Source organism: Streptomyces iranensis, from assembly GCF_017874715.1.
GTDB classification, from domain to species: domain Bacteria; phylum Actinomycetota; class Actinomycetes; order Streptomycetales; family Streptomycetaceae; genus Streptomyces; species Streptomyces iranensis.
Genome location: NZ_JAGGLR010000035.1, coordinates 54,236 through 111,062, shown reverse-complemented (window position 1 = coordinate 111,062; position 56,827 = coordinate 54,236). Strand labels below are relative to the sequence as shown.

Sequence of the window (56,827 nt, the reverse complement as noted above, 5' to 3'; positions counted from 1 at the left end):
ACCAGCCGCCTCGGATCATTCCGCTGAGAAGGGCTTCGCCGATCTTTCCCGTGCCGAGCACGGCGACCTTCTCCGTCATGGTGCGGCTCTCCTCATGCCTGTGCGGCTTGTGCGTGTGCTGCGTAGGTGTTCTCCGCCATCCTCGCACGGGTGGCCCATTCCTCCTGGCTCTTATGAATTTCTTATTCATTGTTCGATGAATTAATTTTTACGCGCCATCCGGCGTGACGGGGAGGCCGCTTTGCGCCCGCGCCGACCAGGGCGCCCGGAACGAAACAGTCCTGTTCGATGACTCCAAGTTCACAAGTCGGTTACATATCGACTTGCAAATGGTCACAGTCTCATGGACACAATAGGGCTCGGTGTCTATACGTACGGGAAGGGGGCGATGGTGAGGACGATCCGGCATACCGCTCACGCACTGGTAACGGCGGTTGCCGTGTTGCTCGCCCTCTTCATCGCGGCCGATTCCGCGTCCGCGCAGGTCATCCATCCCGAAACGGTCAGCGCCACCGCATCAGCCGATCCGCGGCCGACCACCGAATCATTGGTATCCGCGCACGGCGACCACGGAACTGAAGATTGCAAGGGGCTCCGCGGAAGGGCCCCGCTCACCGCTCCCACACCGAGCGGCAAATACGGATGTGTGTGCGGTTGCGATGCCGGTGTTCCAGCGCCGCGTACCGCCATCTCCACCTCGGTCACCGGACGGCAAGCCGTTCCGGTGTCGAGATCGGGCGAGCTGCCCGTCATCCTCCAGATCTTCCGCTGCTGAGAGCTACACCGCCGTAGCCCGGCGGTCCGTCTCACGCATTTCTCAACGCTTTTCACGCGTCTCGCAGCAAGCGATCTCAACCGCCAGCGACCGATTCCATCGATCCCACTGACGTAGCGCTATGCCGTGCCCCCGCCTGCCCATGAGCCGGTGACGGGGCGCACTGGAGGCAACCCTCATGCGAAATCTCCTTGACCGTTTCCGTGGTGCCGGAGGCACCTCAGGCTCATCCGGCGCCGGAACCTTCCGCGCCGACTTCACCGCTTCTCTCGTCGTCTTCCTGGTGGCCGTCCCCCTGTGCGTGGGGGTGGCGGTCGCCTCCGGTGTGCCGGCCGAGCTCGGCCTGATCACCGGCATCGTCGGCGGGCTGGTCACCGGCTTCCTGCCGGGCAGCAGCCTGCAGGTGTCCGGCCCGGCCGCCGGTCTGACCGTCCTGGTCTACGAGGCCGTGGAGCAATACGGCGTCGCCGCGCTCGGCGTCCTCGTCCTCATCTCCGGACTGCTCCAGCTGGCCATGGGCGCGCTCGGCCTCGGCCGATGGTTCCGGGCGATCTCCGTCGCCGTGGTGCAGGGCATGCTCGCGGGCATCGGCCTGGTGCTGATCGCCGGACAGCTGTACGCGCTCGCCGACACCAAGGCCCCGAGCAGCGGGCTCGACAAGATCTTCAGCATTCCGGGGCTCATCGGGGATGTGGCCGGTTCCTCGGACGCCCTGAAGGCGGTCGCCGTGGGCGCCGGGACGATCGTCATCCTGGTGCTGTGGCCGCGCTTCCGCCAGGGCGCCAAGGTGCTGCCCGCGCCGCTGGCGGCCGTCGCACTCGCCACGGCCGCGACCGCGATCTTCGACCTGCCGATCGCGCGGGTCGAGGTCAAGGGTCTGCTGGACGCCATCCAGCCGCCCGGCGGGGGTGAGTTCCAGGCCCTCGCCGAGGTGGGCGTCATCGGCACCGTGCTCGCGTTCACGCTGATCGCCTCCGCCGAGAGCCTGTTCAGCGCCGCGGCCGTGGACCGGCTGCACGACGGTCCGCGCACCGACTACAACAAGGAGCTGATGGCGCAGGGCGCGGGCAACACGGTGTGCGGTCTGCTCGGTGCGCTGCCGATGACCGCGGTGATCGTGCGGAGCGCGGCCAATGTGCAGGCCGGTGCGAAGACGAAGGCGTCGCGGGTGCTGCACGGTGTGTGGCTGCTGGTCTTCGCGGTGCTCTTCCCCTCGGCGCTGGGCATCATCCCGGTGGCGACGCTCGCCGGTGTGCTGGTGTACTCCGGCTGGAAGCTGATCCCGACCAAGGATCTGGTGCCGCTGTGGAAGAGCCACCGGGGTGAGGCGATCATCCTGATCGTCACCGCCGGCGCGATCGTGATCACCAATATGTTCGAGGGCGTGATCATCGGTCTGCTGATGGCCGTGGCCAAGACCGCCTGGGAGACCTCGCATGTGCATGTCGAGGTCACCGGGCGCGAGGACGGCGCCGGCGCCGACGCCGGAGAGAAGCCCCTGCACGTCCGGGTGCGCGGCAACGCGACCTTCCTGCGGCTGCCCAAGCTGCTGGACGAGCTGGAGGGGCTGCCCCGTGAGCGCGAGGTGGAGCTCGACCTGACCGGGCTGCGCCATGTGGACCACGCCTGCGAGATGGCGCTGGCCACCTGGACCGAGCGGCACAACGCGGTGGTCAAGCGGGACGCCGCCCTCGAGGACCGCATCCCGGCGTAACCCATATATAGGGGGAGACGCCTACAGAGGGAGACGCCTTCCCGTCGCCCGGCCCCCGGCGCCGCACTCGCGGTGCCGGGGGCCGGCTGCGCTCCGGCCGGGCTCGTGGGTCAGCCGCAGGGCACGGTGACGAAGCCGTCGCTGCCGGTCTTCACATACGCGTCGGATACGTACTGGCCCGGGGCGATGTTGTCCCAGATGTCCGAGGTGCCGTACGGCCCCGAGACCTTCTGACCGTGCCGCTGGCAGCGGATGGGGACCCGGCTGTTGTACGGCAGCACCTTCACGAGCCGGTGGTTGGTGCCGGGACCGCTGCGGACGTTCAGCTGGTACCCGGGCGCGACCGGATAGGTGATCGCTCCGGCGGTGGTTTCCACCGTGTCCGCGACGGTGTCCGTGGCGTCGGTGGTGGCTACGGTGTCCGCGGTCTCTTCGATGGCCATGTCGGCCCCTCCCCCGTTGAACTTCTTTCCGAAGTTGTGCATATGTCGTGTGAAGTGACACGACATGCGGAGGCTAACAAGGCTCGCACGTGTCATCGACTAGGCTCGCCGAGTCGCGAATGCGGCCGAATTCACGGGGGTGGGGCATGCCGCCGGTGCACAGAGCCGGGACGGGCCCGGAAGCGGAGGATCCGGAGTACGCCGGGCAGTACCAGCTCGAGGCGCGCCTCGGATCCGGTGGCATGGGCGTGGTGCATCTGGCCCGTTCGCACTCGGGGCGGCGGCTCGCGGTGAAGGTCGTCCATGCCGGGTTGGCCGAAGACCCCGAGTTCCGGGCGCGGTTCCGGCAGGAGGTGGCGGCCGCCCGGCGGGTCAGCGGCGCGTTCACGGCGCCCGTGGTGGATGCCGACCCGGAGGGGCCCAGGCCCTGGATGGCCACCCTCTACATCCCCGGCCCGACGCTCGCCGAACACGTCAAGCGGAGCGGGCCGTTGGCGCCGGACGAGATGGTGCGGCTGGCGGCGGGGCTCGCCGAGGCGCTGCGGGACATCCATCGGGCGGGCGTGGTGCACCGCGATCTCAAGCCGAGCAATGTGCTGCTCGCGGCGGACGGCCCGAAGGTCATCGACTTCGGCATCTCCCGGCCGTCCGACAGCGAACTGCGCACCGAGACGGGCAAGTTGATCGGCACCCCGCCGTTCATGGCGCCGGAGCAGTTCCAGCGGCCGCGGGCGGTGGGACCGGCGGCGGACGTGTTCGCGCTGGGGTCGGTGCTGGTGCACGCGGCCACCGGGCGGGGGCCGTTCGAGTCCGAGAGTCCGTACATCGTGGCGTACCAGGTGGTGCACGACGAGGCGGATCTGGCGGGGGTGCCGGATGAGCTGCTGCCACTGATCCAGCGGTGTCTGGCCAAGAACCCCGAGGACCGCCCCACGCCCGACGCCCTGATGACGGTGTTGCGTGCCGTCCGCGGACCCCGGTCGCCGGCGCCGCGCGGACCCGTGCCGCTGGTGCCGCAGCAGCGCACGCCGGAGCCGCACTCGCTGCCGGGTGGACGCTGGGGGCAGGACGACGGCACCACGGATACGCATGTGAAGGCGGCCCTTGCCGAGACGGCGGCCCCTGATCCAGTGGATCCCGATCCGGTGGCCTCCGATCCGGTGGCCACCGATCCGGTGGATCCCGATACGCATGTGAAGGCGGCTTCCGAGCCGGAACCGGCCGCGGACCAGGCCGAGTCGGGGGCGGACCAGCCCGTGGCGCGGCGCCGGGGGATCCGGCGGTGGGCCCTCTCCGGGTTCGCGGCCGTCGTACTGCTCGGTGCGGGCACGGTCGTCGCTCTGCGCCCGTTCGACGGCACGGACTCCTCCGGCGGCGGCCGGCCGCGGATCAGCGCGGCGACCGCGGAGGCGTGGCGCCCCTGGACGACCGGGCTGGACGTCGGAAAGGCCGCGGGCTCGGGGGCACGGCCCGCGTTCTGCTCGTACGGAGCGGGCGCGCTGTACTGCGCCCGGCACGGCGTCGAGACCGCCCGGGTCGATCCGGACGACGGCCGCGTGGTCTGGTCACGGCCGTCCGCGGCGGCGCGCCCCGGTGACGGCGCGACGATCTCCGCCCCCGTGGTCGCGGGCGGTCTGGTGCGGACGGTGTCCCCGGACGGCGGGCGGCTGCGCGCGCTCGACCCCACGACCCACCGCGTCCGCTGGAGCCGCGATGTGTCCCGCTACCAGGGCGGGGTCTACTCCTCGGGCGACACCGTGCTGCTGGTCACGCCGGACGGCATGGTCACGGCGGTGAACGGGGCGACGGACAAGGAGCGTTGGAGCCATCGGCTGCCCGGCCACGCCCGGCCCGCCTTCTTCTCGTACGGCGACGGCCGCACCGCGTACGCCGTGACCACCGCGGGCGACGGCTCGCACACGCTGGTCACGGCCGTGGACACGGTGCGCGGTACGACGCGCTGGCACGCCTCGCTCAGCGGCAACCTCACCCCGGCCGGAAGCGGCCCCGACGGCGTGCTGCTGCTGACCGAGACGGACACCCGGACCAGTACCACCGCTGTCGTGCGCTACGACCCGGAGCGGCGCGCGGCCCGGCGGGTCGCGCTGTCCGCGCCGGTGTCCGCGATCAGCGCCGTCACCAGCGGCGACCGGGTGTACGTGCTGGGCACGGACGGCGGGTTGGTGGCCGTCGACACCGCGCGCGAGGGCTCGGCGCGGTCGCGGCTCTGGCGCCTGGAGACCTCGGTCTCCAACGCCTCGCCGCTGGTGGCGGCGGACGGCAGGCTGTACTTCTCGGCGGCGGACGGCCGGCTGCTGGCCGTGGACGCCCAGCGGGGCGAGGTGATCGGCGAGACCCGCTCGCGCGGCGGCGCGGCCGGTCAGGGCTTCCTGGATCTGATGCCCGCGCCCGTGGTGGCGGACGGCAAGGTGTTCGCGACGGCCCCGGACGGCACGCTCTTCGCCGTGGACGGGCGGAATCCGGCCGGTTGGTGAGCGGCGTCACGGGCCCTTGGCGCGAGCCGGGCCTAGAGTGACCGCCGGATCGTGGGTCGGTGGGAGAAGACAGGAAATGGCACTGCGCGCCGGGGACCCGGAGTCCATCGGAGGCTACGCACTCGAGCGGCGGCTCGGCCGTGGCGGGATGGGCACGGTGTATCTGGCCCGGTCGCCTTCGGGGCGGCGGCTGGCGCTGAAGGTGGTGCATCAGCAGTTCGCCGACGACGACGAGTTCCGGGTGCGGTTCCGGCAGGAGGTCGCGGCCGCCCGGCGGGTCAGCGGCGCGTTCACCGCGGCCGTCGTGGACGCGGACCCCGATGCCGTGCTGCCGTGGATGGCGACCTCGTACGTCCCCGGCCGGACCCTCGCCGAGCGGGTCGCGGCGGGCGGTCCGCTGCGCGGCGCCGAGTTGCGACGGCTGGCGATCGGGCTGGTCGAGGCGCTGCGGGACATCCACCGGGCGGGGGTGGTGCACCGGGATCTGAAACCGGCCAACATCGTGCTGTCCGACGAGGGCCCCCGCGTCATCGACTTCGGCATCTCCCGGGCGGCCGACCACCAGACGCTGACCATGACGGGCCGGGTCATGGGCACGCCCCCGTTCATGTCGCCGGAGCAGTTGCGCGATCCGCGCGAGGTCGGGCCGGAGTCCGATGTGTTCTCGCTGGCGACGGTGCTGGTGTACGCGGCGACCGGCCAGAGCCCGTTCGACGCGGACAGCCCCTATATGACCGCCTATCACGTGGTGTACGAGCCCCCGGCGCTGGACGCGGTGACCGGGCCGCTGCGTGACGCGGTCGCGGACTGCCTGAGCAAGGACGCGCCCGCGCGACCCGGGCTGGACGAGTTGCTGGAGCGGCTGCGGACGCTGCCCGAGGACGACGGTGACGACAGTAAGGGCGGTGACGACGACCGTAAGGACGTCACGGACGCGGACGGCGGCACCGGCGAGGGCGACGAGGGCGACGCCGCCGTGCCGACCGAAGTCGGCCGTGCGCCGGGCCGCGGCTATCTGACCCGCCGCCCCCTGGTGATCGCCGCCGCGGCCGCGGGCCTGGTCGCCGCGATGGTGGGGACGGTCGTCTTCCTCCGGGCCGGATCCGGACCCGGGGGCGAGCCGGATGCCCGCCCCACCACCCGCTCGTCGGGGAACGGCTCGCTCCCGTCCGGCTGGCGCCCCTGGCAGCGCACCCTCGCCGGACCCGACGCCGACATCGTGACCAGTGCCAATGGCGCTCCGCGCTCGGTCAGCGGGCCGACCGGCCGCCGCTGTCTGCCCTCGGGCACGGATCTGTACTGCGGTGGTTCCGGGATCGCCCTGACCCGGCTGGACGTCCGGGGACGGGTGGCGTGGCACCGGTCGGCGAAGCCGAGCGAGCTGATCGGAGTGGCGGGCGGTCTCGTACTGGGCACCGTGGAGAAGTCGGACGGCACGGCCCGGCTGGAGGGCTACCGCACCAGCGACGGTGAGCGGGTCTGGCGGACCGATGTCGGCAGCGCCTACCAGGGGGCGGTGTTCCAGCGAGGGGACCACCCGGCCGTGCTCACCCAGAGCTGGGACCAGGAGACGTTCCAGGCGGTGGACGTGCGCACCGGCCGCACGCTCTGGTCGCGCCGGGTCGGTCACGGGCTGACCTGCGGTCCGGATGTGGTGGCCGGACGCCCCCTCGCGGACTGCGGGCCGCTGGAGGACCGGGGCGACCCGGCCGTTCCGAGCGGGCTCTACACCCTCTCCCCCACCACGGGAGCACCCCGGCGGATCGGCACCGTCTACGTGGGCTCCTTCCTCGCCGAGCGCTCCGGCGACCTCCTCTATCTGGAGCAGCGCGAGCATGACACCGACGACTACACCGATCTGCTGTTCCTCGGCACGGACGGGGGACGGCAGCGCCGGGTGAAGCTGCCCGAGGGGCTCTCCGCCCAGCAGATCACGCCCGCCCTGGTGGGCGACACGCTCTACTTCGTCCGGCAGAACGGCGAGGTCACCGCCGTCACCACGGCCGGAAAGCGGCTGTGGGGCAAGGCGACGCAGGTGGAGTGGCTGGGCCCGCCCGTGGTGTCCGGGCGCCGGAACGCCCTGTATCTGGCCACCGCCGCGGGCCGGGTGGTCGCGCTGGACCGCCGGGACGGCCGGGTGCTGTGGCGGACCAAGGCGCGTACGGACCCCGGTGGCATCCCCGCCGAACTGACGCTGAGCGGGGACGCCCTCACCACGGTCTACGGATACGACACCCTGGAGGCGTCCGGAATGGACGTCAGCCGGGGCGGCTGATGCGGTAGGGAGGTCAGCCGAGGCGGCTGCCGCGCGACGTCAGCCGGGGCGGCTGATGCCGCGGCGCGAGGTCAGCCCAGTTGGCTGATGTCGCGGACCGCGCCCTTGTCCGCGCTGGTGGCCATCGCCGCGTAGGCGCGCAGCGCGGTGGACACCTTGCGCTCGCGGTTCTCCGGGGCGTAGACGCCACCGAGCTCCTCACGGCGGGCCGCCAACTCCTCCTCGCTCACCAGGAGGTCGATGGAGCGGCCGGGGATGTCGATGCGGATCCGGTCGCCGTCCCGGACCAGGGCGATCGTGCCGCCGGACGCCGCCTCCGGCGAGGCGTGGCCGATGGAAAGGCCCGACGTGCCGCCGGAGAAGCGGCCGTCGGTGACCAGCGCACATGCCTTGCCCAGGCCGCGGCCCTTGAGGAAGGAGGTCGGGTAGAGCATCTCCTGCATTCCGGGGCCGCCCTTGGGGCCCTCGTAGCGGATGACGACCACGTCGCCCTCCTTGACCTGCTTGCCCAGGATCCGCTCGACGGCCTCCTCCTGGGATTCGCAGACCACGGCCGGGCCCTCGAAGGTCCAGACGGACTCGTCCACGCCCGCGGTCTTCACCACACAGCCGTCGACGGCCAGATTGCCCTTGAGGACGGCGAGCCCGCCGTCCTTGGAGTAGGCGTGCTCCATGTCGCGGATGCAGCCGCCGGTGGCGTCCGTGTCCAGGGAGTCCCAGCGCTCGGACTGCGAGAAGGCGGTGGCGGAGCGCTTGCAGCCGGGGGCCGCGTGCCACAGCTCGATGGCCTCGGCGGACGGCGAACCGCCGCGCACGTCCCAGGTCTTGAGCCAGTCGGCGAGCGAGGAGCTGTGCACGGAGTGGACGTCCTCGTTCAGCAGCCCGCCGCGGAACAGCTCGCCGAGGATCGCCGGGATGCCGCCCGCGCGGTGCACGTCCTCCATGTAGTACGTGCCGCCGGGGGCGACGTTCGGGGCGACCTTGGCGAGGCAGGGCACCCGGCGGGAGACCGCGTCGATGTCCTTGAGGTCGTAGTCCAGACCGGCCTCCTGGGCGGCGGCCAGCAGATGCAGGATCGTGTTGGTCGAGCCGCCCATGGCGATGTCGAGCGCCATGGCGTTCTCGAAGGCGGCCCGGGAGCCGATGGAGCGCGGCAGAACCGTCTCGTCGTCCTGCTCGTAGTGGCGCTTGGTGATCTCCACGACCGTACGGCCGGCGGTCTCGTAGAGCGCCTTGCGGGCGGTGTGGGTGGCCAGCACCGAGCCGTTGCCCGGCAGGGAGAGGCCCATCGCCTCGGTCAGGCAGTTCATCGAGTTGGCGGTGAACATGCCGGAACAGGAGCCGCAGGTCGGACAGGCGTTGTTCTCGATGCGGAGGATGTCCTCGTCCGAGACGCTCTCGTTGACCGCGTCCGAGATCGCGTTGATCAGGTCCAGCTTGCGGACGGTGCCGTCGACGAGCGTGGCCCGGCCCGCCTCCATGGGGCCGCCGGAGACGAAGACGGTCGGGATGTTGAGCCGCATCGCGGCCATCAGCATCCCGGGGGTGATCTTGTCGCAGTTGGAGATGCAGATCAGCGCGTCGGCGCAGTGCGCCTCGACCATGTACTCCACGGAGTCGGCGATCAGGTCGCGGGAGGGGAGGCTGTAGAGCATCCCGCCGTGGCCCATGGCGATGCCGTCGTCCACGGCGATGGTGTTGAACTCGCGCGGAATGCCGCCCGCAGCGTGGATCGCCTCGCTGACGATCCGGCCGACCGGCTGGAGGTGGGTGTGGCCGGGCACGAACTCGGTGAAGCTGTTGGCGACGGCGACGATCGGCTTGCCGAAGTCCTCGCGCGCTACGCCGGAAGCCTGCATAAGGGCGCGGGCGCCCGCCATGTTGCGGCCGTGGGTGACGGTACGAGACCTCAGCTCGGGCACGATGCTCGGCTCCCTCGTGATACGTGGTCCTGCGGATCGGATCGGAGTCTTCTGAGCCTACGCCTGTGCCCACGGATCCGGATGGTCCGTCCGGATCCAGAGACGGCCGGGTCACTGAGCGGAACGGACCGATCGGCGCTCGGTCAGCGATCGGCCCGTTCGCGCCCGGCCGGTCAGGCTTCCGATCAGCTCTCGGTCAGATAGCGCTGCAGAGTGGGCCCCACCATGGCCACGATGTCGTCCGCCTCCGCCGAGGCCATCGGCTCCATCCGGATCACATACCGCAGCATCGCGATCCCGATCAGATGCCCGGCCGCGAGCTGGGCCCGGAACTCGGGGTTCGGGACGTCCAGCTCACCCGCCATCCGCACCAGCACCCGGCGCTCGATCATGCCGCGCAGCACCACGGCGGCGGTCTCGTTGGTCAGCGCCGAGCGCATCACGGCGAGCAGCGGCAGCCTGCTGACCGGGTTCTCCCAGATGCCGAACATATAGCGGGCCATCCGCTCGCCCGCGCCCTCCCGGCTGCCGTGCACCGCGTCCGGGACGCCCATGGCGGGGGCGAAGATCAGCTCGATGGCGGCCTCGAAGACCTGCTCCTTGGTGCCGAAGTAGTGGTGGACCAGCGCCGGGTCCACCTCAGCGGCCTTGGCGATGCCGCGGATCGAGGTCTTGTCGTAGCCGCGCTCGGCGAACTCGTTGCGCGCCGCGATCAGGATCCGGTCGCGGGCGGCGGGGCCGTCTGAGGTGCTCGTACGGGCCGGACGGCCGCGCTTGCGCGGTGGTGTGGCGGACCCGGATGCGGCGGCGGTCATGAACCGGGCACCGCCCTGCTCCGCCGGGTGTGCGAGGTCGGCGAGGCGAGGTGCAGCCTGGTGAAGGCCAGGGCCTCCGCCAGATCGGCCTCGCGCTCGGTCGTGGACATGGCACGCCGGGTGTTGACCTCGACGACCACATTGCCGTCGAAACCGCCGGTCGCGAGCCGTTCCAGCAGCTCGGCGCAGGGCTGGGTGCCGCGCCCCGGCACCAGGTGCTCGTCCTTGTTGGAGCCCTGGCCGTCGGCGAGGTGGAGATGGGCCAGCCGGTCGCCCATGCGGTCCGCCATCTCCAGCGCGTCCGTACGGGCGGTGGCGGTGTGCGACAGGTCGATCGTGAAGTGGCGGTAGTCGTCCTGGGTGACGTCCCAGCCCGGGGCGTAGGCCAGCATCTCGCGGTCGCGATAGCGCCACGGATACATGTTCTCGACCGCGAACCGCACATCGGTCTCATCCGCCATCCGCCAGATTCCGCGGACGAACTCGCGGGCGTACGCCCGCTGCCATCGGAACGGCGGGTGGACCACGACGGTGGACGCGTCGAGCTTCTCGGCCGCCGCCCTCGCCCGCTGCAGCTTCACCCACGGGTCGGTCGACCAGACCCGCTGGGTGATCAGCAGACAGGGGGCGTGCACGGCGAGGATCGGCACCTGGTGGTAGTCCGAGAGCCGACGCAGCGCCTCGATGTCCTGGCTGACCGGATCGGTCCACACCATGACCTCGACGCCGTCGTAGCCCAGCCGTGCCGCGATCTCGAAGGCCGTCGCCGTCGACTCCGGATAGACCGAGGCTGTGGACAGCGCGACCTTCGCATCCGGGATGCGCACCACTGGCTCTGTCACGAGGGACAGCGTACGGCGGCTGCTCTCCGCAACCGAACCGCGGCGGCCTTTGCGGCTGAACGGCCGCCGCTTTCCGGCCCCGGTCACGCTCCGTGGCCGGGTGGGCAGGTGGGTAGGTGGTCAGGTGGGGGCAGGTGGTCAGGTGGGGGCAGCTGGTCAGGTGGGCAGGTGGTCCAGGCGGCGGAGGATCACGCCCTCGCGCAGCGCCCATGGGCAGATCTCCAGCTGCTCCACGTCGAACAGGTCCATCGCGGCCTCCGCCACCAGCGCCCCGGCCGTGAGCTGTCCGGCCCGGCCCTCGGAGACCCCGGGCAGCTCGGCCCGCTCCTGAGTGGGCATGGCGGCCAGCTTCGGCACCCACTCCTCCAGCGCCCGGCGGGTGAGCCGGCGCTCCACGTACAGTCCCTCGGCGGAGCGCGCGGCGCCGGTGATCCTGGCCAGCTGCTTGAAGGTCTTGGAAGTGGCCACCACATGGTCCGGCGCCCCATGACGGCTGAAGTCGCCGACGCTCCGGGCGATCTCGGCCCGCACATGGCGCCGCAGGGCCCGTACGTCCGCCGGGTCGGGCGGATCAGCGGCCAGCCAGGACCCGGTCAGCCGGCCGGCCCCCAGCGGCAGCGAGACCGCCGCGTCGGGTTCCTCGTCCATGCCGTACGCGATCTCCAGCGAACCGCCGCCGATGTCCAGGACCAGCAGCTTCCCCGCGGACCAGCCGAACCAGCGGCGGGCGGCCAGGAAGGTGAGCCGCGCCTCGTCCGCGCCGCTGAGCACCTGGAGCCGTACGCCGGTCTCCTCGGCGACCCGGGCCAGGACCTCATCGGCGTTGGACGCCTCGCGGACGGCGGAGGTCGCGAACGGCAGGACGTCCTCGACGCCCTTGTCCTCGGCCGCCTCCAGCGCCTCCATGACCACCGCGATCAGACGGTCGACGCCGTCGGGGCCGATGGCCCCGTGCCCGTCGAGGAGTTCGGCCAGCCGCAGTTCGGCCTTGTGCGAATGCGCGGGCAGCGGGCGCGCGCCGGGATGGGCGTCCATCACGAGCAGATGAACCGTATTCGAACCCACGTCGAGGACACCGAGTCTCATAGCGTGAACGCTACTGCTCCCACCTCGGTGTCATGCACAGGTCCTCCCCGTTCTCGCGCATGAGCCACGCCGGGGACGTGCGCGGTCCCCACCTCCGGGTTTTCGCCGAAGGCGCCTACCCTTGCACCGTGGCAAAGACGAAAAAGGCGAAGCAGGACAAACGCCGGAAGGCCGCCCTGGAGTGGGCGGCCCAGGAGCCGATGCCGTCCGGGGCGGAGGGCGCCGAGGACGCCCCGAGCACCGAGGACGAGGTCGGCCTGGACTTCGCCCGCGCATGGGTCGAATTCCCCGATCCGGCCGACGACGAGCAGCTCTTCCGATGCGATCTGACCTGGCTGACCTCCAAGTGGACCTGCATCTTCGGCCAGGGCTGCCAGGGCATCCAGGCGGGGCGGGCAAGCGACGGCTGCTGCACGCTGGGCGCGCACTTCTCGGACGAGGACGACGAGGCGCGGGTCGGACGCCATATGGCCCGGCTGACCCCGGAGATCTGGCAGTTCCACGACGAAGGGCACGCCTCGGGGTGGGTGCAGGTGGACGACGACGGCGAGCGGCAGACCCGGCGCCATAAGGGCTCGTGCATCTTCCAGAACCGGTCGGGCTTCGCGGGCGGCGCGGGCTGCGCGCTGCACATCCTGGCCCTGCGGGAGGGGCGCGAGCCCCTGGAGACCAAGCCGGATGTGTGCTGGCAGCTGCCGGTGCGCCGGTCCTACGACTGGATTGACCGACCGGACGACACCCGGGTGCTGCGGGTCACCATCGGCGAGTACGACCGGCGCGGCTGGGGGCCGGGCGGCCACGATCTGCACTGGTGGTGCACCTCGGCCACCTCGGCGCACGGGGCCGGGGAGCCGGTGTTCCGGTCGTACCGGCCGGAGCTCACGGAGCTGATGGGCAAGGCCGGGTACGACCGGCTGTCCGAGCTGTGCGAGCAGCGCATGGCGTCGTCGCTGCCGCTGCTGGCACCGCATCCGGCTGATCCGGATCTTCCGGTGGGTCCGGCTGATCTGGTTGTTCCGGCTGATCTGGTTGTTCCGGCTGATCCGGCTGATCCGGCTGATCCGTCGGACCCGGACGGCTGACGAGGCCGTGCCGCCTGCGGCGGGCTGCGCCCTGACCTGCGGTCGATCATCTGCCGCGCCGTCGTGGCTGGTCGCGCAGTTCCCCGCGCCCCTTCGGGGCGCCTTCCGTACCCCCGGGGGTCCAGGGGCGGAGCCCATGCCACGCGCCATGCGAGAGCGCCTCGTGTCAGTGCTTCGCGGCGGGCGAGCCGGAGGGTGTGGGCGACGGGTCGCCCGGGGACGGGGTCGGCTGGCCGGAGGGGCCCGTGGGGCTGGGCGTGGGCTCGGGGGACGCGCCCCGGCCCTCGATCAGCACCACCGCGCCCGCCGGGTCCACCGAGACCCGCGCGCTCCAGTGCCCGGCCGGCTCCCGACCGTGGTCCACCGAGACCGTGATGGTCGTGGAGTCGCCGGGCCGCAGCACCCCGGCCGTGTGGTTCAGCTGGAGCCAGGGCGCCCCGGCGGAGGCCGACCAGTGCACCGGTGAACCGCCGGACGCGGTGAGAGTGATGACCGTCACATCGCCCTCGGGATGGGCCGTGACCGTGAGCCGCCCCGGTCCTGGCGCGGGCCGGGAGGGTCCGGAGCCATCCCCGGGGCGGCCGCCACCGGCCGGGGAGCCGTCCGGGCGGGATGCCTCGCCGCCCTTGTGCCCCGGCCGCTCCGCCACACCGTCCGCGTCGATCACCTCGACCGACACATCCGACGCCCCGCGGCCCGCCTTGGCGCTGCGCGGGCCGGAGCCGATCCGCGTGCCGGAACGGTCCTGCGCGCTGCCGGTCTGCTCGTAGGAGCGACGGGCGGGCCGGTCCTGACCGGCCGGGGCCTGGTCCGCGCCGTCCGCGTCGGCGGCGGCCACCGAGTCCGTGTCGCGCTCGTCACCGGCGAGCGGGGCGCCCCGATAGGCGGCCCACAGGGCGAGCACCGGGGCCGCCACGACCGTGGCGACCACCGTCGTGGTCATGACGCGGCTGCGCATCCGGCTGCGGCGGGCGGCCCGGTCCTGGGGCTCCAGCGGAAAGCCGCGCCGGTCGAACCGGGGCCCGGCGCCCGCGCGGGCGGGCCGTCCGCCCAGCGCGCCCAGCAGTGCGGCGTGCACGGCGGCGCGGGGAGCCTCCACCACCGGGAGCTCGGCGGGCGCGGCCGCCGTACCGGGCCAGGGCCCGTCGGCCGTGGCCCGCTCGGCCATCCGGCGGCACTCGCGGCAGTCGTCCACATGGCGCACCAGCTCGCGGCGGAGGGCGGCGGAAAGCAGCACCTGGGTGTCGCCCGCGAGCCGCGCGACCACCGGGCAGTGGCCGAGCTCGACGACGGCGAGCGCGGCGCGGGTCCGCTCCACCTCGCAGGCGGCGCTGGAGAGCAGGGCGCGGGTCTCCTCCTGGTCCTTGCCGAGCACGGCGGCCACCTCGGAGGGGCCCAGCCGGTGGCGCACCGCGAGTTCGAGCGCCTCGCGCTGCTCGGCGGAGGTCCCGGCGGCCTCCGGCCAGGCCAGCGCGGCCAGTTCGCGGCGGCGCTGGGCGGCGATGGGCTCGGGCAGCTCGGCCGCGGCGCCGTCGCCCGGGGTGTCCGTCCCCGTACGGCCGCGGCGCTCGGCCAGTTTGCGCAGACAGGCCCAGCGGGCGACCGCGTAGAGCCACGGGCGGGACAGCTCGCCCTCCGCGGTCACCCGGCCCCGCCCCCGGCCGGTGCGGCGCTCGGCCACCGCCAGTACGTCGCCCACCGCGACGGCCGCGGCGTCGTGCTCGCACAGGGCCGACAGGCAGTACGTGAACAGGCCGTCCAGGTACGGCTCGTAGCGTTCCGGAGGCCGCTGGGGGCGGGTGGTGGTGGAGCGGGGCGCACGGCGCCGCGCCCGCTGTGCGCCGGTGGTCTGTGTCGAGTGCTCGGACCTGCTGCTCATCACCCGGCGACGGTAGGCGGATGATGCAGACTTCCTCGCGCCACTTGCACAGTTTTAACCCTTACGGGTGACCATCTCCCTCATAAGGGGACAGGTGTCCCCCTCCGGTGGCCATAACCTGATATGTGCCCGGCGCGGTTCGGCTCTGTCGGTGGCCGGCGCTAGCGTTACGGCATGGCTGCCCGTAGCTCCTCCCGCTCATCCGCCAAGGACCGGCCCTCCTACCGCTGTACGGAGTGCGGCTGGACCACCGCCAAATGGCTCGGCCGCTGCCCGGAGTGCCAGGCGTGGGGCACCGTCGAGGAGTACGGGGCGCCCGCGGTGCGCACCACCGCACCCGGCCGGGTCACCTCGGCCGCCCTGCCCATCGGCCAGGTGGACGGCCGTCAGGCCACCGCGCGGGGCACGGGCGTGGACGAGCTGGACCGGGTGCTCGGCGGCGGGCTGGTCCCGGGCGCGGTCGTGCTGCTCGCCGGGGAGCCCGGGGTCGGCAAGTCCACGCTGCTGCTGGACGTGGCGGCCAAGGCCGCCTCCGAGGAGCACCGCACGCTCTACATCACCGGTGAGGAGTCGGCGAGTCAGGTGCGGCTGCGCGCCGACCGCATCGGCGCGCTGAGCGAGCATCTCTACCTCGCCGCCGAGACCGACCTCTCCACGGTCCTCGGCCATCTGGACTCGGTCAAGCCCTCGCTGCTCGTCCTGGACTCGGTGCAGACCGTCGCCTCGCCCGAGATCGACGGCGCGCCGGGCGGGATGGCGCAGGTGCGCGAGGTGGCCGGGGCGCTCATCCGCGCGTCCAAGGAGCGCGGGATGTCCACGCTGCTGGTGGGCCATGTCACCAAGGACGGCGCCATCGCCGGGCCCCGGCTGCTGGAGCATCTGGTCGATGTCGTGCTGCACTTCGAGGGCGACCGGCACGCCCGGCTGCGGCTGGTCCGCGGGGTGAAGAACCGCTACGGGGCGACGGACGAGGTCGGCTGCTTCGAGCTGCACGACGAGGGCATCACCGGGCTCGCCGACCCCTCCGGGCTGTTCCTCACCCGCCGTGACGAGCCGGTGCCGGGCACATGTCTGACGGTCACCCTCGAGGGCCGCCGGCCGCTGGTGGCCGAGGTGCAGGCGCTCACCGTGGACTCCCAGATCCCCTCGCCGCGCCGGACCACCTCCGGTCTGGAGACCTCCCGGGTCTCGATGATGCTGGCCGTGCTGGAGCAGCGCGGCCGGATCAGCGCGCTGGGCAAGCGGGACATCTACAGCGCCACGGTGGGCGGCGTGAAGCTGTCCGAGCCCGCCGCGGACCTCGCCGTGGCGCTCGCGCTGGCCAGCGCCGCCAGTGACACCCCGCTGCCCAAGAACCTGGTGGCGATCGGCGAGGTCGGGCTCGCGGGCGAGGTCAGGCGGGTCACCGGGGTGCAGCGGCGGCTGTCGGAGGCGGCCCGGCTCGGCTTCACCCACGCCCTGGTGCCGGGCGACCCGGGCCGGATCCCGGACGGGATGCGGGTGCTGGAGGTCGCGGACATCGGGGACGCGCTGCGGGTGCTGCCGCGGCGCCGGGAGCGGGGTGAGAAGGCACGGGTGGAGGCGGACGACCGGGGCTGACATGGTGGGCGAGGCGTCACCGGAGCGGTGGCGGGAGCGTGGCCGAGTGCGCTGGTGAGGGCGTACGGCAGGGGTCGGCGAGCCGGGTGGCGCGCGGCCCAGGTGGAGTCGCGCTCCGCCTGGCGCCTACGGGCGTACGCCGGGAGACCCCACGGGAGGCCGGTGGCCGCCGGTAGACTTTGCCCTGGTCTCGCCCATACGTGGCCTCGCGCACCGCCATGGCAGGGCGACTCGTGGCACCGACAGACCTTGCGACGGAGGAGTGCAGTGGCAGCAGGCGACCGGGCAACGGCACCCGGCAAGGCCGACGGGCTGATGCGTGCCTCCCTGAGCGCGGTCGCGCCCGGCACGGCGCTGCGCGACGGCCTCGAGCGCGTTCTCCGGGGAAACACCGGCGGGCTGATCGTGCTCGGCACCGACAAGACCGTCGAGTCGCTGTGCACCGGCGGCTTCGTCATCGACGTCGAGTTCACCGCGACCCGGCTGCGCGAGCTGTGCAAGCTGGACGGCGCGCTGGTGCTCGACAAGGACATCACCAAGATCGTGCGGGCCGGGGTGCAGCTGGTGCCGGACGCGGCGATCCCCACCGAGGAGACCGGCACCCGGCACCGGACCGCGCAGCGCGTCTCCATCCAGACCGGCTTCCCGGTGGTCTCGGTCAGCCAGTCGATGCGGCTGATCGCGCTGTATGTGGACGGCCAGCGGCGGGTCCTGGAGGACTCGGCGGCGATCCTCTCCCGCGCCAACCAGGCGCTGGCCACGCTTGAGCGGTACAAGCTCCGCCTCGACGAGGTGGCGGGCACGCTCTCGGCCCTGGAGATCGAGGATCTGGTCACCGTCCGGGATGTGAGCGCGGTCGCGCAGCGGCTGGAGATGGTCCGCCGTATCGCCACCGAGATCGCGGAGTACGTGGTCGAGCTGGGCACCGACGGCCGGCTGCTCTCCCTCCAGCTGGACGAGCTGATCGCGGGCGTGGAGCCCGAGCGCGAGCTGGTGGTGCGGGACTACGTGCCCGAGCCGACCGCCAAGCGCACCCGTACGGTGGCCGACGCGCTCGCCGAGCTGGACCGGCTGACCCACGCCGAGCTGCTCGAACTCCCCATCGTGGCCCGCGCCCTGGGGTACACCGGCTCGCCCGAGACCCTCGACTCCGCCGTCTCGCCGCGCGGCTTCCGGCTGCTGGCCAAGGTGCCGCGGCTGCCGGGCGCCATCATCGAGCGGCTGGTGGAGCACTTCGGGGGCCTGCAGAAGCTGTTGGCCGCGAGCGTGGACGATCTGCAGATGGTGGACGGCGTGGGCGAGGCCCGAGCGCGCTCGGTCCGCGAGGGGCTGTCGCGGCTGGCCGAGTCGTCCATTCTGGAGCGGTACGTCTAAGGGGCCGTGGCCCCAGCCCCTGGACCCTGGAGTCCAGGGGCGGAGCCCCTGGTCAGTCCTTCTCGAGGACGAACGACACCTTGGCCGTCCCGAGGCCGTCCACCTTCACCTCGACCAGATACGTGCCCGGCTTGGCCGACGCGCTGCCCGACGGCGTGGCGCAGTGCTCGGCGCTGCGCTTGCGGTCCCATTCCACGGTGCGCTTGGTCTGGCCGGAGCCCGCCACCTCGACCAGCGCGGCGGCGCTGCCCTCGGGGCAGTCGTCGGAGGCCCAGACGTGGGCGTTGTGGGCGTCGGTGATGGTCAGCGAGGCCGCGGCACGCCCGAAGTCGACCTTGCAGGAGCTCGACTTGGTGTTCTTCACGACGATCTCGAAGTTGGGCTTCTCCCCCGGCGCCCAGGTGTTCTTGACCTTGGAGTCCTTGACGCTGCGCACCGTCAGCTCCGCATCGCCGGGGCGGCAGTCCCGCAGGCTCGACCCGGCGGGCAGGCCCTGCCCGGTCCCGGTGCCGATGCCACCGCCCGCGCCGCCGCCCGATGAGCCGCCCGCGCCGCCGGAGCCGCTGCCGCCGCCCGCGCCACCGCCACTCGCGTCCGCGCCGCCGTCGTCCGAGCCGCCGCCGCTGCCCCCGCTGCCGCCGGAGCCCGAGCCGCCGCCGTCCGACTCGTCGCGCCCGCCCGGCCGTTCGCTGTTGACCGGCCCGGAGGAGGAGGGGCCCGGGGTGATCGTGCTCGCGGGTCCGCCGCCGCCCGACCCCTTGCCCTCGTCACTTCCGCCACCGCCCGAACCACCCCAGCCGAAGGCCCAGATGACCACGAGAATGATGACGACGAGCAGGGCCAGCGCAATGGCCCTCCGCCGCCAGTAGATGGAGGAGGGAAGCGGCCCGATCGGATTGCGCAGAGATCCCACGCGGAAACTCTACGAGAGATCGGGAGCACTACCGGCCAATAACCCCCGCTCCAGGCCCTACTTTTCTCATGATCCGACCGGATCCGGCATATGAGGGGTCCCACAGACGTCCACAAGGCGCCCTGAGGTCACCCCAGGGGCACCGGAAGACCGCACCCGGGCGCGGTAAGCGGCCATTCGTTCCCGTACGGGCGCCGTATCGCACGATTTGGCAACGACTGGCGCGGCTGAAACCCGAACGCCCGCGCCCTGGGCCCCGCGAACCGTCCCGTCATGTCAGGATCGGATGCGATGACTGCCATTTCCGCTTCCGCCGTCCCGGCCGCCGCATCCTCCGACCCCGACGGAGCCGTTCTGCACCGGCCCGTCATCGACTGGTTCGACGCGCACGCGCGCGACCTCCCCTGGCGCCGCCCCGAGGCGGGCGCCTGGGGTGTGATGGTGAGCGAGTTCATGCTCCAGCAGACCCCGGTGAACCGGGTGCTGCCGGTGTACGAGCAGTGGCTCGCCCGCTGGCCGCGCCCGGCCGACCTGGCCGCGGAACCGCCCGGTGAGGCGGTCCGCGCCTGGGGCCGGCTGGGCTATCCGCGCCGGGCGCTGCGGCTGCACGGCGCCGCGGCCGCCATAAGGGAGCGGCACGGCGGTGACGTACCGCGCGACCACGCCCAGTTGCTGGCGCTGCCGGGGGTGGGTGAGTACACGGCGGCGGCCGTGGCCTCGTTCGCGTACGGCCAGCGCCATCCGGTCCTGGACACCAATGTCCGCCGGGTGTTCGCGCGCGCGGTCAGCGGTGCGCAGTACCCGCCGAACGCCACCACCGCCGCCGAGCGCAAGCTGGCCCGCACCCTGCTGCCCGAGGAGGAGCCGACCGCGGCGCGCTGGGCGGCCGCCACGATGGAGCTGGGCGCGCTGGTCTGCACGGCCCGCACCCCCGACTGCGTACGCTGCCCGATCGCCGCGCTGTGCGCCTGGCGGCAGGCCGGTTCGCCCGAGCACGAGGGACCGCCGCGGCGCGGCCAGACCTACGCCGGTACGGACCGCCAGGTGCGGGGCAAACTGCTCGCGGTGCTGCGGGCGGCTGTGACACCGGTGCCGCAGACGACGCTGGACCAGGTGTGGGACGAGCCGGTGCAGCGGGCCCGCGCGCTCGACGGGCTCGTCTCCGACGGACTGGTGGAGCCGCTCTCGGGCGGCCTCTACCGGCTGCCGCTGACCTGAGAACATCCCTCGTCACGGCCCTGTCTGTGACAGACCTGTGACACGCCCAGGACCCGGTTCTGACACTCAGTCGGGCCGGGTTCCGTTGTTACACAACCTATGGGTAGCTGTGCGTTTGCCGAGGCGTAGTTGCGTATGGCGCCGCAACAGCGCCTCCGTAGCGTCCTTCCCGTGCCGAGCGAGAAGCCGGACACATCAACGGCGGGGAAGACAGCGGGATGGAGGCTGCACATCATGAGCAGCAGCAATGTTCTGGACTTTGAGGAGTACGTGCGGAATCGGCAGGACGCGCTGCTGCGCAGCGCCCGTCGGCTGATCCCCGACCCGGTCGAGGCACAGGATCTGCTCCAGACCGCCTTGGTGCGCACCTACGGGCGCTGGGACGGCATAGCCGACAAGTCGCTCGCGGACGCCTATCTCCGACGCGTGATGATCAACACCCGTACCGAGTGGTGGCGCGCCCGCAAGCTGGACGAGGTGCCCACCGAGCAGCTTCCGGAGGCGAGTGTCGACGACGGCACCGAGCAGCACGCCGACCGCGCCCTGCTGATGGACATCCTTTCGGTGCTCGCTCCCAAGCAGCGCAGTGTCGTGGTGCTGCGACACTGGGAGCAGATGACGACCGAAGAGACCGCGGAGGCACTCGGAATGTCGACCGGAACGGTCAAGAGCACGCTGCACCGGGCGCTGGCCCGGCTGCGGCAGGAGCTGGAGAGCCGCGATGTGGACGCCCGCGCGCTCGGCCGTCGGGACGCGGACGCCAAGCCGGCCACCAACGTCCGCCAGCACACGGGTCGGGTCCGGCGCGCCCGCCAGGAGCGGGGGCAGGAACGGTGCGCGGCCTGACCAGGGCCTCTCCCAGCAGGACAGTCATGCTCACCAGCGGCGCGGTCGTGGGCCTCGCGGCCGCCGGCGGCTGGATGCTGGCCGGATGCGGTGACGCGAGCCAGGGGGTGCGCAAGGAGGGACCGGCGAGCACCGAGTGGGCCTCGGCCGCCGCGGACTCCGGCGCGTACGCGGGTGGCCGTACCTCGGACCGGCCGTCACCGGCTGCCGGGAAGAAGCTCGACGTGATCAAGCTGGTCAAGGCGGATCCGCGCGTCAGCGACGATCTGAAGACGAGCCTCAAGCCCTGCCCCACGGCCAAGGAGCGCGAGTCGAAGCAGGAGATCAAGGGCTATCCGGTGGACGTGACGTCCGGTCGGCTGACCGGCTCCGCCGATTCCGACCTGGTCATCAACGTCATGAGCTGCACCGACGGCTTCGGCATCGGCTCGTATGTGTACCGCAAGGTGGGCGGCCGGTACGAGAACGTCTTCAGCGACGAGCAGCCGCCCGTCTACGCCGACGTCGCCAAGGACGAGCTGCGGGTGACGAAGCTCTCCTACACCTCCGGGGACTCGGTCTGTTGCCCTTCGAGCGAGACCGTGATCACCTACGGCTGGTCCGGGTCGGACCGCTCGTTCACGGTGCGGTCCCGCGAGCGCACCGACTACAGCAAGAATGTGCCCAAGGAAGAGGCGACCCCAGTGCCGACCGCGCGCGCCGACGACGGAACGGAAGGCTGAAGCGAGGCTGTGGCCGAGACCCATGTGCTCTTCGTCGAGGACGACGATGTCATCCGTGAAGCCACGCAGCTCGCCCTGGAGCGCGATGGCTTCCTCGTGACGGCCGCGCCCGACGGGCTGACCGGCCTCGAGCGCTTCCGGGCCGACCGCCCCGATATCGCGCTGCTCGATGTGATGGTTCCGGGCCTGGACGGGGTCAGCCTGTGCCGCCGGATCCGTGACGAGTCCACCGTTCCCGTGATCATGCTCTCCGCGCGCGCCGACTCCATCGATGTGGTGCTCGGCCTCGAAGCCGGCGCCGACGACTATGTGACCAAGCCCTTCGACGGCGCGGTACTGGTGGCCCGCATCCGGGCTGTGCTGCGCCGCTTCGGCCATGCCAGCGGCCCCGGCGGGCGGGGTGCGGAGCCCGTCCCCGAGGAGCCCGACGGCGGGGTGCTGCGCTTCGGCGATCTGGAGGTCGACCCCGAGGGCATGGAGGTCCGCAAGGGCGGCCACCAGGTGGCGCTCACCCCGACCGAGATGCGGCTGCTGCTGGAGTTCTCGGCCGCGCCCGGCACCGTGCTCTCCCGCGACCGGCTGCTGGAGCGGGTCTGGGAGTACGGCTGGGGCGGGGACACCCGGGTCGTGGACGTCCATGTGCAGCGGCTGCGCGGCAAGATAGGCCAGGACCACATCGAGACGGTCCGCGGCTTCGGCTACAAGCTCAAGGGCTGAGCGGCGTTGCGGCGGTTGGCACTGCGCACCGGCCTGCGGTGGAAGGTCAGCCTCGCCATCGCGGCCGTGAGCACGCTGGTCGCGGTGGTGCTGAGCCTCGTCGTCCACAACGCGGCCCGCGTCTCGATGCTCGACAACAGCCGCACCGTGATGGACGAGCGGGTGAAGGTCGCCCAGCGGTGGTACGAGCAGTCCCGGGTGCTGGGGTTCGGCGCCAAGCTGGACGACCCCCATCTGCCCGAGCAGCTGAAGAAGGAGGCGTGGCGCGGCCAGCGCGCCACCTATCTGGAGGACTCCGGCACCGGCACCCCCGAGGTGTGGGCCTCGGTGCCGCTGCGGAACGGCAAGGTGCTGTCCGTCCACACCAAGTTCCAGGACCGGTTCGCCGTCCTCAACGATCTGGACCGGGTGCTGATCATCGGTTCGGTTGCGGTGGTGCTGGGCGGTATCGCGCTCGGTGTGCTCATCGGCGATCAGCTCTCCCGGCGGCTGCGCAAGGCGGCCACCGCCGCCCGCAAGCTGGCCGAGGGCGACTCCGAGGTGCGGGTGCGCGAGTCGATCGGCGGCCGGGTGCGCGACGAGACCGACGATCTGGCGCGTGCGGTCGACGGCATGGCCGAGGCACTTCAGCAGCGGCTGGAGGCGGAGCGCCGGGTCACCGCCGATATCGCCCACGAGCTGCGTACCCCGGTCACCGGGCTGCTCACGGCCGCCGAACTGCTGCCGCCGGGCCGCCCCACCGAGCTGGTACGGGACCGGGCGCAGGCGATGCGCACCCTGGTCGAGGACGTCCTGGAGGTGGCACGGCTGGACGGCTTCGCGGAGCGCGCGGAGCTCCAGGAGATAGCCGTGGCCGAGTTCATCACCCGCCGGGTCCGGGCGGTGGATCCCCAAGCGGCGGTCAACGTGGTACGCGACGCCCATGTCTCCACCGACCCCCGGCGGCTGGAGCGGATCTTGGGCAATCTGCTGGCCAACGCCGCCCGGCACGGCAAACCGCCCTTCGAGGTCACCGTCGAAGGGCGGATACTGCGCGTACGCGACCACGGCCCCGGCTTTCCGGAGGAGCTGCTGGCGGACGGGCCCAGCCGGTTCCGCACCGGCAGCAAGGATCGCGCGGGCACCGGGCACGGCCTGGGGCTGACCATAGCCGCGGGCCAGGCGCGGGTGCTGGGTGCCCGGCTGACGTTCCGCAACGCCGATCCGCTGATGGACAGCGGCGACGAGGCGGACGGGGAGTGCCGGGGCGCGGTCGCCGTGCTCTGGCTGCCGGAGTCCGCGCCCACCAACACCGGCAGCTTCCCGATCATCGAAGTGCCGGACTGAGCACGCGGCTCGGAGTGCTGAGCTCGGCTCGGAGTGCGGAGCGCTCGGCCCGCGATGCCCGGCGCTCAGCTCGAGGTGCAGCCGTCCCAGGGCTTGCTGAAGTCCATCTCCTCGCGGGGCTGGGTGAACGAGAACCAGTTGCCGGAGTCGTCGCGGAAGAGCGCCTCGGTGCCGTACGGACGCTCCTGGGGCTCCTGGACGAACTCCACGCCCTTCGCCTTGAGCGCCTCGTAGTCCCGGTGGATGTCATCCGTGGTGAACACCCCGGCGCCGAGCACCCCCTTGGCGACCAGCGTCCGGAGGGCCTCGGCGGACTCCGGGTCGAGCCCGGGTGAGCTGGGCACCATCAGGGTCAGCTGCACATCCGGCTGGCCCTTGGCGCCGACCGTCAGCCAGCGCATACCGCCGCCGCCCTCGCCGCCCTCGCCGTCCCCGCCGATGCTCATGTCGGTGCGGACCTCCAAGCCCAGCTTCTCGGTGTAGAACTCCTTGGCCCGGTCCTGGTCGAGGACCCAGACGGTGACGATGGACATCCCCTTGATCATTGCTGCCTCCGGAGGTATCGGGGTGGGCCGCGCGCGTCGTCGCGACGTGGCCACGGTAGGCAGCGGCGGATTCATTCCGCTTCTTGAGAATTGCGGTCCTCGGAGCCGGGGGCGCGGGCGTCGGAGCCCGGGGCGCGGGCGTCGCGCCCGCCGTACCACAGCATCGCGTAACACCCCGGGATGACCGCCGCGGCCCGGCCGACGTGCAGGTCCCGGTAGGCGCTGGGGGTGAGTCCGGTCTGCCTCTTGAAGCTCGTGGAGAAGGTGCCGAGGCTGCTGAAGCCGACGAGCGAGCAGATCTCGGTGACCGACAGATTGGCCGAGCGCAGCAGCTCCTCGGCCCGCTCGATGCGGCGCCGGGTCAGGTACTGGCCGGGCGTGGATCCGTACGCGCCCTTGAAGGCGCGGATGAAGTGGTAGCGCGAATAGCCGGCGTGCGCGGCGACCGCGTCCAGGTCGAGCGGCTCGGCCCAGTCGCGGTCCATCACGTCCTTCGCGAGGCGCAGCCGGCGCAAGTGCGCCAGCCGCGCCTCGTCCGGCGAGGTCACCATGGGCCCGATGCTGTCATGCCCCCCTGACAGCGGCCCCTGATGGCGGCTCCTGACAGCGGCCCCTGATGGCGGCCCCGCTGACCCGGACCGTTGGTCAGACGGTCTCGGCGATCGGTGCCGTGTCGGCCGCGGCCGCGTCGTCGCCGTCGGTGGACTTGGCGGCGGCCCCGCGCAGCGGGACCTCCTTGACGAACCAGGCGGCGACGGCGCCGACGATGCTGATCAGCGCGCCCCACAGGAACACCTGGTGGGCGCCGCTGGCCACCGCGTGGGTGTACGCGTCCCGGATGGGCGGCGGCAGCAGCTTGAGGCTGGCCGGGTCGAGCTGGGCACTCCCGGAGGTGATGGCCGCGGCCTTGCCCCCGCCCCGCTCGGTCATGGTGTCCCGCACCTGGTTGGTGAACAGGGCGCCGAGGATGGCGACGCCGAAGGAGCCGCCCAGGGTGCGGAAGAGGGTGGCGGAGGAGCTGCCGACGCCCATGTCCTTCATCTCGACGCTGTTCTGCGCCACGAGCATGGTCGTCTGCATCAGGCAGCCCATGCCCATGCCGAGCACCGCCATGAAGGCACCGGAGGTGAAGCGGGTGGTCTCGGTGTCCATCGTGGACAGCAGGAACATCCCGACGGTGATCAGGAGACCGCCGACGATCGGGAAGATCTTGTACTTGCCGGTCGCGGTGGTGACCCGGCCCGCGACCAGCGAGACGACCAGCATGCCCAGCAGCATCGGGAGCAGCAGCAGCCCGGAGTTGGTGGCCGTGGCGCCCTGGACGGTCTGCTGGTAGAGCGGCAGGAAGGTGGTCGAGCCGAACATCACGAAACCGGTGAGGAAGCCGATCGCGGTGACCAGCGAGAAGTTGGGGTTCCGGAAGATGTGCAGCGGCAGTACGGGCTCGGCGACCCGCGTCTCGACGTACAGGAACGCGGCGAGCGAGAGGACACCGACCGCCCCGAGCCCGATGATCTGGCCCGACCCCCAGGCGTACTCGTTGCCACCCCAGGTGGTGATCAGCACGAGCGCGGTGATGCCCACGGTCAGCAGGGCCGCGCCGGTGTAGTCGATCCGTCCCTCGGACCGCTTCTTCGGCAGGTGCAGCACCGCGGTGATCGCCGCGAGGGCGATGGCACCGAGCGGGAGGTTGATGTAGAAGATCCAGCGCCAGCCGAGGTGGTCGGTGAGAGTACCGCCGACCAGCGGGCCACCGATCATGGCCACGGCCATCACACCGGCCATGATGCCCTGGTAGCGGCCACGCTCCCGGGGCGGCACCAGGTCACCGATGATCGCCATCACGCCGACCATCAGACCGCCCGCGCCCAGGCCCTGGATGGCCCGGAAGCCGATCAGCTCACCCATGCTCTGCGCCATACCGGACAGCGCCGAGCCTCCGAGGAAGATCACGATGGAGGTGAGGAAGACGCCCTTGCGGCCGTACATGTCGCCGAGCTTGCCCCAGATGGGGGTCGAGGCGGCGGTGGCCAGGGTGTACGCGGTCACTACCCAGGAGAGGTGTTCGAGGCCACCGAGCTCGCCGACGATGGTCGGCATCGCGGTGCCCACGATCATGTTGTCGAGCATCGCGAGCAGCATCGCGATCATCAGCGCGAATATCACCACACTGGTGCTGCGCTGCTTGGGCTCGGCCTTCGCCGGAGGCTGCTGGGCCTCCCGGGCGGCCTGAGCCGGTGCCGAAGCGGATGACGCTTCGTCGTCTGATTGTTTACGGACCATGTTCTCCGTCTCCCCCTGGATGATGAGAGCCCTGACGCCCACTTACTTGCCGCCCGGCTAGTTCAGTACAGTAGAGAAGGTAAGGCGCCAACTAGCCGGGCGTCAAGTAAGTTACGTTCGGCCTGCCGACGGCAGCCACACCAGCATCAGGAGAGCACCATGGGCAGCACACCGCGGCGGGGCGACACCCGTCAGCGCATCCAGGACGTCGCCCTGGAACTCTTCGCCGAACACGGCTACGAGAAGACGTCACTGCGCGAGATCGCCGAGCAGCTCGAGGTCACCAAGGCGGCCCTCTACTACCACTTCAAGACCAAGGAGGACATCGTCCACAGCCTGTTCCAGGACCTGGGACGGCCGATGGACGAGCTGATCGCCTGGGGCGAGCAGCAGCCGCGCACCCTGGAGACCAAGCAGGAGCTGCTGCGCCGCTACAGCGCGGCCATGGACATCGGCGAGCCGCTGATGCGCTTCGTGCAGGAGAACCAGGCGACGATGCGCGATCTGAGCATCGGCCAGATCTTCAAGAGCCGGATGCTCGCGATGTCCGCCCTGGTCCGGGACCCCGAGGCGCCCCTGGTCGACCAGGTCCGGAGCGTCACCGCGCTGTTCAGCATGCATGCGCGGATGTTCGCGCTGCAGACGGTCGAGGGCGACCCCGCGGACAAGCGGAAGGCTGTCCTGGAAGTCGCCCTCGATCTGATGAAGCAGGCGCATGCGCCATCGACCCACGGATGACGCATGTGTCAGGTGTGAGCGTCAGACCTTGACGCCTCAGACCTTGACGCCGTGGTCGCGGAGGAACTTGAGCGGCTCGACGGCGGAGCCGTAGTTCGGCGTCGTACGGATCTCGAAGTGCAGGTGGGGACCAGTCGAGTTGCCGGTGCTGCCGGACAGGCCGATCTGCTGGCCGGTGCTCACGGACTGCCCGATCCGCACGTCGATCCGGGACAGGTGGGCGTACTGCGAGTACGTCGCGTTGTCGTGCTTGATCACGATCGCGTTGCCGTACGCGGGGCCGTCACCGGCGCCGTTCGGGCCCGCCTTGACGACCACACCGCCGTGCGCCGCGTGTACCGGGGTGCCGGTCGGCACGACGAAGTCCTGACCGCTGTGGTTGTGCGACCAGAGGTTGCCCGCCAGGCCGAAGGCGGCGCCTATCGAGAACTTGTCGACCGGGGTCTCCCAGGCGTTCGCCGCCTTCGCGGGGGCCTTCGGGGCGGGCGCCTTCGCGGCGGCCTGGCTGACGGACGGGGCGGAGGCGGCCGTGCCCGACCCCACGGCGAACGCCGTGCCGGCGCCGAGCGCGAGCGAGGCCCCCAGACCCATGGCGACCACGGCGGCGCGCCCCCTGGACACGGACGTAAGCGAGAATCGGCGGTTTGTGGCGCGCGGGGCCATGGGAAGTACCTCCAGAAGCGTCTTCGGAACGCCCCTTGTTATCCCGTTCTCGTTAATAGACCAAGGTGCTCTTCTACTAAGTGAGTACGTAGCGAATTGCTTATGAGGAGCCGTATCCCATGCGGAATTCCCAGAAACTCCCATCACACCTCTGACCTGCGAGATCCCCTATTTTCCGTAGTAGACCCCGGACGGCCTGTGCGGGATGTCACCTTCGCAGGGACTTTCGGATGTCCGGTTCGGGACCAAGGGCCTTACCCCGCTGTACGCTGTCGGCGGCCCTCCGCGGCCGGGGGGACACAACTACCGGGGGGAATGGGACGTGGATCCCGCAACCATCGGCGCTCGTCTCGCGTCGAGCGTCGTCACACCGCTCATCAAGAAGCTGTTCGTCAAGGAGGGGCCGGGCGCCGGGCTGGTGAACCAGCCGGTCCGCATTTCCTCCCTCATCTCGTTCCGGGGCGAGAAGCGCACCCTGACCGAGAAGGACCTCACCAAGCTGGCCGCCGAACTGGTCGCACAGGCCACCCGGCACGCCGGACCCGGCGAGCGGCCCTGCCCCGCCGACGAGGACGAACTCGTCGCCGAGAAGCTGGCCACCACGCTGTACGCGCTCGGCGACCTCGACATGAACGACGTCCAGGCGGTGCAGCTCGGCCACCGCGGACTGGCCCATGAGCTGACCCACGCCACCCGCACGCGGGGACGGGACACGCTGCACCTCAGCCAGGGCGGCGAGGGGCTCCACGAGCGTCTGCTGGACACCGCCTGCCTGCACATCCTGCACTTCTTCACCCAGCGCTCGACCTTCATCGCCCGCTCCCTCGTCGAGCAGAGCGGCCAGCTCAGCGACCTCATCACCAAGATCGACATCCTGATCGAGCGCATCCCGTCGCAATCCGCGCAGGACGCGGGGTTCGAGCGGCGGTACGCCGAGTACATGATCGGCAAGCACTCCACGCTGACGATCGTCGGGATCGACCTCAGCCACGCGGAGGCCACGTGGCCGCTGGACGCGGCGTATCTCAGTCTGGAGGCGGTGTCCTCCGATGAGGAGCGCCCGCTCGACACATTCACCGATGAGACCGGTGATGCACCCACCACCCCGCGGCACGCCGCCCTTCCCGCCGACCGGGCGCTCTGGCGCCATCAGCGGGTGCTGCTGCGCGGAATCGCGGGCTCCGGCAAGACCACGCTTGTGCAGTGGCTCGCCGTCTGCACCGCGCGGCAGGAAGCGCTGCGCGGCCTGGAGCAGCTGATCGGGCGCGTCCCCTTCGTCCTCCCCCTGCGCACGATCGCCCGCCAGGAGTCGCTGCCCTCCCCGGCCTCGTTCCTGGCCTCCGTCCGCAACCCGCTGGACGGCGCCCAGCCGCCGGGCTGGGCCGACCGCGTCCTGACCGCCGGCCGCGGGCTGCTGCTGATCGACGGCATCGACGAGATCCCCGAACGCGACCGCGAGCGCACCCGCGCCTGGCTGGCCGACCTCCTCATCGCCTTCCCGAACAATCTGTGGCTGGTCACCTCCCGCCCCTCGGCGGTCGCTGAGGACTGGCTGGGGGCGCAGAACTTCGCGGAGTTCACGCTGTCCCCGATGAGCCGCGAGGACATGGCGGCGTTCATCGACCGCTGGCACGAGGCGGCGCGTCAGACCTGCCGTACGGAGGAGGAGCGGGCGGAGCTGAACGCGTATCAGTCGGCCCTGCACACCGCCGTCCGCACCAAGCAGGACCTGACCCGGCTCGCCACCAACCCCCTGATGTGCGGCCTGATCTGCGCCCTGCACCGCGCCCGCCGCGGCTATCTGCCGCCGGGCCGCAAGGCGCTGTACGACGCGGCACTGTCGATGCTGCTGACGCGGCGCGACACCGAGCGCCACATCTACGCGCCGGGCGACGTCCAGCTGGACGAGGAGCCGCAGATCCAGCTCCTCCAGCGGCTCGCCTACTATCTGATCCGCAACGGCGAGGCCGAGCTGGACCGCGACCGCGCGGAGCACCTCATCGAGGAGGCCCTCCCCTCCGTCCCCGCCGCCCGCGCCCTGGGCGACGCGCCCGCCATCCTGCGCCATCTGCTCCTGCGCAGCGGCCTCTTGCGCGAGCCGTCCGTGAGCACGGTGGACTTCGTCCACCGCACCTTCCAGGACTACCTGGGCGCGAAGGCGGCGGTCGAGGCGTGGGACGTCGGCCTGCTGATCCGGAACGCGCATGACGCGCAGTGGGAGGACGTCATCCGCATGGCCGTCGCGCATGGGCGGCCGCGCGAACGGGCGGAGCTGCTCCGCAAGCTGCTGGAGGTGGCACGGCACGAGAACAGCGCCGAGTCGGCGCTTCGTCTCTTCCTGCTGGCCATGGCCTGCCTGGAACACGCGCCCGACCTGGACCCGGCGATACGGGACGAGGTCACGCGGAACGCGATGGAGTTCGTCCCGCCCACGACCATCCCCCGAGCCCGGGAGCTGGCCACGGTGGGCCCACTGGTGCTGGAGCTCCTTCCGGGGCCGGAGGGGCTGACGGACGAGGTGGCGGAGTGCTGTGTGGTGACGGCCTCACGCATACCGGTGGACGCGGCGATCCCGTATCTGGCGAGGTTCGCCGACCACCCGGCGATCGGGGTGCGCGCACAACTGGCGTCGAGCTGGGGGCGGTACGACACCGAGCGGTACTTCCACGAGGTGATCCTCCGCCTGGGCCGGGACGACCTGTACTTCGTGGCCGAGACCATGGAGCAATTGCGCATGCTTTTGGCCACGGGTCCGCGTCCTTGGCTGATCCTGCGAGGGGATTTCACGGAGGACGAGATCAGGGACAACCTCAGGGGGGAGGAGGTGACCCGGCTGCGGCTGAACCGTAACCACGCAGTCGACGACCTCGGCGCCGCGATCGGCCACCTGGCGAACCTCGAAACGCTCTATCTGACCGACTGCTTCAGGGCCCTCTCCCTCACCGGCCTGTCCGACCTCCCCCTCCGCACCCTGGTCTTCGAAACGCCTGGCCTGTCAGGCATGGGCGTCGTGCCCCATCGCATGGAGAAGCTCACAGCGCTGGAGCGGCTGAAGGTCACGATCGGACACGCAAGTATGGAGCGCGACTTCCCACCCAACATCACCTGGTTGGACCTGCATGTTGTGCACGAGTTCGTGAACACCGCCTGGTTGTCCTCGGCATTCCCCCGCCTTCGTCACCTGAACATCCTCTTCCCCAGCGGCGCCGACCGCCCCATCGACCTGTCCCCGCTCGCCGCTCTCCGCGATTTGGAGACCGCCACCGTGGTCAACGCGGAGATCAGCGGCGCCGCAGCACTGCCCGGCGTCACGGTGACAACGTCCGGCAACGCGCCAGTACGTACCGGCCACCCGGCTGGCCCCACCGGCCCCACCCCAACCGACGTATCGTGAAAGGCCGACTTCGGCACGGACGAGGGGGCGGAACGGAATGCAACCGCAGATCGCACACCCCGTGCGAACGGCCGGGTCCATCGGGGCACTGGTCGCGGCCCGCCCGCACATCACCGAGCGGTGAGCGGCCCGCCGCCTCCACACACGGAGGGCCGCGCCTCGGGACAGGGCCGGGTCTTTCAGTCGACCGGCGACCAGCACATCACCGAACACCATCACCACTACGCGCCGGGCCCCGGCGCCTCCTTGTTCGCCGAGACGGCCGCCCCGCCGGCTCCGCTCTCCGCCACGGGGATGGGCCCGGACTCCGTACGGATACCGCTGGTCGGCCGGGTCCCGTCCGTCCTGCGCGACCGCGCGGACCTGATGCGGCGATTACGGATGGCCGTGGACGGCGACGTCGGACAGATCCATGTACTGCACGGCATGGGCGGCTGCGGCAAGACGGCGGTGGCCCATGCCCTGTTCACCGAGGCTGTCCACGACCAGGCCCGGATCGGATTGTGGGTCAACGCCTCGGAACGGCTGTCCCTGCGCACGGGCATGCTGGCTGTCGCCGCCGACCGAGGCGCGGGCCCCGGCGAACTGGCCGCCGCGCACAGCGGGCAGCGCGCCGCCGCGGACCTCGTATGGCACCACCTGGACCGCTCCCCGGAGCGCTGGCTCCTGGTGATCGACAACGCTGACGACCCGGCGATTCTGGTGGAAGGCGGCTGGTTGCGTGCCAGCCCTCGCGGCACGGTGCTGGTCACCACGCGATACGGAACCTCGCGCGCTTGGCGCAACGCGTTCCTCCACCCCGTCGACGTACTGCCCACCGAGGACGCGGCCCAGGTCCTGTGTGACCTCGCACCGCATGCGGGCACTCCGGCAGCGGCCGAACAGGTCGCCATCCGCCTCGGCTGCCTGCCGCTCGCCCTGACCCTCGCGGGTTCCTATCTGCACCACCAGCTACTGGAGTCCTGGTCCATGGACGAGTACCGAACCCGCCTCGAAGACGATCCGATCGGCCTCATCGACCGGGGAGCGGCACTCGACTCCGGCCGTTCCGAGTCCCGCCACCTGGTCAGCCGCACCTGGCAACTGTCCCTGGACGCCCTCGCCGACCAGGGCTTGCCTGAAGCAACGACGCTGCTGCGGCTGCTGTCCTGCTGGAGCGCGGACCCACTGCCGCTCACCGTGCTGGCTCCGGCATCGCTGGGCGGAACAGGCCTGCTGGACAGCGCGCGTGTCGAACCGGCGCTGCGTGGGCTGATCGACCACTCGCTGGCCACGATCGTCTCCGCGCCTCCGGGCGCGGACGGCGAACGCCCGGTGCGCTGCGTTCAGGTGCACGGGGTGCTCCTCGACAGCATCTCCTCGGGCATCCCCGCTGACCAGCGCGCCACTCTCGCCGAGGCCGCGGCATCGTTGCTCGAAGCCGCTCTTCCGGCGGAGGCCGGGTCTGGGGGCGGGGACGGGTATGTGGCGCTGCTGGTGCCGCACGTGGCGGGGCTACTGCGACGGGTGGACGGTGGCGCGGTGGATCAGGTGGTGGATCTGGCCGTACGCCTCTCGGAGCGCATCCATGAGAACGGTGACTATGCCGCCGCCCTGGCCTTGGCTGAGGAGGCCGCGGGGGCGGGGGAACAGGTGCTGGGCACTGAGCACCCTCTGACGTTGAGCGCGCTCCAGCGCACGGGACGCTCCCTGTTCCGGCTGGGTCGCATCGCGGAGTCGGAGGACGTACACAGCCGGGTGCTACGAGTACGTGAACGGATCTTGGGCCCTGATCACCCCGACACGCTTGAGTCCTGCCACGGACTTCAGCAGCCGCTCTTCAGGATGGGCCGGAAGGACGAAGCACTCGCTCTTCTACGGCGCGCGGCAGATGGTCGACGCAGAGTATTGGGGGTGGACGACCCCAACGCGCTCAAGAGTCGAGCGATGCTCATCGAAGGACTTGCTGTGTGCGATAAGGAGGAAGAGTTCGACCGAACCTCTCCGCAGACGATTGAAGACTGCACTCGATTCCTGAGCGCCAACCACCCCACATCGATATCTGCTCGGCATGTGTACGCTTTCGGCGTCTACCGCTTTGGCAGAGCCATAGAAGCGGAACCTCTCGCTCGTCGGGTTCTGGCCGATCGTGAGCGTATACAAGGCGTTGACCACCCTAAGACGCTCGGTGTCCTCCACTTGCTTGGTGGTGTCACTGCAGCGCTTGGTCAATGGGATGAAGCCATCCGAATTACCAAGCGTTGCATCGACGGGAGGGAGCGGGGGCTCGGAGCCCAACATCCGTTCGTCATAGAGGCCTACAGCCAACTCGCCCATTGCTTGGCCGGAGCCAGACGGATTGAGGAGGCACAGAGCATGGCCCGCGAAATCCTCCCTCTGTGCGAGCGAATCCTCGGCCCCGATCACCCCGAGACGCTTCGTGCTCGTCGGATCCTCGCGACGTGAGAGCCAACCGACGCTCTACCCTCTCCGCTCTGATCGGGCCCGCTCGGCCTTCAGCAGGCGCTGGTAGTCCATGAGCACGCGCAGCAGCGCGAAGCCGGTACCGAGGGGGACGGTGCCGAGTTCCAGTCGCGGTTGGTGGGGGTCGCTGAGGTCGGCCCGTATGTCGGGGAGCCGTACGCCGTGGGCGGCGAACTCGTCGCGGAGGATTGTGGCGACCCGCTCGGCGGGGGTGGGGTTCATGCGAGGCTTTTCGTTTGCGTGGGCGGGACGTTGAACTCGAACCACACCGCTTTGCCAGTGCCTTCGGTGGATTCGTCGAGGGTCATGCCGCAGATGTCGGAGAGGGCCGTGACCAGGAAGAGGCCGCGCCCGTTGGTCTCATCGGTTGCGGCTCGGCGAGGCGAGGGCAGTTCGGGGCTGTCGTCGTGGACGGTCACCCGGACGCGGTCGTGCTGGACGGTGGCGGCCATCCGTACGTCGCCCTTGCCGTGCCGGTGGACGTTGGTGACTAACTCCGATGTGCAGAGGGCTGCCGCGTCGGCGAGTTGGGACAGTCCTGAGGCCGCGAAGATCCCGCGCACGAAGTCGCGGCACAGGCGGGGTGAAGTGGGGAGAGCGGGGGCGGAGAGGGTGTAGCGGTGCGGGTGTTCCGGGTGTGCGTGTGCTCCCATGCGACGCCTCCGTGGCGCTCGTAGCTCAATACCCTGTGTGAGCAAGGCAACACCCAAGGTATGGCAGATCTCAGCAATGTTGCAACCGATCCGCGAAGATGATTGGACTGCCCCACCCGCTCGGGGCACACTGACACCGATTCCCCTGGAGGACCGGCCGTGGCGCTGCGAACGCTCATCACCGAACGGCAACGCCGACTTGGCGCAGAGCTGAAGAAGTTACGGCTCAAGGCAGAGTTGTCGATCGCCGACGGCGGCAAGCGGATCGGCATGGGCGCGCCGCACCTGAGCCACATCGAGGCTGGGCGGACGGCCATCGCTGCGGATCGCCTGCGTGATCTCGTTGACGCATATGGGGGCAAGAATGAACCGTACGTTGACGAGCTTGTCAGCATGGCCGAGAGCAGTGGCAAGGGTTGGTGGTCGGCGTATCGGAAATCCTTCCCGCAGTTCACGCTCGATCTAGCTGAGCTGGAGTCGCGGGCGGCCCACCTGCAGAGCCACGAGACGCTGTTGATCCCCGGGCTGCTGCAGACCGAGTCGTACATGCGCGCCCTCTTCCGCAGCTCGCTGCCCGATGCGTCCGAGGGCGACATCGAAACCGCGGTGCGCTTCCGGCTGGCGCGCCAGGAGATTTTCGCGTCCGCATCGGTCACCTTCCACGCGGTGATCCACGAGGCCGCTCTGCGCATCTCGGTGGGCGGCCCTCACGTCATGCGGGGGCAACTCGCGCATCTCATTCGAGCGGCGGAGCGTCCGGACACGGACATCCAGATCCTGCCGTTCGAGAGTGGAGCGCGAGCCTGGTTCGGGACACCATTCCTGATCCTTGGGCCGGGCGTTCCCGGGTTGGAGACGGTCGTTCTTGAGCACCCGGTGGAGTCTTTGCGCCTGGACGACGACAAATCGATTGCCCACTACGGCAAGACGTTCGAAGGTCTGAGCAAGAGTGCGCTGCCAGCGGTGGTGACGGACGCATCCCCGGACCGTCACGAGAAGCGCGACTCATGGGGCCTGATCCAGCACATCCTGTACACCTACTAAGCGAAGGGCGTCATGTCCGATCTCACCTGGCAGAAGTCCTCGTTCAGCGACGGCGCGGGGCCGAACTGCATGGAACTCGCCTCCGCCCCCGACGGGGTCCGCATACGCGAGAGCGACGAGCCGGACGCGGTGGTCCGTACGACGCCCGCCGCGCTCGGCGGCTTTATACGCGCCATAAAGACTGGCCGCCTCGATCGCACCCTCTGAGCACAGGCCGGATGTCAGGCGCGGGGATCGTCTCGCGCGCTTCGCGCGATTGAGCAGCGGGGCAGGGGGCCGGGGCGCAGGGCGCATTGCCGGCTGCCGGGCCGGTGGGGGCCCCGCGCCGTGACGGCATTCGCACCCGGGGCCGATGCCGATCCGGAGCGCGGCCCGGTGGGGCGGCCCCTCCGGGCACCCCCTCCGAAAACGCTTGATCTGAAGCAACTACCTTGTCAAAGGTTTTCGTGAGAGGTACCCCCTGCGGCGCCGCCGTGGATGCGGAGTCCGGCGACGGGCCTCGCCGCCCGCACACGGATGCCGCCACCGGCGGTCGCTCCCACCGGCCCGGCGGTCGGCGGTCGGCCCGACGCCCCCGCCCCCTGCCCCGCTGCTCAATCGCGCGAAGCGCGCGAGACGGCGCCGCACCCGGCCCATGCGCCGCACCACGCTACGCGGCGGGCAGCGGCCACGCTGCCGAGGGATCGCCGAGCCATACCCGGTGGTGGCCATCGGCCGTGACCGTCAGGCCGAAGTCGAACAGCTCAGGCCGCCCGGCGCCCTCCCACCAAGCGAGGGCCTCGGCGGTCTCGTCGGCCAGGTCTCGCGGGCCCCACTGGTGCACCGCGCCATCCGTCGCGTACGCCCACGAGTCCCGGCTGCACCACCAGTGCCCGCCGTCCTGGGGCCAGTGCGCCACGTCCGCAAGCCGCAGGCCCGCCGCGAACTCGGCGTGCGGGTCGGTCAGCGCCGCGATGTCCAGGTCGGCCTTGCTCTCGCGGCTCTCCTCCCAGGCTTCTGTGGAGAAGACGGCATCGATGCGCGGACGCGCGCGTTGGCCCCGCACCGCCATGAACGTCACCGCACCCGCGAACCGGCCCTCGGCGCGGCCGTCCGAGACGGTCAGCCGGGCGAGGCCGTGCGAGCAGAACGCGGTCCGGAAGGGGGCCAGGATCAGGCCGCCGGGCCGCATCTGCTCCGCCCACGCCCATGGGATCGTCGTCACCGAGGCCGTCGCCACCAGCCGGTCGTACGGCGCGCCGCCGCGCCAGCCCTGCTCGCCGTCCGCTTCGAGCACCGTCACCCCGCCGTACCCGGCCCGGTGCAGCGCGTCCCGTGCGCCGTCGGCCACGTCTGAAGCGATCTCCAGGGTGATCACCCGCCCGGCGCCCGCCCGCTCGGCCAACAGCGCCGCGTTGTACCCGGTGCCCGCCCCGATCTCCAGCACCCGATGTCCCGGCCGTAGGTCCAGCTCGGCGAGCATGGTCACCACGGCGGCCAGTGCCGAGATGGAACTGGTGGGCACATCACCGCCGACAGGGGCTGGGGTCCCGTCGTCCACCTGGGTGGCAATGGCCTGTGCGGGGTCGTACACCATGCGGGCCCACCGGTCCGGGTCGTCCTCTCGGCGGAGCGGCCGGTATACGCCACCGTCCACCACCCATACGGTGCCGGGGACGAACTCGTGTCGCGGGACGGCCTCGAACGCGCACCGTACCCACGGCTCGGTGATGTCGAGCGTCTCGGCCGCCCGCGCGTGTAGCCCTTCCAGGTCGGTCACTTGCGGTGGGTCCCGCCGCCCGGCCTGGAGACATCCGGGTGCTGTCCGTCCGAGTCCCGCGGGCTCGGCTGCTTCGGCTGCGGGTTCGGTGTGGGCGGCTTGCCGTGCGTTCCCATGTCGGACCCCCTCGCATCGTTGGTCAAGCGACCAGTGTGGGCTTTGCCCGTCGAGGGGCAGTAGAGCGCGTATGCACCATCAGGGGGGCAGAGCACGTCGCCGTGCGCCCGCTCCCCGGCGGGGGCTGGCCGGAGGTGGCCTCCGGTACTTGCCTCTGACGTTGACGTCAGGTTTTAGCTTGGCCGGGCCGCGCGATTCCGCGCGGTGACGACGTCCGGTCAAGGAGTATTCACGTGTCCATAAGCAGTAGCGCCGAGCGCGCGGCTCAGGTTCTGGCCCGTCCCTTCACCGTGGGTGGGCTCACCGTGCGCAATCGGATCGCCATGGCGCCGATGACCCGCATGTTCTCGCCGGGCGGGGTGCCCAATGCCGATGTGGTGGCGTACTACGCGCGTCGGGCCGCAGCCGGGGTGGGGCTGATCATTACCGAGGGGACCTACGTCGACCATCCCTCGGCGGGGCTGAGCGACAGCGTGCCGCGCTTCTACGGGGAGGACGCCCTGACCGGATGGGCCGAGGTCGTGAAGCAGGTGCATCTCGCGGGTGGGCGGATCGCGCCGCAGATCTGGCATGTGGGGGTTTCGCGGGAGGAAGGGGCGCCCCCGTACCCCGAGGCCCCGGTACTGAGCCCGTCCGGTGTCGGGCTGGGCGGGCAGCCGGTCGGGCGGGCGATGACGCAGGGCGACGTGGACGCGGTGATCGCCGCCTTCGCCGCCGCGGCCGCCGCGGCCGAGCGGATCGGTTTTGACGGGGTCGAACTGCACGGGGCACATGGGTACTTGATCGACCAGTTCCTGTGGGGCGCCACCAACCGCCGCACCGACGCCTACGGCGGAGACCCGGCGTCCCGGGTCCGCTTCGCGGCCGAGCTGGTGGCCGCCTGCCGTAAGGCCGTCTCCGCCGAGTTCCCGATCACCTTCCGTACGTCCCAGTGGAAGCAGGACCATTACGACGTGCGGATGGCCGAGACCCCGCAGGAGCTGGAGGCGCTGCTCACGCCGCTGGCGGAGGCGGGGGTGGATGTCTTCCACTCGTCCACCCGGCGCTACTGGACGCCGGAGTTCGAGGACTCGGACCTGAACCTCGCGGGCTGGACGAAGAAGCTCACCGGGAAGCCGACGATCACGGTCGGTTCGGTCGGCCTGAACCAGGACTTCCTGCCGACGTTCGTGCCGGGGGCCGGCAGCGAGCCGGTCCAGGTGGCGGACATCGAGAATCTGCTGGACCGGCTGGAGCGGGACGAGTTCGATCTCGTGGCCATCGGGCGGGCCCTGCTCGCCGACCCCGAGTGGGCCGAGAAGGTGCTGACCGGGCGAGCGGACGCGCTCGTGCCGTACTCCGTGGAGCAGCTCGGCACGCTGCACTGAGTCGTATGGGATGACCGGTTCAGCCTATTTGGATGGCCGGTTTCATACCTCGCTGAGAGGATTGACCCGGTTCGCTCCTCTGGGAACCACGGAGAACAAGGAGAGCCGGTCATGTCCAAACGACTGCATGTGGGCAACTTGAGCTACCAGACGACGACACGGGACCTGGCGACCCTGTTCGGGCAGTTCGGCGAGGTGCTGGACGCGACCGTGATCACCGACCGGGAGAGCGGCCGCTCACGGGGGTTCGGGTTCGTGGAGATGGACGAGGTGGCCGCGGAGAAGGCGATGGCCCAGCTCGACGGCTGCGAGATGGACGGCAGGGCGGTGACCGTCACCGAGGCCAGGGCGGTCTCACGTGGCACGCGCTGAGAAACGGCGCGTGTACGGAAGGCGAAATCGGAACGTGCCGTTCGCCACGTATCGCCGCTAGGACTTGCGGGCGGGGCAGTGTGCCGTGGTGGTATTGATTGATGCGATCCCCCACACGCATACCTTCACCCCAGTCCTCATATCCTCACAGTGGTTCACCTGGTGTTCACTACCGGAACCCCTACGAGGAACTCGGCGAGCTGGCCGACCCGTACGATCCGGACGACCCGCTGGGCCTCGGCCTGACGTCGGACGATGACGACGACGCCGACCTCGGCGGGCACAGAGACAAGTCGGCAGCCTCGGGCTCCGGCTCCAGGGGCGACGGCGAGCAGTGGTCACCGCCCAACCACCGCCGCTCGTCCCGGCGTCGGCGCGGCCGCTTCCGGGCGGTGCCGCGCACCGCGAAGGCGCTGATCGGGCTGGTCGTGCTGGCCCTGCTGCTGGTGCTGGCCGACCGCTGCGCGGTGATGTACGCCGAGCGCAAGGCCGAGCAGGAGCTGCAGAAGAAGCTGAATCTGGCCACGGCACCGAACGTGACCATCCACGGCTTCCCGTTCCTCACCCAGGTACTGGGCAAGGACCTCCAGCAGGTCGACATCGCCGTGCCGGACGTGGCGGCCGACCGGGTCTCGCTCGCCGAGGTGCGCGCCCAGGTCCAGGACATCCGGATCGTGGGGGATCTGCCCAGCTCCTTCAGGGGCGCGACGGTGGGCCGGATGAAGGGCGATGTGCTGCTGTCATTCGAAGACCTCAGCCGTGAACTGGGCGCCTCCCAGGTGCGGTTCCGGGCCCTGGGGCCCAGCTCGGTGCGCGCGGACGGGAAACTGCCGGTCGCGGGCCAGCAGGTGTCGCTGCACGCCCAGGCACATATCCGGCGCCAGGGAGACCGTGGGATCTCCACCAGCGTCACCGATATGCGGCTGGACATCCCCGGGATCGCCACCTACCGGCCCGGTCCCGAGCCGCGCCCCGGGCTGTATCTGCACAAGAAGGCGGCCAAGCAGATCAGCGAGGACTCAGAGAAGGCGCAGGCGCTGCTGTCGATCCCGTCGGTGGCGGAGAAGCTCGGGGTGTCGCCCGTGGAGGCGGGGCAGGCGATGAACGACGAGCGGAAGCTGGACGAGATCACGGGCTCGCCGCGGTTCGTCCCCGCGCTGCTCGCGGTCAACCTCGTCCAGGCGGCCAACGACCATCCCCAGCTGGCCAGGAAGCTCGGCATCGATCCGACGGTCGCCGCCGCGCTGGCGCGGATGAAGGTGCCGGAGCTGACGAACAAGCTGGAACTCTCCTTCCAGCTGCCCGAAAAGGCCAAGGGCATCCGGTTGGCGAACATCGGCGTCTCCCCGGAGGGGATTCGGGCCGATATGGTTGGTGCGGGGCTGAATTTCGGAAAGACCCGCTAGAACCGGCTGAACTCACCGAACACATTCCGCTTTTGTGAAAGGGGCTGGTGGCACCCGCCACCAGCCCCTTTCGCATGCCCACACACCCCCTTTCGCAGGCGCTTCGCGCGAGACGCGGCAGGCCATCGCACGGTTCCACCTGCCGCGTAAAAATTCCTTGAGACCGTTCTGGGCAAACGCACAGCTCAGTCCGATCTCCCTCACGGATATCGCTCCTAATGTCTTCCGTGTCGAAGCCGAACGGCTCCGGCAAGGAAAAGAAGCAGCGAATTCCGAAAGGCACCATCATGAGCTTCCACAAGATCGTCCCGGTCAAGCCCGCCCGCAAGGCCGAGCCGAAGAAGAAGCACCACGCCCCGAAGCCGGCTCCGAAGAAGGGTCCGAAGAAGCCCCACCGCCGCCCCATCGGCGGCTGACCCCACGCACGTCGAGAGGGGCGGGTCCGCGGCAGCGCGCCGCGGGCCCGCCTCCGCCTTGTCCGGAGCCGAGCGGGAGAGACCGACCGTGCCCCCCTACGAAGACCAGCCCACCATGCAGCTGCGCGCGCTCGGGTCCGACCCGGCGGCCACCGGCCTGGGACCGCATCGGCGCCCCGGGCGGCCGCGTCCTTACGGCCGTCATCAGCCGAAGGCGGCCCCTCAGCTTCCCGAGGAGTACCTGACCGTCGACGCGGGGGACCGCGAGCCCGGCGGCGACGAGGGGGCCGCTCCGCGGCTGGCCGCGCGTCAGGCGTTCCGCCGGTTCTGGCCGCTCACCAGGGGCGACCGGCGCTGGCTGGTGCTCATCTGCGCCTGTGTCATCGCCGCGGCGCTCGCCGAGACCGCCGCGATCCTCCTCTTCTCCGATCTGACCGACAACGCTCTGCGGCAGGGCTCGCTCAGCGCCTTCTGGGTCCCCGCCGCGCAGTGGCTCGCGGTCGCGGTGCTCGGCGCGGGCGTCGGCTATATGGGCAACTCGCTCGCCGTATGGACCGCCGAACGGTTCGTACTGCGGCTGCGGGCCCGGGTCTTCACGCAGGTGCAGGATCTGCCGCCGCACTTCTTCCAGCGCCACCGCCAGGGCGATCTGGTCGAGCGGCTCACCGGGGACGTGGAGGCCATCGAGCAGATGGTGGTCTCCGGGGTGGTGAGCACCGTCTCCGCCGTCTTCAGCGCGGTCTTCTTCTCCGTGGCCGCCTTCCGGCTGCGCTGGGACCTGGCGCTGGTCACCTTCGTCCTGGCGCCGCTGTTCTGGCTGGCCGCGCGGCGCTTCTCCGGGCGGATCAGCTCGGTCGCGCGGGACGAGCGGGTCGCCGACGGCGCGATCACCTCCGTCGTCGAGGAGTCGCTCGGCAACGTCGTGCTGACGCAGGCGTACCACCGTAAGGACGCCGAGGAGCGGCGGCTGGACCGGGAGGCGCGGGCGTGGCTGCGGGCGTCGGTGGCCGGTGCCCGGATGAGCGAGCTGTACGAGCAGTTGGTCGAGGTCATCGAGACGCTGTGCGTGCTCGCCGTGATCGGGCTCGGCTCCTGGGAGATCTCCCAGGACCGGATGACCATCGGCCGGCTGCTGGCCTTCGCCGCCTTCCTCGGCTACCTCTACCCGCCGATCCGCAACCTCGGACAGCTCGGTCTCACCCTTACGGCCGCCACCGCGGGCGCCGAGCGGCTGGCGGAGATCCTCGACGCGGAGCCCGCCGTGAGCGATCCGCCGCCGGGGGCCGCGATGGCGCCGTGGCGGGTGCACGGCACCGTGGAGTTCGACGGTGTCGGCTTCCGCTACCCCGGGGGCGACCGGCGCACCCTGGCCGGGGTCTCGTTCACCGCCCGGCCGGGTGAGTTCGTGCTGATCACCGGGGCGAGCGGGGCGGGCAAGTCCACCGTCTCCAAGCTGCTGACCCGCTTCTACGACCCGGCGGAGGGGTTCGTACGGCTCGACGGCGTACCGCTGTACGCGATGCCGCTGGGTTTTCTGCGGACCCATGTGACGCTGCTGCCGCAGGAGACGCTCATCCTGCACGACACCATCCGCGAGAACATCGCCTGCGGCCGCCCCGGGGTCACCGAGCACGAGATCGTCCGGGCGGCGCGGGACGCCGCCGCGCACGACTTCATCGCGGCGCTGCCCGAGGGCTACGACACCCGGATCGATCCGCATACGGCCCGGCTGTCCGGCGGACAGCTCCAGCGCGTCGCCATCGCGCGCGCGATGCTGCGCGACGCGCCCGTCCTCGTTCTGGACGAGCCCACCACCGGCTTGGACGCGCTGGCCGCGCGGCGGGTCGTCCGGCCGCTGCGGCGGCTGATGTCCGGCCGCACCACGATCATGATCACCCACGATCTGAACCTGGCGCCGGACGCGGACCGCATCCTGGTGCTGGACCACGGGCGGGTCGTGGAGACGGGCACGCATCACGAACTGCTGGCGCTGGGCGGCGCGTACGCACGGCTGCACGGCGCCCTGGGCGGCCCTCCTGACGGTCCCCTCACCGACACGGGCCCGCAGCCGACCCTTCGGCTCGGACCAATGTGAGGGGGGCGGGCTGGGCTCGGCCGAACCCAGCCGGTCAGGGAGTGTCCGGCGGATCGTGACGCCTGCGGCGGGCTGTCCCCTCCCCGCCCCTTCCCGAAACTGGGGCTCCGCCCCAGACCCCGTGCCGGGGCTCCGCCCCAGACCCTGGACCAAGGCTCCACCCCAAACCCCAGACCAAGGCTCCACCCCAAACCCCACACCGAGGCTCCACCCCAAACCCCAGACCAAGGCCTCACCCCAAACCCCACACCGAGGCTCCACCCCAGACCCCAGACCGAGGCTCCACCCCAGACCCCGGACCGAGGCTCCGCCCCAGACCCCGTGCCGGGGCTTCGCCCCAGACCCTGGACCGAGGCTCCGCCCCAAACCCCAGACCAAGGCCTCGCCCCAGACCCTGGACCGAGGCTCCGCCCCAGACCTCAGACCGAGGCTGCGCCCCAACCCCCAGACCGAGGCCTCGCCCCAGACCCCGGACCGAGGCTCCGCCCCAAACCCCACACCGAGGCCTCGCCCCAGACCCCGGACCGGGGCCTCGCCCCAGACCTCGGGGTCCAGGGGCAGAGCCCCTGGTATCGGGAAGGGGCGGGGAGGGGAAAGATCCGCCGGGCACCCCCTGACTAAGCCGGGCCGGACCAAGCCGGGCGGGACCGGGCTGAGCCGGACCTGCGCCGAACCGGACCGGGCTGAGCCGGACCCGAGCCGAGCCGGATGGGGCCGGGCTCAGTCGACCTCGGTCCCCGGCGGAGCCACAGGCGCGCCCGGCAGTCTGAGCCAGGCGGCCGTGCCGCCGCCCGGGGCCGGTTCCAGCCCCACCTGGCCGCCCGACTGCTGGACCGTACGGGCCACGATCGACAGGCCGAGGCCGGAACCGGGCATGCTGCGGGCCGACGGGGAGCGCCAGAAGCGCTCGAAGACATGCGGCAGTTCCTCGGCGGGGATGCCGGGGCCATGGTCGCGCACCCGTACCTCTCCGCTTCTGAGGACGACGTCGATCACACCACCCGAAGGGCTGAACTTCACGGCGTTGTCGAGCAGATTGACCAGCGCCCGCTCCAGGGCGGTCGCCTCGCCGCGGACGTACCAAGGCTCGATCGAGGCGTTGATCGTGAGATGGGCGCCGCGCAGCCGGGCCCGTTCCAGGGCTGTTCGCACCACCTCGTGCAGGGCGACCACCTGCGGGGGCCCGCTGCCGGGCAGCGCGTCGGGGCGGGACAGCTCCTGAAGATCGCCGATCAGCGCCGCCAGCTCGGTCATCTGCGCCTTGACGCTCCCCATGAGCGCCTTACGGTCGGCGGGCGGCAGCGCGCGGCCGGTCTCCTCGCTGCGCGCGAGCAGCTCGATATTGGTCCGCAGCGAGGTCAGCGGGGTGCGCAGTTCATGCCCGGCGTCCGCGATCAGCTGCTGCTGACGGTCGCGGGAGGAGGCGAGGGCCGCCGTCATGGAGTTGAACGACCGGGACAGCCGGGCGATCTCGTCATCGCCCTCCGTCGGGATGCGCACGGCCAGATCCTCGGTGCGGGCCACATGCTCGACCGCTTCGGTCAGCCGGTCCACCGGCTTGAGCCCGGTCCTGGCGATCCACAGGCCCGCCGCTCCCGCGCCCACGACGCCTACCCCGGCGACGAGGGCCAGGACCAGCGCGAGCGTGCCCAGCGGATGCGCGACCTCGCTCAGCGGACGCGCCATGGAGACGGCGATCCCGCGCGGCAGCGGGCTGCCGGGGCCGGAGGCCGGCCGGTAGGTGAACACCCGCATGTCCTCGCCGCCCGCGCCCGTCGCGTCATGCAGCGCGCTCGGCCGCTCCCCGACGGCCACGGCCACATCGGCTGTGGTCACCGGCAGCTTGGTCGCGCCGGGCTGGGTGCAGCGGCTCCCGTCGGCCAGCACGATCTGCACGGAGTACGAGCCGAGGGCGTGCGGGGTGCGGTCGTCGGCGCCGTCGGGGCTCTGGCACGCCTCCAGGATGCTCAGCACATTGCGCTCGTCCACCGTGACGTTACGCAGGGACGAGTCGAGTTGGGCGCTGAGCTGCTCCCGGACGATCAGCCAGGACGCGAACGCGGACACCGCCACCGCGACCGCGACCGCCATGGCGGTCAGCAGGGCCAGCCGCGAGCGCAGCGGCAGTCTGCGGAACCTCACGAGGGCTCGCCCTCCGCGGGCCGCAGGACGTACCCCACCCCGCGTACGGTGTGCACGAGCCGCGGCTCGCCGCCCGCCTCGGTCTTACGGCGCAGATACATCACGTACACGTCCAGCGAGTTGGACGACGGCTCGAAGTCGAAGCCCCACACCGCCTTCAGGATCTGCTCTCGAGTGAGCACCTGGCGCGGATGCGCCAGGAACATCTCCAGCAGGGTGAACTCGGTCCGGGTCAGCTCGACGCGGCGCGCGCCCCGGGCGACCTCGCGGGTCGTCAGGTCCATCCGCAGATCGCCGAAGGCCAGCACGTCCCCCTCGGGCAGCGCCGTGCCCTGCTGGGCGGCGTAGGAGCTGCGGCGGAGCAGGGCGCGGATGCGGGCCAGCAGTTCGTCCAGCTCGAAGGGTTTGACGAGGTAGTCGTCGGCGCCCGCGTCGAGTCCGGTGACCCGGTCGCCGACCGTGTCCCGTGCGGTGAGCATCAGGATCGGCAGCGTCACCCCGGTGGCGCGCAGCCGCCGCGCGGCGGTCAGCCCGTCCATCCGGGGCATCAGCACATCGAGCACGATCAGCTCGGGGTCGTAGGAGCCGACCTTGCCCAGCGCGTCCAGTCCGTCCACGGCGGTCTCGGTCGCGTAGCCCTCGAAGACGAGGCTGCGCTGAAGGGCTTCCCGGACGGCCGGCTCATCGTCGACGATCAGGATGCGGGCCGGCTGATCGCCGTGGTCGGCGGGGCTCATGGGTCGGTTTCCTCAAAGCGGGTGACGGTGGGGCGGGGACGTGGCCGCGGCGGGCTGTGCGGCGCTGCTGCCAGCCTCGCACGTCCATCAGGTGTTGCTGTCGCTTCCGCCCGAGCGCAGGGAGGCGAGATCGGACTTGACGGTGTTGACCGGGATCGAGAAGCCGAGGCCGACGCTGCCCGCGCTGCTGGAGTTCTGGCCCGAGGCCGCGGAGTACATCGCGGAGTTGATGCCGATGACCTGGCCACTCATGTTGATCAGCGCGCCGCCGGAGTTGCCGGGGTTGAGCGAGGCGTCGGTCTGGATGGCCTTGTAGGTGGTGGTCGAGGAGCCGACGTCGCCGTTGTACCGGCCGCCGCCGAACTCGAACGGCCACTGCCCGCCGCCGCCCGGCCCCTGACCGTCCTGGCCCTGGCCCTGGCCCTGGTCCGTGGAGACGGTGACGTCACGGTCGAGCGCGGAGACGATGCCGCTGGTGACGGTGCCGGTAAGGCCCTCCGGCGAGCCGATGGCCACGACCTGGTCGCCCACCGTGACCTTGCTGGAGTCGCCGAGGGACGCGGCCTTCAGCCCGCTCGCGCCCGCCACCTTGATCAGGGCGAGGTCCTTCTTGCTGTCGGTGCCGACGACTGTCGCGGTCTTCTTGCTTCCGTCGCTGAAGGTCACCTTGATCGCGTCGGCGCTGGAGACCACGTGGTTGTTGGTGATGATCTCGCCGCCGCTGGTGATGACCACGCCGGAGCCGGTGGACTGGCCGCTGGTGCCGCTGGCGCTGACCTCCACGATGCTGGGGCTGACGGCCGCCGCGACGGCCGAAACCCCGCTGTTGCTGCTGGACTTGGCGTTGACCACGGGAGTGGAGATCGTGGTGTCGGCCTTCTGGGTGGCGTGGGTGACCAGCGCGGCCGCGCCGCCGCCCACGAGCGCCGAGACCGCCGCCACGGCCGCGATCAGCGCGACCGGCCGCGAGGCCCGCGCCCTGCGCCGCCCCCCGCCCCCGTGCGCCCCCTCACTCGCGAACGCGCCGCCGTCCTCCCCCGCGCCGCTCCCGCTCCCGCCACTGCCACTGCCACTGCCGTCACCCGGCCAAACGGTGACCCCGGACGGCGTGGTGACCGGCTGCTGGGGCTGATACCCGGGCGGATCGGGATACCCCGCACCGCCGCCGTACGCGTAGGGATAGGGCTCGTCTGCGCCGCTGCGGCGTGTGCTGTCCGTCATGTCTATGACTGTGCGGCCGGAGTATGAGAGTCCCGTGAGTGCCCGCTGAGAACCCCACCAGAAGTCGGTATGCCCGACATAAGGGTGTCGCCGCGGGTCAGCCGCGCACCGCGGCCAGACACTCGTCGTACAGGTCCAAGATGTCGCCCTTACCGTCGTTGTCGACCCACGCCATCGATGCGGCGTCCAGGCACGCGAACGCCGTCGCGACCACCGCGCGGGCCCTCGGATCCGCACTGCCGACAGCGGCGCCCATGCGCGCCTCGACGAGCGGCAGCAGGTCCTCCTGGAACCGCAGCCGCTTTTCGAGCCAACCGGCGCGCAGCGAGGCGGTGTTGTGCAGGAGTCGGAACCGCTCAAGGGCCTGTTCGCGGCTGTCGTGCAGGGCCAGTACGGCGGCGACCCCCGCGCGCAGGGCCTCCCAGACACCGGCTTCGGCGGGCTGTTCGCCGATCGTGTCCGTCAGGACTTGCCCGAACCGGCCCTGGTCGCCGCCGAGAAGGTCTTCCTTGGTGCCGAAGTAGCGGAAGAGGGTGCGCTGGGAGACACCGGCCTCCCGGGCGATCTGGGCGATGGTCGTCTCGTCGTACCCCTGCTCGGTGAACAGGCGCAGAGCCGTCTCGAGGATCTCCTGGGAGGCCAGCTGCCGGGTCCGGTCCCACAGCGTGGCCGGTGCGCCCGGCGCCGTCCTGCCTTCCTGCTTCATGCCACCAGATTAGCTCAGCGCTGCCAGGCTGACACTCACACTACTTCTGACAGTCTCTGCCAAGTTGACGTACGCTGCCAATGAATGTCTCCCAGCGACACGCAAAGGAACGCATCATGTCCGCACCCGCAGCTCTGATCACCGGTGGCACCAGCGGCATCGGTAAGGCGACCGCCGAACTGCTCCACTCCCGCGGCTACCGCGTCATGGTGACCGGTGTCGGCAATGTCGCCAACGCCGGACTTCCCGAAGACGTCATGGTCGTCCGGGCCGACGCACGGTCCCTGCCGGACATCGACCATGCGATGGACCGGGCACGCCGCCGATTCGGCTCCCTCGACCTGCTCTTCCTCAACGCGGGCAGCTCCCGTCCCGGCCCGCTCGAGTCAACCGACGAAGACGCCTTCGACGCCCTGTTCGACATCAACGTCAAGGGCAACTTCTTCACCCTGCAAAAGGCGCTCCCGCTCCTCAACGAGGGCGCCTCGGTCGTGTTCACCGTGGGCGCCGGCGAAGGGCTCGGAGCCGCCATGACAGCCGCCAAGGGCGCCCTGCTGCCCCTCATGCGGTCCCTCGCGCTCGAACTCGCCCCCCGCCGCATCCGCGTCAACGCCGTCAGCCCGGGAATGATCGACACCCCCGCCTACAGCAAGTTGGGCGTCTCCCGGGAAATGATCGACTCCTGGGCCCGGGACGTCCCGCTCGGCCGCGTCGGCGCTCCCGCCGACATCGCCGAAGCCGTGGCCTTCCTCGCCTCGGACGCCGCGGGCTACATCACCGGCGACAACCTCACCGTCTCCGGCGGCATCGGCGTTCACGCCCGCCCCTGACGGGCAGAAGCGCGAAGCGCTATGCGCAACCGCAGGAGTGGCGGACCACCAGGGCCGAGGGGAACTGCTTGACGCGTTCGCGGCGGGAGCCGGAGACGCGGACGCCGTCGTCCAGGACGAGGTCGACCGCGGCGCGCGCCATCGCGGGGCGGTCGGAGCCGACCGTGGTCAGCGGAGGGTCGGTGAGGTGGGCTTCCTTCACGTCGTCGAAACCGGCCACCGCCAGTTCCCCGGGGACATCGATCCGCAGCTCACGCGCCGCCCGCAGCACCCCGAACGCCTGGTCGTCGGTGGCGCAGAAGATGGCCGGGGGCCGGTCGGGACCGGCGAGCAGATCGAGGGCGACCTTATAGGCGTCGTACCGGTTGTAAGGGGCCTGGAAGAGCCGCCCGTCGGTCGGCCGCCCGGCCTCGTGCATCGCGCGGCGCCAGCCCTCCACATGGTCGGTGACCGGGTCGCCGACGGTCGGGGTTATCTCGGTGCCGCCGAGGCAGGCCACATAGTCATGGCCGTGCTCCAGCAGATGCCGCACCGCGAGCTGCGCGCCTCCGACGTCGTCCAGCACCACCGCCACGTCGTCGATCGCCTCGGGCCGCTCGTGCAGCAGCACCACCCGGGCGTCCCACGCCTCGATCTCGGCCGCCGCGTTCTCGCTCGGGCCCTGGCTGATGAGGATCAGCCCGGACACCCGCATCCCCAGGAAGGCGCGCAGATAGTGCACCTCGCGCTCGTCCAGGTAGTCCGAGTTGCCGACCAGCACCATCTTTCCGCGCTCGGCGGCCGCCTGCTCGACGGCGTGCGCCATCTCCGCGAAGAACGGCTGCCGGGCGTCCGGAACGATCAGCCCTATGAGATCGGTCCGGCGGCTCGCCATCGCCTGCGCGACCCGGTCCGGCCGGTAGCCGAGCTCCTTGATCGCGGCGAGCACCCGCTCGCGCGTGGCCGGGGCGACCGGCCGGGGTCCGTTATTGATGACGTAACTGACGACCGCGGTCGACGTTCCCGCAAGCCTTGCCACATCATCCCGCGTCACCTTGGCCACGCGCGAAGTCTACGCGGGTCCAGCTAGCTGTTGGCCGGTCGTGCGGCAGCGGTCCTCGCCACGGAGCCCGTGGAGCCCGTGGAGCCCGTGGAGCCCGTGGAGCCCGTGGAGCCCGTGGAGCCGGCCGCGCCGTCGGGGTGCCCGCCCCGCGCCGCGCCGCCCGCTCCGGCGTCCCGCGCCGCCGCCTTGGCTCGGGCCTCCTCCGCGGCGCGCTCGACCTTCTCCGGCGCGACGAAGCGGTAGCCCACGTTCCGCACCGTGCCGATCAGGGACTCGTGCTCCGGGCCCAGTTTGGCGCGCAGCCGCCGGACGTGGACGTCCACGGTGCGGGTGCCGCCGAAGTAGTCGTACCCCCAGACCTCCTGGAGCAGCTGCGCCCGGGTGAAGACCCGGCCGGGGTGCTGGGCCAGGTACTTCAGCAGCTCGAACTCCTTGAATGTGAGATCGAGCACACGCCCCTTGAGCTTGGCGCTGTAGGTGGCCTCGTCGACCGACAGATCGCCGTTGCGGATCTCCATCGGGCTGTCGTCGGTGGTGATCTGCTGACGGCCCGTGGCCAGCCGCAGCCGGGCCTCGACCTCCGCCGGGCCCGCGGTGTCCAGCAGGACGTCGTCGATGCCCCAGTCGGCGGTGACGGCGGCGAGCCCGCCCTCGGTCACCACCAGGATCAGCGGACAGCCAGGGCCGGTGGACCGCAGCAGCTGACACAGGCTGCGCACCTGCGGCAGATCGCGACGGCCGTCGATCAGGATGACATCGGCGCCCGGGGTGTCCACCAGGGCGGGGCCTTCGGCGGGGGCCACCCGCACGCTGTGCAGCAGCAGGCCGAGGGCGGGGAGCACCTCCGTCGAGGGCTGGAGTGCGTTGGTCAGCAGCAGGAGGGAACTCATCGTCCATCACCTGCCCCGGCCGTCTTCTCGAGGTTGTGCACGCTTCGCTCGCCCATTACGTCGGTTCCTCCTCGGTCCCTTGCGAGAGGGGCACCTCCCAGGCCGTGCCCGGGGGAGTCTGCGGCTACTACTTCGTACAGTCACGCTCCGCGCCCTTGGAGCGACGGTGCGCTCAAACGCGCACCCCGCCCTGAAAGCACAAAAGGACCCGGGGGCAACGTTGCCCGGATCCTCTTCACGACAGAATAACCCACATGACATGCGCCGGAGGGGCTCAATCTGCTCCCCGTTGTCCTTCCACGGTCACCGCGGGGGAGCAACGGGCCATGCTGCTGACCGATGACGGGGTCTCGATCGAGGCGCGCTACGAACCTTCCCCCGGGGTCGGCGCCGAACCCTCCGACCACCTCGCGCTGGTGGTCGGACACGGCTTCTCCGGCGCCTTGGAGCGTCCCGCGCTGCGGCGGGTGGCATCGGCGTTTCACCAGCGTACGGCCGTGATCACGTTCTCGTTCCGGGGCCATGGGCGGTCCGGAGGACGGTCCACGGTCGGCGATCGCGAGGTGCTGGACCTGGCCGCCGCGGTGCGCTGGGCGCGCCGGCTCGGACATCGGCGGGTGGCCACGGTCGGCTTCTCGATGGGTGGCTCGGTGGTGATCCGGCAGGCGGCGCTGTACCGGAAGGCCGATGAAATCCAGCCGTTGCAAGACGTACACCAGGGGGAGCGCACGGGGCGCTCGGCGGGGCGCACGGACGGCGTGCGCACGACCCCCGGGGACGTACTCGGGACCCCCCGGGAGGTGACCGACGCGTCCGCCGGGTCGGCCGACGGCGCCGCGCCCGATGCCGTCGTCGCCGTGAGTTCACCCGCCCGCTGGTACTACCGCGGCACCGCGCCCATGCGGCGGCTCCACTGGGCGATCACCCGGCCGACGGGACGGCTGGTCTCCCGCTACGGGCTGCGCACCCGGATCGACCCCCGCGGCTGGGCCGTCGATCCGCTGTCCCCGGTGGCCGCGGCGCCACTGATCGTGCCGACGCCCCTGCTGATCGTGCACGGCGACCGGGACCCGTACTTCCCGCTGGACCATCCGCGGATGCTGGCGTCGGCGGCGGACCCGTCCACTTCGGAGCTGTGGATCGAGCCGGGCTACGGCCACGCCGAGACCGCCGCCTCCCCCGACCTGCTGACCCGCATCGCCGACTGGGCCGCGGCCCACGCCTGAGCCCGTCCCCGAGCGGTCGGCTATTCGGTTTCCGCCACCGGCTCGGCGAACTGGGACGCGTAGAGCCGGGCGTACGCACCGCCCGCCGCGAGCAGCGCGTCGTGCGAGCCCTGCTCCACGATCCGTCCCGACTCCATCACCAGGATCACGTCCGCGTCCCGGATGGTCGACAGCCGGTGGGCGATCACGAAGCTCGTACGGCCGCTGCGCAGCGAGGCCATCGCCCGCTGGATGAGGACCTCGGTACGGGTGTCGACCGAGCTGGTGGCCTCGTCCAGCACCAGGATCGACGGCTCGGAGAGAAACGCCCGCGCGATCGTGATCAGCTGCTTCTCACCGGCGCTGACATTGGAACCCTCTTCGTCGATCACCGTGTCGTAGCCGTCCGGCAGCATCCGTACGAAGCGGTCCACATAGGTGGCCTTCGCCGCCTCCACGATCCTCTCGGAGCTCGCCCCCTCCGCCCCGTAGGCGATGTTCTCGGCGATCGTGCCGCCGAACAGCCAGGTGTCCTGGAGCACCATCCCGATATGGGAGCGCAGCTCCTGCCGCGACATCGCGGCGATGTCCACCCCGTCCAGCGTGATCCGCCCGCCGCTGACCTCGTAGAACCGCATCAGCAGATTGACCAGCGTGGTCTTCCCGGCGCCGGTCGGCCCGACGATGGCCACGGTCTGGCCCGGCCGCACCGACAGCGACAGACCGTCGATGAGCGGTGTGTCCGGCTGGTAGCGGAAGGCGACCTCCTCGAACGCGACCTGCCCGCGCACCGCCTCCGGCCGCCGCGCGTCCACCGGCTCCGCGCTCTGCTCCGGCGCGTCCAGCAGCTCGAAGACCCGCTCGGCGGAGGCCACGCCCGACTGCACCATGTTGGCCATGGAGGCCACCTGGGTGAGCGGCTGGCTGAACTGCCGGGAGTACTGGACGAACGCCTGGACATCGCCGATCGACAGCGCGCCGGAGGCCACCCGGAGCCCGCCGACCACGGCCACCAGCACATAGTTGAGGTTCCCGATGAACATCATCGACGGCTGGATCAGGCCGGAGATGAACTGGGCCCGGAAGCCCGCCCCGTAGAGCTTGTCGTTCTGCTCCCGGAACGCCTGCGCGGACTCCTTCTCCCGCCCGAAGACCTTCACCAGCGCATGGCCCGTGTACATCTCCTCGATATGGGCGTTGAGCTTGCCCGTGGTCTTCCACTGGGCGACAAACTGCGGCTGGGCGCGCTTGCCGATGCGCGTCGTCACCCACACCGAGACCGGGACGGTGATCAGCGCCACCAGCGCCAGCAGCGGCGAGATCCAGAACATCATCGACAGCACGCCCACGATCGTCAGCAGCGAGGCCATGATCTGGCTGAGGGTCTGCTGGAGCGTCTGCTGGATGTTGTCGATGTCGTTGGTGGCGCGGGAGAGCACCTCGCCGCGCGACTGCTTGTCGAAGTACGCCAGCGGCAGCCGCGCCAGCTTGTGCTCCACGTCCTCGCGCAGCCGGAAGACCGCGCGCTGGACGACGACGGTCGCCACCCGGGCCTGGGCCAGGCCCAGGAGCGAGGCGGCCACGTACAACGCCGTGACCCACAGCAGCACGACGCCGACCGCGTGGAAGTCGATCCCCTGGCCCGGGGTGACGTCCATCGAGGCGACCATGTCGGCGACCGTGCCCTGGTCCTTGTCGCGCAGCCACTGGACGGCCTGCTCCTTGCCGGTGCCATCGGGCAGCTGCCGTCCGACGATGCCCGCGAAGATCAGGTCGGTGGCCTCACCGAGGATCTTCGGGCCCACCACCGCGAGCCCGGTGCTGACCGTGCCCAGCGCGAGCACCAGCAGGACGATCCCGCGCTCGGGGCGGAGCCGGGCCAGCAGCCGGCGGCTGGAGCCGCGGAAGTCCATGGACCGCTCGGTGGGCTGCCCGCCCATGAAGCGCGCGGGCCCGGCGGCGGGCGCCGGACCCCTGCGGGGCGCCGAAGTGCCGCTCATGCCGCCTCCTCCTCGGTGAGCTGGGAGAGCACGATCTCGCGATAGGTCTCATTGCCGGCCATCAGCTCGCCGTGGGTACCGGCGCCGACGATCCGCCCCGCGTCGAGGACCACGATCAGATCGGCGCCCCGGATCGTGGACACCCGCTGGGCGACGATGACCACCGTCGCGTTGTCCGTCTCGTCCGCGAGCGCCGCCCGCAGCCGGGCGTCGGTGGCGTAGTCGAGCGCGGAGAAGGAGTCGTCGAAGAGGTAGACGGACGGCTTGCGGACCAGGGCGCGGGCGATCGCCAGCCGCTGCCGCTGACCGCCGGACACATTGGTCCCGCCCTGGGCGATCGGGGCGTCCAGACCGCCCTCCATGGCCGCCACGAACTCCCGTGCCTGGGCGGTCTCCAGGGCCCTCCACAGCTCCTCGTCGGTGGCGTCGGGGTCGCCGTACCGCAGGTTGGAGGCGACGGTGCCGGCGAACAGGTACGGCTTCTGCGGGACCAGCCCTATGGTCCGCGTCATCACCTCGGGGTCGAGGTCACGCACATCCACCCCGTCGAGGTGGACGCTGCCGTCGGTCGCGTCGAACAGCCGCGGCACCAGCCCGAGCAGCGTCGACTTGCCGCTGCCGGTGGAGCCGATGACGGCGGTGGTCCGGCCGGGCCGGGCGGTCAGCGAGATGCCGCGCAGCACGGACGCGTCGGCGCCGGGGTAGCGGAACTCCACGCCCCGCAGCTCCAGCAGCCCCCGTCCGCCATCGCCCGGCGCGGGCGCGACGGGCATCAGCGGAGGTACGACGCTGGTCCCGGTGTCCAGCACCTCCTGGACGCGCTCGGCGCACACCTCGGCCCTCGGCACCATCATGAACATGAAGGTGGCCATCATCACGGACGACAGAATCTGCATCAGATAGCTGAGGAACGCGGTCAGCGCGCCGATCTGCATCCCGCCGCTGTCGATGCGGTGCCCGCCGAACCAGACGACGGCCACGCTGGAGACGTTCACCACCAGCATCACGGCCGGGAACATCAGCGACATCAGCCGCCCGGCGCGCAGCGAGACATCCATCAGCCCGGTGTTGGCCCCGGTGAAGCGGCCGCGCTCATGGGTGTCGCGGACGAAGGCGCGGATTACCCGGATCCCGGTGATCTGCTCGCGCAACACCCGGTTGACGGTGTCGATGCGCTGCTGGACGTCGCGGAACAGCGGCCGCATCCGGCGGACGATGAACGCGACCACGAGGCCCAGGGCCGGAACGATGAGCAGGAGCAGCCCGGACAGCGGCACGTCCTCGTTGAGCGCCATGATCACGCCGCCGACGCACATGATCGGCGCGGAGACCATCAGCGTGAAGGCCATCAGGCACAGCATCTGCACCTGCTGGACGTCGTTGGTGGTGCGGGTGATCAGGGACGGCGCCCCGAAGTGGCCCATCTCCCGGGCGGAGAAGGACTGCACCCGGTCGAAGACGGCGGCGCGCACATCGCGGCCGAGCGCCATGGAGGTGCGGGCGCTGAAGTAGACGGCTCCCGCGGCGCACACGATCTGGACGAGGGTGACGGCGATCATCAGCCCGCCGACACGGAGGATGTAGCCGGTGTCGCCCTTCACCACTCCGCTGTCGATGATGTCCGCGTTCAGTGCGGGCAGATAGAGGGTGGCGAGGGTCTGCACCAGCTGCAATAAGACGATCAGCGTGATCGTTCGGGTATAGGGCCTCAGATACGCCCGTATCAGTCGTACCAGCACACGGAAACCTTAAGTGACGCTCGTCCCGAACCGGCCGTATTTTCGACGAACCGCGTGTGGTCCCGGGCGCGGTCCCGCACCCGTCATCATGGAGGCGGCAGATGACGGGAAAGGGATCGCGATGGCGATGATGAGCACGCCCGCCGGAACCATCCGGTACTGGGCCGCGGCCCGCGCCGCGGCCGGTACCGCGGAGGAGCCGTACACCGCGTGGACACTGGCGGAGGCGCTCGACGCGGCCCGGCAGCGGCACACCGCGCGACCGGAGTTCGCGCGGGTCCTGCTGCGGTGTTCGTTCCTGGTCGACGGAGCCCCGGCCGGCACCCGTGACCACAAGACGATCCAACTCGCCGAGGGCGGCACGGTCGAGGTGCTCCCGCCGTTCGCAGGAGGGTGAACCCCGAGCTCATGAGCAACCAGCCGCACCAGCCCAACGAGCCTCATCAGCCCCACGAGCCTCATCAGCAGCAAGGTCAGCAGCCTCAGCAGCCGTATCCCCCGTACGGGTCGTACGAGGCTCCTCATGGGGGGTACGACCAGAGCGCGCATCCTTACGGTGGCCATGACGGCCACGGCGGCCATGGCGGCCCCGGAGGCCACGGCGCTCACGGGGGCAATGGCCAGGGTGCTCAGCAGCAGGCCGACTGGCAGGGGTACGCGGGATATCCGCAGCAGCAGGGGTACGCCCAGGCCCAGCCGCCGCAGTACCAGCACCCGCAGCATCAGCAGCAGTACCAGCAGCAGCCGTACGCGGACCCCTACGCCGCCGCCCAGCAGGGCCACCAGGGGCAGCAGGGCCAGCAGCCGCACCAGGGCCATCAGGGGCACCAGGGGCACCAGGGGCAGTACGCCCAAGGCTGGGATCAGCAGCACCCGTACCACCAGCCCGCCGACCCGTCCCAGGCACCGCCTCAGGCCCCGGTGCAGGCGCAGACCCCGGCACAGGCACAAGCACAG

General features: G+C 71.0%; 49 protein-coding genes (2 of these 49 cut by a window edge). 26 read left to right on the top strand and 23 right to left on the bottom strand.

Annotation, left to right across the window (positions count from 1 at the left end; translation table 11 throughout):
• Nucleotides 1-79 carry the start of a pyrroline-5-carboxylate reductase gene (proC, locus tag J2Z30_RS45010; RefSeq protein WP_044571906.1) on the bottom strand. The gene continues 731 nt to the left of window position 1, outside the view, so 79 of the gene's 810 nt are visible here — the first part of the coding sequence; its start codon is at nucleotides 77-79; the stop codon falls past the left edge of the window.
• Between the two features lie 309 nt (nucleotides 80-388).
• On the opposite strand from proC, the gene J2Z30_RS45005 reads away from it, so the two are divergent.
• Nucleotides 389-775: a hypothetical protein gene (locus J2Z30_RS45005; protein ID WP_078956741.1), complete on the top strand. Its 387-nt coding sequence runs from the start codon at nucleotides 389-391 to the stop codon at nucleotides 773-775.
• A 178-nt stretch (nucleotides 776-953) separates the two neighbouring features.
• Nucleotides 954-2,489 (top strand): SulP family inorganic anion transporter, encoded by a 1,536-nt coding sequence (locus tag J2Z30_RS45000; protein ID WP_078956742.1) that lies wholly within the window; start codon nucleotides 954-956, stop codon nucleotides 2,487-2,489.
• Nucleotides 2,490-2,599: 110 nt separating this feature from the next.
• On the opposite strand, the gene J2Z30_RS44995 is transcribed toward J2Z30_RS45000, so the two are convergent.
• Entirely contained in the window at nucleotides 2,600-2,932 is a 333-nt protein-coding gene (locus J2Z30_RS44995; RefSeq protein WP_044581602.1) for an SH3 domain-containing protein, read from the bottom strand.
• A 146-nt stretch (nucleotides 2,933-3,078) separates the two neighbouring features.
• Here J2Z30_RS44995 and J2Z30_RS44990 point away from each other — a divergent pair, with 146 nt between their 5' ends.
• Entirely contained in the window at nucleotides 3,079-5,427 is a 2,349-nt protein-coding gene (locus tag J2Z30_RS44990; RefSeq protein WP_044571907.1) for a serine/threonine-protein kinase, read from the top strand.
• Between the two features lie 76 nt (nucleotides 5,428-5,503).
• Nucleotides 5,504-7,702, top strand: coding sequence for a serine/threonine-protein kinase (locus J2Z30_RS44985; protein WP_044571909.1), 2,199 nt, complete (start codon nucleotides 5,504-5,506; stop codon nucleotides 7,700-7,702).
• 71 nt (nucleotides 7,703-7,773) lie between these two features.
• On the opposite strand, the gene ilvD is transcribed toward J2Z30_RS44985, so the two are convergent.
• The 4 genes from ilvD to J2Z30_RS44965 all read right to left on the bottom strand — a co-directional run bounded on the left by ilvD (nucleotide 7,774) and on the right by J2Z30_RS44965 (nucleotide 12,367).
• Nucleotides 7,774-9,624, bottom strand: a complete 1,851-nt coding sequence (gene ilvD / locus J2Z30_RS44980) for a dihydroxy-acid dehydratase (protein WP_044571911.1) — start codon at nucleotides 9,622-9,624, stop codon at nucleotides 7,774-7,776.
• A gap of 185 nt (nucleotides 9,625-9,809) precedes the next feature.
• On the bottom strand, nucleotides 9,810-10,439 hold the full coding sequence (locus tag J2Z30_RS44975) for a TetR/AcrR family transcriptional regulator (protein ID WP_044571913.1): 630 nt from the start codon (nucleotides 10,437-10,439) through the stop codon (nucleotides 9,810-9,812).
• Nucleotides 10,436-11,281, bottom strand: coding sequence for a sugar phosphate isomerase/epimerase family protein (locus J2Z30_RS44970; protein WP_044571914.1), 846 nt, complete (start codon nucleotides 11,279-11,281; stop codon nucleotides 10,436-10,438). Before J2Z30_RS44970 ends, J2Z30_RS44975 begins: the two co-directional genes overlap by 4 nt.
• 156 nt (nucleotides 11,282-11,437) lie before the next feature.
• The gene (locus J2Z30_RS44965) at nucleotides 11,438-12,367 is read right to left on the bottom strand and encodes a Ppx/GppA family phosphatase (RefSeq protein WP_044571916.1); all 930 of its coding nucleotides are present in this window, start codon (nucleotides 12,365-12,367) and stop codon (nucleotides 11,438-11,440) included.
• 200 nt (nucleotides 12,368-12,567) lie between these two features.
• Between J2Z30_RS44965 and J2Z30_RS44960 the strand changes: the two genes are divergently transcribed.
• The gene (locus J2Z30_RS44960; protein ID WP_245389198.1) at nucleotides 12,568-13,449 is read left to right on the top strand and encodes a DUF3109 family protein; all 882 of its coding nucleotides are present in this window, start codon (nucleotides 12,568-12,570) and stop codon (nucleotides 13,447-13,449) included.
• A gap of 166 nt (nucleotides 13,450-13,615) precedes the next feature.
• Here the strand turns inward: J2Z30_RS44960 and J2Z30_RS44955 are convergent, their stop codons facing one another.
• Complete coding sequence (locus J2Z30_RS44955) at nucleotides 13,616-15,328, bottom strand: BACON domain-containing protein (RefSeq protein WP_044571918.1); 1,713 nt, start codon at nucleotides 15,326-15,328, stop codon at nucleotides 13,616-13,618.
• A gap of 174 nt (nucleotides 15,329-15,502) precedes the next feature.
• On the opposite strand from J2Z30_RS44955, the gene radA reads away from it, so the two are divergent.
• Both radA and disA read left to right on the top strand, forming a co-directional pair.
• Nucleotides 15,503-16,927 (top strand): DNA repair protein RadA, encoded by a 1,425-nt coding sequence (gene radA, locus J2Z30_RS44950; protein ID WP_044571920.1) that lies wholly within the window; start codon nucleotides 15,503-15,505, stop codon nucleotides 16,925-16,927.
• A gap of 315 nt (nucleotides 16,928-17,242) precedes the next feature.
• Complete coding sequence (gene disA, locus J2Z30_RS44945; protein ID WP_044581604.1) at nucleotides 17,243-18,301, top strand: DNA integrity scanning diadenylate cyclase DisA; 1,059 nt, start codon at nucleotides 17,243-17,245, stop codon at nucleotides 18,299-18,301.
• 52 nt (nucleotides 18,302-18,353) lie between these two features.
• On the opposite strand, the gene J2Z30_RS44940 is transcribed toward disA, so the two are convergent.
• Complete coding sequence (locus J2Z30_RS44940; RefSeq protein WP_052701436.1) at nucleotides 18,354-19,214, bottom strand: hypothetical protein; 861 nt, start codon at nucleotides 19,212-19,214, stop codon at nucleotides 18,354-18,356.
• 291 nt (nucleotides 19,215-19,505) lie between these two features.
• Here J2Z30_RS44940 and J2Z30_RS44935 point away from each other — a divergent pair, with 291 nt between their 5' ends.
• From J2Z30_RS44935 to cseC, 5 genes are all read left to right on the top strand, one after another.
• Nucleotides 19,506-20,432: an iron-sulfur binding domain-containing protein gene (locus J2Z30_RS44935; RefSeq protein WP_245389181.1), complete on the top strand. Its 927-nt coding sequence runs from the start codon at nucleotides 19,506-19,508 to the stop codon at nucleotides 20,430-20,432.
• A 234-nt stretch (nucleotides 20,433-20,666) separates the two neighbouring features.
• Entirely contained in the window at nucleotides 20,667-21,278 is a 612-nt protein-coding gene (locus tag J2Z30_RS44930) for a SigE family RNA polymerase sigma factor (protein WP_044571924.1), read from the top strand.
• A gap of 26 nt (nucleotides 21,279-21,304) precedes the next feature.
• Nucleotides 21,305-22,000, top strand: a complete 696-nt coding sequence (locus J2Z30_RS44925; RefSeq protein WP_044571926.1) for a hypothetical protein — start codon at nucleotides 21,305-21,307, stop codon at nucleotides 21,998-22,000.
• Between the two features lie 9 nt (nucleotides 22,001-22,009).
• Complete coding sequence (gene cseB / locus J2Z30_RS44920; RefSeq protein ID WP_044571928.1) at nucleotides 22,010-22,717, top strand: two-component system response regulator CseB; 708 nt, start codon at nucleotides 22,010-22,012, stop codon at nucleotides 22,715-22,717.
• 6 nt (nucleotides 22,718-22,723) lie between these two features.
• Nucleotides 22,724-24,043, top strand: a complete 1,320-nt coding sequence (gene cseC / locus J2Z30_RS44915) for a two-component system sensor histidine kinase CseC (protein ID WP_044571930.1) — start codon at nucleotides 22,724-22,726, stop codon at nucleotides 24,041-24,043.
• A 65-nt stretch (nucleotides 24,044-24,108) separates the two neighbouring features.
• Here cseC and J2Z30_RS44910 read toward each other — a convergent pair whose 3' ends face one another.
• The 3 genes from J2Z30_RS44910 to J2Z30_RS44900 form a co-directional block, all read right to left on the bottom strand.
• Entirely contained in the window at nucleotides 24,109-24,588 is a 480-nt protein-coding gene (locus J2Z30_RS44910) for a VOC family protein (RefSeq protein WP_044571932.1), read from the bottom strand.
• A gap of 71 nt (nucleotides 24,589-24,659) precedes the next feature.
• Nucleotides 24,660-25,139 (bottom strand): helix-turn-helix transcriptional regulator, encoded by a 480-nt coding sequence (locus tag J2Z30_RS44905; RefSeq protein ID WP_044571934.1) that lies wholly within the window; start codon nucleotides 25,137-25,139, stop codon nucleotides 24,660-24,662.
• Between the two features lie 94 nt (nucleotides 25,140-25,233).
• Nucleotides 25,234-26,871 carry an MDR family MFS transporter gene (locus J2Z30_RS44900; protein ID WP_078956745.1) on the bottom strand — a complete coding sequence of 546 codons (1,638 nt, stop codon included), beginning with the start codon at nucleotides 26,869-26,871 and terminating at the stop codon, nucleotides 25,234-25,236.
• Nucleotides 26,872-27,030: 159 nt separating this feature from the next.
• Between J2Z30_RS44900 and J2Z30_RS44895 the strand changes: the two genes are divergently transcribed.
• Nucleotides 27,031-27,609, top strand: a complete 579-nt coding sequence (locus tag J2Z30_RS44895; RefSeq protein WP_044571936.1) for a TetR/AcrR family transcriptional regulator — start codon at nucleotides 27,031-27,033, stop codon at nucleotides 27,607-27,609.
• 36 nt (nucleotides 27,610-27,645) lie between these two features.
• On the opposite strand, the gene J2Z30_RS44890 is transcribed toward J2Z30_RS44895, so the two are convergent.
• On the bottom strand, nucleotides 27,646-28,272 hold the full coding sequence (locus J2Z30_RS44890; protein WP_044571938.1) for a M23 family metallopeptidase: 627 nt from the start codon (nucleotides 28,270-28,272) through the stop codon (nucleotides 27,646-27,648).
• Between the two features lie 322 nt (nucleotides 28,273-28,594).
• Here J2Z30_RS44890 and J2Z30_RS44885 point away from each other — a divergent pair, with 322 nt between their 5' ends.
• Together J2Z30_RS44885 and J2Z30_RS44880 are read left to right on the top strand one after the other, a co-directional pair.
• Nucleotides 28,595-31,666: an NACHT domain-containing protein gene (locus J2Z30_RS44885; RefSeq protein WP_044571940.1), complete on the top strand. Its 3,072-nt coding sequence runs from the start codon at nucleotides 28,595-28,597 to the stop codon at nucleotides 31,664-31,666.
• A 120-nt stretch (nucleotides 31,667-31,786) separates the two neighbouring features.
• Nucleotides 31,787-34,111 (top strand): tetratricopeptide repeat protein, encoded by a 2,325-nt coding sequence (locus tag J2Z30_RS44880; RefSeq protein ID WP_044571942.1) that lies wholly within the window; start codon nucleotides 31,787-31,789, stop codon nucleotides 34,109-34,111.
• A gap of 15 nt (nucleotides 34,112-34,126) precedes the next feature.
• Here the strand turns inward: J2Z30_RS44880 and J2Z30_RS44875 are convergent, their stop codons facing one another.
• The gene (locus J2Z30_RS44875) at nucleotides 34,127-34,351 is read right to left on the bottom strand and encodes a hypothetical protein (RefSeq protein WP_044571944.1); all 225 of its coding nucleotides are present in this window, start codon (nucleotides 34,349-34,351) and stop codon (nucleotides 34,127-34,129) included.
• The gene (locus tag J2Z30_RS44870) at nucleotides 34,348-34,782 is read right to left on the bottom strand and encodes an ATP-binding protein (protein ID WP_052701437.1); all 435 of its coding nucleotides are present in this window, start codon (nucleotides 34,780-34,782) and stop codon (nucleotides 34,348-34,350) included. Before J2Z30_RS44870 ends, J2Z30_RS44875 begins: the two co-directional genes overlap by 4 nt.
• Nucleotides 34,783-34,941: 159 nt before the next feature.
• On the opposite strand from J2Z30_RS44870, the gene J2Z30_RS44865 reads away from it, so the two are divergent.
• Together J2Z30_RS44865 and J2Z30_RS44860 are read left to right on the top strand one after the other, a co-directional pair.
• Nucleotides 34,942-35,826 (top strand): helix-turn-helix domain-containing protein, encoded by an 885-nt coding sequence (locus J2Z30_RS44865; RefSeq protein WP_044571946.1) that lies wholly within the window; start codon nucleotides 34,942-34,944, stop codon nucleotides 35,824-35,826.
• A 12-nt stretch (nucleotides 35,827-35,838) separates the two neighbouring features.
• The gene (locus J2Z30_RS44860; protein WP_044571947.1) at nucleotides 35,839-36,033 is read left to right on the top strand and encodes a DUF397 domain-containing protein; all 195 of its coding nucleotides are present in this window, start codon (nucleotides 35,839-35,841) and stop codon (nucleotides 36,031-36,033) included.
• 442 nt (nucleotides 36,034-36,475) lie between these two features.
• Here J2Z30_RS44860 and J2Z30_RS44855 read toward each other — a convergent pair whose 3' ends face one another.
• Nucleotides 36,476-37,585: a methyltransferase domain-containing protein gene (locus J2Z30_RS44855; protein ID WP_044571949.1), complete on the bottom strand. Its 1,110-nt coding sequence runs from the start codon at nucleotides 37,583-37,585 to the stop codon at nucleotides 36,476-36,478.
• A gap of 344 nt (nucleotides 37,586-37,929) precedes the next feature.
• Here J2Z30_RS44855 and J2Z30_RS44850 point away from each other — a divergent pair, with 344 nt between their 5' ends.
• From J2Z30_RS44850 to J2Z30_RS44830, 5 genes are all read left to right on the top strand, one after another.
• Entirely contained in the window at nucleotides 37,930-39,069 is a 1,140-nt protein-coding gene (locus J2Z30_RS44850) for an NADH:flavin oxidoreductase (protein WP_372453410.1), read from the top strand.
• A gap of 111 nt (nucleotides 39,070-39,180) precedes the next feature.
• Nucleotides 39,181-39,441, top strand: coding sequence for an RNA recognition motif domain-containing protein (locus tag J2Z30_RS44845; protein ID WP_020869496.1), 261 nt, complete (start codon nucleotides 39,181-39,183; stop codon nucleotides 39,439-39,441).
• 101 nt (nucleotides 39,442-39,542) lie between these two features.
• Nucleotides 39,543-40,847, top strand: coding sequence for an LmeA family phospholipid-binding protein (locus tag J2Z30_RS44840; RefSeq protein ID WP_044571954.1), 1,305 nt, complete (start codon nucleotides 39,543-39,545; stop codon nucleotides 40,845-40,847).
• 227 nt (nucleotides 40,848-41,074) lie between these two features.
• The gene (locus tag J2Z30_RS44835) at nucleotides 41,075-41,263 is read left to right on the top strand and encodes a hypothetical protein (protein ID WP_209469115.1); all 189 of its coding nucleotides are present in this window, start codon (nucleotides 41,075-41,077) and stop codon (nucleotides 41,261-41,263) included.
• 115 nt (nucleotides 41,264-41,378) lie between these two features.
• Complete coding sequence (locus J2Z30_RS44830; protein ID WP_052702076.1) at nucleotides 41,379-43,358, top strand: ABC transporter ATP-binding protein; 1,980 nt, start codon at nucleotides 41,379-41,381, stop codon at nucleotides 43,356-43,358.
• 720 nt (nucleotides 43,359-44,078) lie between these two features.
• On the opposite strand, the gene J2Z30_RS44825 is transcribed toward J2Z30_RS44830, so the two are convergent.
• The 4 genes from J2Z30_RS44825 to J2Z30_RS44810 form a co-directional block, all read right to left on the bottom strand.
• Entirely contained in the window at nucleotides 44,079-45,500 is a 1,422-nt protein-coding gene (locus J2Z30_RS44825) for a HAMP domain-containing sensor histidine kinase (protein ID WP_044571959.1), read from the bottom strand.
• Nucleotides 45,497-46,237, bottom strand: a complete 741-nt coding sequence (locus J2Z30_RS44820; protein WP_044571962.1) for a response regulator transcription factor — start codon at nucleotides 46,235-46,237, stop codon at nucleotides 45,497-45,499. Before J2Z30_RS44820 ends, J2Z30_RS44825 begins: the two co-directional genes overlap by 4 nt.
• Nucleotides 46,238-46,324: 87 nt before the next feature.
• The gene (locus J2Z30_RS44815) at nucleotides 46,325-47,458 is read right to left on the bottom strand and encodes a S1C family serine protease (protein ID WP_044571964.1); all 1,134 of its coding nucleotides are present in this window, start codon (nucleotides 47,456-47,458) and stop codon (nucleotides 46,325-46,327) included.
• A gap of 97 nt (nucleotides 47,459-47,555) precedes the next feature.
• Nucleotides 47,556-48,164 (bottom strand): TetR/AcrR family transcriptional regulator, encoded by a 609-nt coding sequence (locus J2Z30_RS44810; RefSeq protein ID WP_044571966.1) that lies wholly within the window; start codon nucleotides 48,162-48,164, stop codon nucleotides 47,556-47,558.
• A 116-nt stretch (nucleotides 48,165-48,280) separates the two neighbouring features.
• On the opposite strand from J2Z30_RS44810, the gene J2Z30_RS44805 reads away from it, so the two are divergent.
• Entirely contained in the window at nucleotides 48,281-48,994 is a 714-nt protein-coding gene (locus tag J2Z30_RS44805) for an SDR family oxidoreductase (protein WP_044571970.1), read from the top strand.
• A gap of 19 nt (nucleotides 48,995-49,013) precedes the next feature.
• On the opposite strand, the gene J2Z30_RS44800 is transcribed toward J2Z30_RS44805, so the two are convergent.
• Together J2Z30_RS44800 and J2Z30_RS44795 are read right to left on the bottom strand one after the other, a co-directional pair.
• Entirely contained in the window at nucleotides 49,014-50,036 is a 1,023-nt protein-coding gene (locus tag J2Z30_RS44800; protein WP_044571972.1) for a LacI family DNA-binding transcriptional regulator, read from the bottom strand.
• A 23-nt stretch (nucleotides 50,037-50,059) separates the two neighbouring features.
• Nucleotides 50,060-50,926, bottom strand: coding sequence for a winged helix-turn-helix transcriptional regulator (locus J2Z30_RS44795; protein WP_044571974.1), 867 nt, complete (start codon nucleotides 50,924-50,926; stop codon nucleotides 50,060-50,062).
• Nucleotides 50,927-51,252: 326 nt separating this feature from the next.
• Between J2Z30_RS44795 and J2Z30_RS44790 the strand changes: the two genes are divergently transcribed.
• Entirely contained in the window at nucleotides 51,253-52,152 is a 900-nt protein-coding gene (locus J2Z30_RS44790) for an alpha/beta hydrolase (RefSeq protein WP_063790922.1), read from the top strand.
• 20 nt (nucleotides 52,153-52,172) lie between these two features.
• Here J2Z30_RS44790 and J2Z30_RS44785 read toward each other — a convergent pair whose 3' ends face one another.
• Together J2Z30_RS44785 and J2Z30_RS44780 are read right to left on the bottom strand one after the other, a co-directional pair.
• The gene (locus J2Z30_RS44785; RefSeq protein WP_044571978.1) at nucleotides 52,173-54,131 is read right to left on the bottom strand and encodes an ABC transporter ATP-binding protein; all 1,959 of its coding nucleotides are present in this window, start codon (nucleotides 54,129-54,131) and stop codon (nucleotides 52,173-52,175) included.
• Complete coding sequence (locus tag J2Z30_RS44780; protein ID WP_209469111.1) at nucleotides 54,128-55,870, bottom strand: ABC transporter ATP-binding protein; 1,743 nt, start codon at nucleotides 55,868-55,870, stop codon at nucleotides 54,128-54,130. The genes J2Z30_RS44785 and J2Z30_RS44780 overlap by 4 nt, the downstream gene beginning before the upstream one ends.
• Nucleotides 55,871-55,991: 121 nt before the next feature.
• On the opposite strand from J2Z30_RS44780, the gene J2Z30_RS44775 reads away from it, so the two are divergent.
• The gene (locus J2Z30_RS44775; protein WP_020869510.1) at nucleotides 55,992-56,267 is read left to right on the top strand and encodes a MoaD/ThiS family protein; all 276 of its coding nucleotides are present in this window, start codon (nucleotides 55,992-55,994) and stop codon (nucleotides 56,265-56,267) included.
• A gap of 11 nt (nucleotides 56,268-56,278) precedes the next feature.
• Nucleotides 56,279-56,827, top strand: partial view of a hypothetical protein gene (locus J2Z30_RS44770; RefSeq protein WP_044581609.1) — the 5' portion only. 870 nt of this gene lie beyond the right edge of the window; the window shows 549 of its 1,419 coding nt (coding positions 1-549); its start codon is at nucleotides 56,279-56,281; its stop codon lies off the right edge, out of view.

What these genes read in the sequence shown, in the direction of transcription:
- J2Z30_RS44790 (WP_063790922.1), top strand. Translation starts at nt 51,253, where the DNA reads ATGCTGCTGACCGATGACGGGGTCTCGATCGAGGCGCGCTACGAACCT.
- J2Z30_RS44990 (WP_044571907.1), top strand. Translation starts at nt 3,079, where the DNA reads ATGCCGCCGGTGCACAGAGCCGGGACGGGCCCGGAAGCGGAGGATCCG.
- J2Z30_RS44895 (WP_044571936.1), top strand. Translation starts at nt 27,031, where the DNA reads ATGGGCAGCACACCGCGGCGGGGCGACACCCGTCAGCGCATCCAGGAC.
- J2Z30_RS44840 (WP_044571954.1), top strand. Translation starts at nt 39,543, where the DNA reads ATGCGATCCCCCACACGCATACCTTCACCCCAGTCCTCATATCCTCAC.
- J2Z30_RS44955 (WP_044571918.1), bottom strand. Translation starts at nt 15,328, where the DNA reads ATGAGCAGCAGGTCCGAGCACTCGACACAGACCACCGGCGCACAGCGG.
- J2Z30_RS44845 (WP_020869496.1), top strand. Translation starts at nt 39,181, where the DNA reads ATGTCCAAACGACTGCATGTGGGCAACTTGAGCTACCAGACGACGACA.
- J2Z30_RS44870 (WP_052701437.1), bottom strand. Translation starts at nt 34,782, where the DNA reads ATGGGAGCACACGCACACCCGGAACACCCGCACCGCTACACCCTCTCC.
- J2Z30_RS44785 (WP_044571978.1), bottom strand. Translation starts at nt 54,131, where the DNA reads ATGAGCGGCACTTCGGCGCCCCGCAGGGGTCCGGCGCCCGCCGCCGGG.
- J2Z30_RS44935 (WP_245389181.1), top strand. Translation starts at nt 19,506, where the DNA reads ATGACTGCCATTTCCGCTTCCGCCGTCCCGGCCGCCGCATCCTCCGAC.
- J2Z30_RS44820 (WP_044571962.1), bottom strand. Translation starts at nt 46,237, where the DNA reads ATGAGCCCCGCCGACCACGGCGATCAGCCGGCCCGCATCCTGATCGTC.
- J2Z30_RS44905 (WP_044571934.1), bottom strand. Translation starts at nt 25,139, where the DNA reads ATGGTGACCTCGCCGGACGAGGCGCGGCTGGCGCACTTGCGCCGGCTG.
- J2Z30_RS45000 (WP_078956742.1), top strand. Translation starts at nt 954, where the DNA reads ATGCGAAATCTCCTTGACCGTTTCCGTGGTGCCGGAGGCACCTCAGGC.
- J2Z30_RS44890 (WP_044571938.1), bottom strand. Translation starts at nt 28,272, where the DNA reads ATGGCCCCGCGCGCCACAAACCGCCGATTCTCGCTTACGTCCGTGTCC.
- J2Z30_RS44930 (WP_044571924.1), top strand. Translation starts at nt 20,667, where the DNA reads ATGAGCAGCAGCAATGTTCTGGACTTTGAGGAGTACGTGCGGAATCGG.
- J2Z30_RS44925 (WP_044571926.1), top strand. Translation starts at nt 21,305, where the DNA reads ATGCTCACCAGCGGCGCGGTCGTGGGCCTCGCGGCCGCCGGCGGCTGG.
- J2Z30_RS44810 (WP_044571966.1), bottom strand. Translation starts at nt 48,164, where the DNA reads ATGAAGCAGGAAGGCAGGACGGCGCCGGGCGCACCGGCCACGCTGTGG.
- J2Z30_RS44795 (WP_044571974.1), bottom strand. Translation starts at nt 50,926, where the DNA reads ATGAGTTCCCTCCTGCTGCTGACCAACGCACTCCAGCCCTCGACGGAG.
- radA (WP_044571920.1), top strand. Translation starts at nt 15,503, where the DNA reads ATGGCTGCCCGTAGCTCCTCCCGCTCATCCGCCAAGGACCGGCCCTCC.
- J2Z30_RS44965 (WP_044571916.1), bottom strand. Translation starts at nt 12,367, where the DNA reads ATGAGACTCGGTGTCCTCGACGTGGGTTCGAATACGGTTCATCTGCTC.
- J2Z30_RS45005 (WP_078956741.1), top strand. Translation starts at nt 389, where the DNA reads ATGGTGAGGACGATCCGGCATACCGCTCACGCACTGGTAACGGCGGTT.
- J2Z30_RS44875 (WP_044571944.1), bottom strand. Translation starts at nt 34,351, where the DNA reads ATGAACCCCACCCCCGCCGAGCGGGTCGCCACAATCCTCCGCGACGAG.
- disA (WP_044581604.1), top strand. Translation starts at nt 17,243, where the DNA reads ATGCGTGCCTCCCTGAGCGCGGTCGCGCCCGGCACGGCGCTGCGCGAC.
- J2Z30_RS44775 (WP_020869510.1), top strand. Translation starts at nt 55,992, where the DNA reads ATGGCGATGATGAGCACGCCCGCCGGAACCATCCGGTACTGGGCCGCG.
- J2Z30_RS44805 (WP_044571970.1), top strand. Translation starts at nt 48,281, where the DNA reads ATGTCCGCACCCGCAGCTCTGATCACCGGTGGCACCAGCGGCATCGGT.
- J2Z30_RS44900 (WP_078956745.1), bottom strand. Translation starts at nt 26,871, where the DNA reads ATGGTCCGTAAACAATCAGACGACGAAGCGTCATCCGCTTCGGCACCG.
- J2Z30_RS44985 (WP_044571909.1), top strand. Translation starts at nt 5,504, where the DNA reads ATGGCACTGCGCGCCGGGGACCCGGAGTCCATCGGAGGCTACGCACTC.
- J2Z30_RS44830 (WP_052702076.1), top strand. Translation starts at nt 41,379, where the DNA reads ATGCAGCTGCGCGCGCTCGGGTCCGACCCGGCGGCCACCGGCCTGGGA.
- J2Z30_RS44975 (WP_044571913.1), bottom strand. Translation starts at nt 10,439, where the DNA reads ATGACCGCCGCCGCATCCGGGTCCGCCACACCACCGCGCAAGCGCGGC.
- J2Z30_RS44910 (WP_044571932.1), bottom strand. Translation starts at nt 24,588, where the DNA reads ATGATCAAGGGGATGTCCATCGTCACCGTCTGGGTCCTCGACCAGGAC.
- J2Z30_RS44960 (WP_245389198.1), top strand. Translation starts at nt 12,568, where the DNA reads ATGCCGTCCGGGGCGGAGGGCGCCGAGGACGCCCCGAGCACCGAGGAC.
- J2Z30_RS44860 (WP_044571947.1), top strand. Translation starts at nt 35,839, where the DNA reads ATGTCCGATCTCACCTGGCAGAAGTCCTCGTTCAGCGACGGCGCGGGG.
- J2Z30_RS44815 (WP_044571964.1), bottom strand. Translation starts at nt 47,458, where the DNA reads ATGACGGACAGCACACGCCGCAGCGGCGCAGACGAGCCCTATCCCTAC.
- J2Z30_RS44995 (WP_044581602.1), bottom strand. Translation starts at nt 2,932, where the DNA reads ATGGCCATCGAAGAGACCGCGGACACCGTAGCCACCACCGACGCCACG.